Origin of the sequence: Longispora albida DSM 44784 (genome assembly GCF_000379825.1) — a bacterium.
GTDB lineage: Bacteria > Actinomycetota > Actinomycetes > Mycobacteriales > Micromonosporaceae > Longispora > Longispora albida.
The window spans coordinates 759,582-814,690 of sequence record NZ_KB903813.1; the positions used below are offsets into that span (position 1 = coordinate 759,582).

The following is a 55,109-nucleotide window of genomic DNA, read 5'->3' on the forward strand; positions in this document are numbered from 1 at the left end:
CCGGGCCCTGCCCCGCTGGCCGGCGTGGACAACATCACCGGCTCGACGGCCGGTGACCTGTACGTCGCCGAGGACGGCGGCAACATGGAGATCTGCATGATCACGCCGGACGACAAGATCTCGGTGTTCCTGCGGGTGACCGGCCAGAGCAGCTCGGAGATCTGCGGCCCGGCGTTCACCCCGGCCGGCAACCGGCTCTACTTCTCCTCGCAGCGCGGCACGAGCGGGTCGGGCTCCGGCGGGATCACCTACGAGATCACCGGCCCGTTCCGCACGTGACGACCTCTTGAGGGTAAATGTCGGAGGGGGTGGCTACCCTCTGTGGCATGACGACTGAGCAGGAGCCGGCGCTGACCTACAGTGCGCGGACTCTTGCCGCGCTGACGGCGAATCCGGGCTGTGCGCGCCGGGCCCTGCTCGACACCACAGGTGCCGACAAGGCCGAGGTGGCCGGGCAGCTCGGATTTCCCATGCCCAGTGGCCAGTCCCGGTTCGCGATCACCCGGGGGAATGCGTTCGAGGCGCAGGTCAAGGCCGACCTGCTGGCCATCACCGGCCACGAGGAAGGCCGGGTCGCCGAGGTCGCGCTGCGGCTCGAGGTCGCGGGGCAGGTCGTCGGCCTGGAGCCTGACGCGCTGCTGGTCGAGGATGACGACCTTCTTTTCGTCGTACTGGCCAAGAGCTTCCCGATCATCGACGGGCGGGCCAGCCCCGAGAAGGTGTCGGCGGCCGCCCGTCAGGCAGCGGTGTACGTGCTGGCCCTGCAGCGCATGGGGCGCGCGGTCAGCGAGGAGGTCATCCTCGTCTGCCCGGAGAACTTCTCGAACAAGCCGGTCGCCGCGAAGGTGGACGTGCGCCGGCAGCTCAGCGTCCTGGCGCGCCAGCTCGACCGGCTGCCCCCGGCCGAGGGTGACGGCGCCGACCCGGTGGCAGCGGCGAAGGCGGCGCAGGCCCGGTATGCCCCCGAGTGCCTGGCAGCCTGTGAGCTGGCCTTCTTCTGCCGGGACGAGGCCCGCCGCGAGGGCGCGACGGATGCGATGGGCCGCTCGGTCCGCGACGAGCTGGGCGGAGTGTCCTCGGTGGGCGAGGTCCTCCGCCAGGCCATGAGCGGTACCGGGGGCGGGGTCGCCGACGACGAGACAGCCGAGCTGCTGAGCCGGGCCTGGCGGCTGCGGCAGGCGGCACTGGCGAGTACGGCGGGCACAGCGAATACGGCGGGTATGGCTGGCGTGGCGGGTGGGGTGTAGTGGGCATTCTGGATGCGCTGGCCAGGGCCGAGGCGGCGGCGACCGGCCGTGCGCAGCCGATCGCGACCGTCCGGCACGTGCACCTGACGGAGCGGCCGCTGGTGCTGGTGCCGCTGGCGATGGCCGGTGAGGCCGCGGCACCCCTGGCCGTGATGCTGGGCTGCGACCGGGAACGGCCACGGGTGCTCGTCGTACCCCAGCCCAGGGACCGCGACCTCCGGCGGGCCTTCATGTCCGAGCTGGCGGCGGCGATCGCTGCCGAGCTGGGGATGGCGGGGCTGGGGGCTGCGGGGTCGGCTGCGGACGAGAACGCTGTGGAGGCTGGCGTGGCTTCCCGGCCGGGTGCTTTGCGCGGCCGGGTTGGCGGGCCTGAGGCGGAGGGGGCTTCGGGCGCGGTGAGTGTGGGTGATGCGGGGGCTTCGGGCGAGGCGGCTGCTGCCCCGGCGCCGGGTGACGGTGCCGTGGACGGGTTCGCGGCTGCTGAGCCGCAGCTGGTGGTGCCCAACGTGGCCGGAATCGAGTTTCTGGGGCTGCTGGGGCGGGCGACGCGGTTCCAGGAGGGTGACCAGGTCGGGCGGTGGCTGACGTTCTTCGCCGACCGGGCGCAGATGCCGGGGTCGGCGAGCCTGATCGCTGCCACCCGGGCGCTGGGCCTGCACTGGGCTACCGGGCAGAGCGCTGTCGAGGATGCGAATCTCGCCTCGCTGCTCGCCTGGCTGGACGGCGGTGACCCGGTCGCGGCCGAGCGGCAGGCCGCGGGTCCGCAGACCGATCCCGAGTTCGACAACCAGGTGCTGTCCCCGCTGATCGCCGACTACGACGACGGCTGGCCTGGCGCGGCTGACCGGATCACCGAGGCGCTGACCGGGCAGCTCGCCGGTACGTGGCAGCAGGTGTGGCGGGCACTCGACGCCGTGCGCGAGCTGCCGGAGGCACCCTCGGCCGCCGACCGGTGGACGTGGGACGTCATGGCGTACGCCGGGTTCATGACCGACCCGCTGCCGCAGCCCCGGTCGGAGGGGCCGATCGCGGCCGCGGCGAGGCTGGATCGGCTGGAGCGGGCCCAGGCTCGGTACGAGGTGCAGCGGGCTTTCGACGATCCGCTGGTGATGGCCGGGTACGAGCTGACCGGCGACGCGTTCCGCTGCACGGTCCTCGCCGTCGAGCGTGATCGGAAGGAGGGGCGGAAGCTCCGGCCTCGGATCACGGTCGACCTCGCGTCGCCGGTACAAAAGAATGGGCCGTGGACCTCTCCCGCACGCCGGGGGCAGACCGCGGAGCTGGAGGAGGCAGACGGCGGGGTGGCGGTTTTCGTCCTGGCCGGCGGGATGGGGCGGGGGAGCGCTCCGGCGGAGGGCTCGGTGCCCGAGGTCGGGGAGCAGCTCGTCTACACGACGCTGAGTGACAGTTTCCAGCGGTCGGCGACGTTCCCCGAGGACGTGCCGTGGACGCATGGCGGGGGTGCCGCCGATGCTGGATGAGATCCTCGCTGACGTGCTGTCCGGGAAGCACCGGGGTGTCGTGGTCGACTCGCCGCCCGGGGCCGGGAAGTCCACTCTGGTCGTCGCGGCCGCCCTGCGGCTGCCCGGGCGGCTGATGATCGTCGCCCAGACGAACGAGCAGGTCGACGACCTGATCGAGCGGCTGGCGGCGAAGGATCCCGAGGTGACGATCGGGCGGCTGTCCGCAGGTGGCTACCAGGCCGCCGAGCGGATCAAGCTGCCCAACGTGACTGTCGCGCCGAAGGTGGCCGGGCTGGGCGAGCCACGGGTGACGATCGCGACCGCAGCCAAGTGGGGCACCCTGACCGAGGGTGAGTGGCCGTGGGCGATCGTCGACGAGGCGTACCAGATGCGGTCGGACGCTCTGCTCCGGATCGCTGGCCGCTTCGAGCGGGCGTTGTTCGTGGGTGATCCCGGTCAGCTCGACCCGTTCTCCACTGTGGATGGTGAGCGCTGGTCGGGGCTGTCGTGGGATCCGTTGCAGAGCGCGGTTTCCGTGCTGCTCCGGCACAATCCGGATCTGCCGGTGCACCGGCTGCCGGTGTCGTGGCGGCTGCCTGCCAGCGCCGCGCCGCTGGTGTCGGCGGCGTTCTACCCGTTCACCGGGTTCACGTCGGGCACCGGGCCGGGGGATCGGCGGCTGGAGCTCGGCGAGGGCGACGGCCGGGCCGAGGACCAGGCGATCGAGATGGCTGCCGCCGGGGGCTGGGCGCTGTACGAGCTGCCGGGCAAGCACGTCGTGCGAACCGACGCCGAGGCGGTGAGTGCCGTGGCCAGCCTGGCGGAGCGGCTGCTCAGCCGGGGGATCGTGGCGCACGACGAGAAGGGCACGTCGCCGGTGACGGCCGACCGGGTCGCGATCGGTGCCGCGCACCGCGACCAGGTGGCCGCGATCCGGGCCGCCCTCGGTGACCTGCCGGTCACTGTGGACACCGCGAACAGGTTGCAGGGTCGGGAGTACGAGATCACGATCGTCCTGCACCCGCTGTCGGGGCGGCGGGACGCCACGGCGTTCCACCTGGAGTCGGGGCGGTTGTGCGTGCTGGCGTCACGGCACCGGCACGCCTGCATCGTGGTCGCCCGGGCTGGGATCGCCGAGCTGCTGGACGCGCATCCGTCCACTGAGCCTGTTCCGCTCGGGGTGCCGGTGGCGTTCCCGGACGGCTGGGCTGCGCATCAGGCGGTGCTGGCCCACCTGAGCGAGTTCCGGGTCCCGGCCGCGGGGGCTTGAGGCGTCCGGCTGCGGGAGTGTGAGATGTCCGGCCGGGGATCGTGGGCCGTCCCGGCCGCAGGAGCCGGAGCCATCCGGGCTGCGGGATCGTGAGCCCGGCTGCGGGAGCGTGAGCGGTCCCGGCCACAGGAGCCCGAGACCGGGATAGGCCTGGGCGGATCAGGACAGATCAGGCGTGGCCGGGGTCTGGGGTGCCCCAGACGATCTCGGTGCCGTCGACGGCGCGGAGGACACCGGTGCTCGCCTGGTCGGCGATCGCCCGTTCGAGCTGGTGGTTGCCCGGCCATTCCGCGAGCCGCCAGAGCTGGGCCTTGTCCGTGGCGGTCAGGGTGAGGGCGAGCAGCCCCGCTGCCTGGCCGGCGTGGCCGGTGAGGGTCGCGCGGCGGATCAGCTTCTCGAAGAGTTCCTCGACGCGGTGGAGCTGGAGCAGGCTGAGGCGGCGGCGTTCCTCCGGGTCGGGGTAGCCGGTGAAGGCGCACAGGCTCAGGCTGCCCCGGACGTGGTGGAAGAGCTCGGGCCCGCGGAGGCGCACCTGTTCGATGTCCTTGCGGCGGCGGTGCTCGGCGATCTCGTACTCCTCGTTGACGTGCCGGGAGGCCGAGTGCCGGTCGGCGGCCACCGCGAGGAGCATCAGGGCGAGGAGCGGCGCGAGTGAGCACAGGAGCAGCGTGTTACCGGAGAGGGCCGAATAGCCGATCACCACGAGGCACAGGCACGCGGCGATGACGGCGCCCAGCTGCGCCGCGGTCCGCATCGTTGGCCTCCCTCATCGAATGACGTACACATTAGGAGACTTGTGCCGGACAGGCTAGACGTGCTCACAACCTGTGCTCAGTAGTCTCCCGAGTCGTTGCCGTGTTGTGTTCCTGGTGGTAGCGGCGGGCTGTGAGGGCGGCGATCCGGACGGCGAGTTCGGGTGCGAGCCGGGTACCCCACCAGGCGAGCCGGCCCGACAGCGGCGCGACGATCAGCGCCTTGTTCCGGGCGACGCCGCGGAGGATGTCGCGGGCGAGGCGGGTGGCCGGGTACAGCGGGACGGGGATGTGGCCCCGGGCCGAGGAACCCATGCCGGTGGCTCGCAGGCCGGGGTTGACGTTGTCGAGCAGCGGGGTGTCCACAAAGCTCGGGCAGACGGCGCTGACCCGGACATTGTGGATGGCCGCTTCGGCGCGGAGTCCGAGGCTGAGGCCGACGACCGCGTGTTTGGTCGTGGTGTACGGGACCATCAGCGGAGCCGGGGTGAGCCCGGCCAGGGACGCGGTGTTCACGATGTGGCCGTGGCCCTGGCGGATCATGCGCGGGTACGCGGCGTGGACGCCGTGGATCACGCCGCGCAGGTTGACGTCGATGGTGCGCCGCCAGTGGTCGAGGTCGAGTTCGCTGGCCGCGCCGCCGGTCGCGATGCCGGCGTTGTTGAACACGACGTCGACGCGGCCGTGGCCGGCCCAGGCCTGCTCGTAGGCTGCGTCGACGGCTTCGGCGTCGGTGACGTCCAGTTCGATGGCGGTGCAGCCGAGCCGGGCCGCGACGACCTCGGTGGCCGGGGAGATGTCGGCGATGATGACGCGGGCGCCGCGCCGGCGCAGCTCGGTGGCGAGGGCCAGGCCGATGCCGGAGGCCCCGCCCGTGATCAGCGTGATCATGCCGGAACCCCCACTGGGGTGATCACGTAGTCGGCAGGGTCGAGCCTGCGGACCCGGTTGCGGTACTGCCACGCGAAGCCCGGCCAGATGGTCCGGTTCACCCCGTGCTCGTCGAGGTACCAGCTCCGGCAGCCCGTGTTCCACACCGCGCTGTCCAGCCTGGACTGGATCTCCGCGGCGAACCGGCGCTGCACCTCCGGCCTGACCTCGATCGCGCTGGCCCGGTCGAGGAGCTCCAGGGCCTGCATGACGTACCTGACCTGCTGTTCGATCATGTACACGACCGAGTTGTGCCCGAGGCCGGTGTTCGGCCCGAGCAGCACGAACGCGTTCGGGAAGCCCGCGATCGAGATGCCGAGATGTGCGGACATGCCGTCGCGCCAGGCCTCGCCGAGCGTGCCGGCCGGGCCGGTGATGGTCTGGCCGTCGAGTGCGTCGGTGACGTGGAAGCCGGTGCCGTAGACGATCACGTCGGCTTCGCGCAGCCGGTCGGTGACGATGCCGTCCGGGGTCACCTCCCGGATCTCGTCCGTGATCAGGCTGACGTTGGGCCTGGTCAGCGCCGGGTAGTAGTCGTTGGAGATCAGGATCCGCTTGCAGCCGATCGTGTAGTCCGGGGTGAGTTCCGCCCGCAGTGCCGGGTCCTTGACCTGCCGCCGCATGTGCCAGCGCGCCACGGCGGCCGCCACACCCATCAGCCTGGGGTGCACGAATCCGAGCGCGCGGGACTCCAGCCGCCAGAAGATCGAGGCGCGGTAGAGGCGCTGGACGGCGGGGAGCGCCCGGAAGACGGCCTGCTCGGCCCTGGTCAGCCGCCGGTCGGGCTTGGGGATCACCCAGGGCGGGGTCCGCTGGTAGACGTCGACCCGCGCCGCGACCTTCGCGATCTGCGGCACGAACTGCACGGCGCTCGCGCCCGTCCCGATCACCGCGATCCGCTTGCCGGTCAGATCGAGACCGTTGTCCCACCGGGCGGAGTGGAAGGCGCGGCCGCCGAAGCTGTCCAGGCCCTTGATTTCCGGGTACCTGGGCACATGCAGCGCCCCTATCCCGAGCACGACTGCCCGGGCGGTGTGCCGGTCCCCGCTGGTCGTGACGAGTTCCCAGTGGTCGCCTGCCCAGGTGGCCTCCCTGACCTCCGAGCCGTACCGGATGTGCGGGGTGATCCCGTACTTGCCAGCGCAGTGCCGCAGGTAGTCCCAGATCTCCTGCTGCCGGGGGAACATCCGGGTCCACGAGGGATTCTGCTCGAAGGAGTAGGAGTACATGTGGGACTGGATGTCGCACGCGCAGCCGGGATAGGTGTTGTCGCGCCACGTACCGCCGAGGTCCGGTGCCTTCTCGAGGAGCAGGAAGCCGTCCCGCCCGGCCTTCTTCAGCGCGATGGCCATGCCCAGCCCGGCGAACCCGGCCCCGATGATGATCACGTCATGCATCAATGCCTCCCTACTTGCGGGTAAGGTACCGGGTTTCCTTACTCGTGGGTAGGGTTCGCGAGCCGCGAGATCGAACCCGGCCGGCGGGGTGGCACAATCGCTGGATGCAGTGGCGGCAGGTGCTCCGGCCTGCGGGGTGGTGGCCCCGCCGGGTACTGGCCCTCGTCCTCCTGCTCGGCCTCATCGGCCTGCACGGCGCCGACTGCGCGACCGGCGGCGCCCACCGCCCCGTGTCCGCGCACGCGGCCCACTCCCCGGTCATGCACTCAGTTATCAGTGCTGATGGGAGTGCCGCGCCGCACGCCGTCCCGGCCGGGCCGGTCGCCCCGCAGAAGCACCTCGGGCACTCCACTGCCTGGCTGCTGGTCTTCGGCCTGCTCCTGGCCCTGGTACTCGCCTCGGCCCGCCCCGGGCCCGCCGCCACTCCCGCTCGGGCTTCCCGGTCGCCGGGACCCCCGCCCTTCCCCTGGGGCAGGCTCACGCTCGCCCAGGTCTGCGTACTCCGGATATAGGAGAACTCCGCCCTGCTACATCGGAGTTCTTCGATCTATCCATCCATCACTCTGGACTAATGGAGTACCAGTGAAGCGAGCAGCACTCGTCACCCTGTCCACGGCTGCCCTCGTCGCGACCCTCGCGGCCTGCTCCTCCGGCAGCGGCGAGCACTCCGGCGGCCACGGCCAGCCCGCGAGCCAGCCGGCCCCGTCCGTCTCCACCACGGCGCGGGCCAACGCCGCCGACATCACCTTCGCCCAGCAGATGATCGTCCACCATGCCCAGGCCATCGAGATGGCGAAGCTGGCCCCCACCCGGGCCGGTACCCAGAAGGTGAAGGGTCTCGCCGCGCGGATCCAGAACGCCCAGCAGCCCGAGATCGACAAGATGACCGGCTGGCTGCGCGCCTGGGGTCAGCCGGTGGCCGCACCCGGTGGCGGGCACGGCGGGCACGGGTCGATGCCCGGAGTCATGTCCGATGACGACATGAGGAAGCTCGCAGCCGCCTCGGGTACCGCGTTCGACAGGATGTTCCTGACGATGATGATCGCCCACCACGAGGGGGCCGTCACGATGGCGCGTACCGAGAAGGAGTCCGGCGTCAGCCCGGAGGCCAGGGCGCTCGCCGAGCAGATCATCAAGGACCAGACTGCCGAGATCACCGAGATGCGCGGCATGCTCTGACCCACCCGGCGGGGCCGGGCGCGACAGGTGCCCGGCCTCCGTCCATACAGCGAGTACAGTGACGCCGTCATCACGCGGCGTGTTATGGGTACCCGTTGGGGTGAGAGATCCCCCGAAGGACTATTCTGCCTTCGGCCAGCACACCAGCAGCAATGGAGGGCATTCGTGACTGCTGTCGAGCCGAAGCCGATCGTGACCCGGCCCTGGCCGGTTCACCAGGGCATCAAAGGATCGGCGTTCGCCCGACTGCTCCGCACCACTGACGCGAAGCAGATCGGGATCATGTACATGGTCACGGCCTTCGCGTTCTTCTTGGTCGGCGGGTTCCTCGCCCTCCTCATGCGCGTCGAGCTGGCCGAGCCGGGCGGGCAGTTCCTGTCGCCAGAGCAGTACAACCAGGCGTTCACCATGCACGGCACGATCATGCTGCTGCTGTTCGCCACCCCGATCGTGTTCGCCTTCGGCAACTACATCGTCCCGCTCCAGATCGGTGCGCCGGACGTGTCGTTCCCGAGGCTGAACGCGTTCGCCTACTGGCTCTACCTGTTCGGCGGCACGATCGTCGTCGGCGGGTTCGCGACCCCGAACGGCGCCGCCGACTTCGGCTGGTTCGCGTACTCCCCGCTGACCGACGTCGCGCACTCGCCGGGCGCCGGCGCCGACATGTGGATCGTCGGCCTGATCATCTCCGGTCTGGGCACGATCCTCGGCGCGGTCAACATGGTCACCACGATCCTGACGCTCCGCGCGCCGGGTATGACCATGTTCCGGATGCCGATCTTCACCTGGAACCTGCTGATCACCAGCCTCCTCGTGCTGATGGTCTTCCCGATCCTGGCCGCGGCGCTCTCCGCGCTGGCAGCCGACCGGATCCTCGGCGCGCACGCCTTCGACCCGGAGACCGGCGGTGCGATGCTCTGGCAGCACCTGTTCTGGTTCTTCGGCCACCCCGAGGTGTACATCGTGGCGCTGCCGTTCTTCGGCATCGTCTCCGAGATCTTCCCGGTGTTCAGCCGCAAGCCGATCTTCGGCTACAAGGGCCTGGTGGGCGCGACCCTCGGCATCGCCGCGCTGTCGATGACCGTGTGGGCGCACCACATGTTCGTCACCGGCCAGGTGCTGCTGCCGTTCTTCTCGCTGCTCAGCTTCCTGATCGCCGTGCCGACCGGTATCAAGTTCTTCAACTGGATCGGCACCATGTGGCGGGGTCAGCTGACCTTCGAGACGCCGATGCTGTTCTCGCTCGGCTTCCTGGTCACGTTCCTCTTCGGTGGCCTGTCCGGCGTGCTGCTGGCAGCCCCGCCGATCGACTTCCACGTGTCCGACACGTACTTCGTGGTGGCCCACTTCCACTACGTGCTCTTCGGCACCATCGTGTACGCCGTCTACGCCGGCATCTACTTCTGGTTCCCGAAGATGTTCGGCCGGATGCTCGACGAGCGCCTCGGCAAGTGGCACTTCTGGATGACCACGATCGGCTTCCACACCACCTTCCTCGTCCAGCACTGGCTGGGCACCGAGGGCATGCCGCGCCGGTACTTCGACTACCAGGAGCGCGACGGCTTCACCCTGCTGAACCAGATCTCCACGATCGGCGCGCTGATCACGGGTCTGTCCACGCTGCCCTTCCTGTGGAACGTGTACAAGTCCTACAAGGCCGGCAAGCTGGTCACGGTGAACGACCCGTGGGGCCACGGCGCCTCGCTGGAGTGGGCGACCACCTGCCCGCCGCCGCTGCGTAACTTCGACTCGATGCCGCGGATCCGCTCCGAGCGGCCGGCCTTCGACGAGAAGTTCCCGGAGTTCGCCCCGCAGGCATCGCCGCTCGCGGTGCCGGCCGGTGGCGCCAAGCCGAACACCCCAGAGTCGGACGGCGGCGCCACCTACAAAGACCACTAGGTCTTTTGGGTAGTGCCGACCCGCTGAGCGAAAATCTGAGCTGCGCAGAAAAACCGCCCAAGTACACCAGTACTAGGGCGGTTTTTCTGCTTGTCAGATTTCCGCTCAGCGGGCCACCTCGCGTTAGATCAAGAGCTAAGAGCTGATTGTGTACTGGCATGCAGAAGGGCCGGGCTCCCCCGTGGAACCCGGCCCTTGCTGTGGTGTGTCGCTTGTTACGCCTCGACGTGGGCGTCGCGGCGACGGCGGCGGCCGAAGATGCCGACCAGGCCGGCGCCGATGGCGACCAGGCCGACGCCGAGGGCCGCGATCGACGGCGTGCTGACGCCCGTCTTCGGCAGGGTCTCCTCGGCTGGCTTGGCGACCGGGGCGGCGGGCGGCTGGGCGGCCGGGGTCGTGACGACCGGAGCGGGCGCGGCGGCCACCGTGACCTTCTGGGTGGAGACGTTGTCGCCGGGCTTCGCGTCCAGCTCGACCGGGCCGAACGTCAGGACGGCCTCGGCCTCGCCAGCCTCGGTGAACACGGCCGAGAATTCGCCGGTGCTCCGCTCGCCGGGCTTCACGATGTGCGCGCCCGTCAGGTGGCCCTCGGGGGTGATCGCCGGCTGGTGCTCGATCTTGAGGCCCTTGCCGTTGATCTTGAGCACGCCCTCGGCGCCGTTCACGAGCTCGGTGCCGTTGTTGGTGAGCGAGACCCGGATCAGGGCCCGGTCACCGGCCTTCGGTGAGGTGATCGGCCGCTTGGCGTAGTCGAGGATCTCGACGCTGGCGGCGATGTCGCCCTTCTTCGGCACGTAGAAGGTGAGGTCGTGGGGCTTGCCGGAGCCGTCCTTGCCGTAGGCGACCGAGCCGGTGAAGGTCTTGCCGTACGGCCGCTCCTGCGGGTCGTACGCGACGCCGAAGAGGCGTTCTTCTTCCTTGCCGGGCTCGACGACGCCGGCGGGGACGTACCACTTCACGCTGCCGTCCGGGTTGGTCCCGGTCTCACGGGCCGAGCCGTCGCCCATGATGCGCCAGCCGGCCGGCATCGTCACGACAGCCTCGCAGGGTGCCGTGGCGGTCCCGTTGTTGGTGCAGATGAACTTGGTGCTCATGCTGTACAGGGGGCCGAACGGCGAGAACGGGTACTGCGTGATCTTCAGTGTGACGTCTGGCGTCGTCTCGGCGAGCGCCGGAGTGGCGAGCGCGAGCGTCGCGGCGGAAACGCCCAGTGCCAGTGCCGCGGCGCGGCGGATGGTCTGCATGTGGTTCTGTGCCCCCTCGTGATGGAACGTGCCGACGAGAAACACTCCGCCGGGAGCTGTTTCGTTGCACCGGGCTTGGTAACGAGTAGGTCACGAAAAGGCAGGCGTACGCTGTCCGCGTGACCGCGTTCTACACCGACCAGTACGAGCTGACCATGATGTCGGCGGCCCTCCGGGATGGCACTGCCCACCGGCCCTGTGTGTTCGAGGCTTTCGGCCGCCGGCTGCCCAACGGGCGCAGGTACGGCGTCGTGGCCGGTACCGGCCGGCTCATGGAGATGATCCGCGACTTCCGGTTCAGCGAGGCGGAGCTGGAGTACCTGGCTGACCGGCGGGTCGTGGACGACGCGACGCTGGAGTGGCTGGCCGCGTACCGGTTCACCGGGGACATCCAGGGGTACGCCGAGGGCGAGCTGTGGTTCCCCGGCTCCCCGATGCTGACCGTGACCGGCACGTTCGCCGAGTGCGTCGTGCTGGAGACGCTGATCCTCTCCGTGCTCAACCACGACTGCGCGATCGCTGCGGCGGCGGCCCGGATGGTCACCGCGGCCCGGGGCCGTCCGATCATCGAGATGGGCTCGCGGCGTACGCACGAGGAGGCGGCGGTGGCCAGCGCCCGCGCCGCGTACCTGGCCGGGTTCGCGTCCACGTCGAACCTCGCGGCCGGGCGGCGCTGGGGTGTCCCCACTGCCGGTACGGCCGCGCACGCCTTCACGTTGCTGCACGATGACGAGAAGGCTGCGTTCGCCTCGCAGGTGGCGGCGCTCGGGGCCGGTACGACGCTGCTGGTCGACACGTACGACATCAGCCAGGGCATCCGCAATGCCGTGGCGGTGGCCGGGCCGGGGCTCGGCTCGATCCGGATCGACTCCGGTGACCTGTCGATCCTGGCCCAGCAGTCCCGGGACCTGCTCGACGAGCTGGGCGCGGCCGACACGAAGATCGTCGTCTCGGGTGACCTCGACGAGTACGCCATCGCGTCGCTGGCCGCCGAACCGGTGGACGCCTACGGGGCCGGCACCGCTGTCGTGGTCGGTTCCGGTGCGCCGACCGCCGGGCTCGTCTACAAGCTCGTCGAGGTGGACGGCCGGCCGGTCGTCAAGCGCAGCGAGAACAAGGCCACGGTCGGCGGGCGGAAGACGGCTGTCCGGCGGCACAAGCCGACCGGTACGGCCACGGAGGAGATCGTCGCCTCGCAGGGGACGCCGGAGCCGCAGGCCGGTGACCGGGTGCTGCAGCGCTGGTACATGAAGGATGGTGTTCTGGTCGATGACCTGCCTACGCTGAAGGACAGCCGTGAGCACCTGCGGCAGTGCCTGATCTCGATCCCGTGGGAGGGCCTGAAGCTCTCGCCCGGCGATCCAGCCATTCCCGTGACCGTCACCGGAGGCCAGTGATGTCCCGCGCGTTGATCATCGTCGACGTCCAGAACGACTTCTGTGAGGGCGGCTCGCTGGCCGTGGCCGGCGGTGCGGCCGTGGCGGCTGGTGTGACCGACGCGCTTCGTTCCCAGTCCTGGGATCACGTCGTGGCCACGCAGGACCACCACATCGACCCGGGTAGCCACTTCAGTGACACTCCGGACTATGTGGACTCCTGGCCGGTGCACTGCGTCGCCGGTACTGAGGGGCAGAAGTTCCACCCGGCGCTGGTTACCGACCGGATCGAGGCCGTCTTCCACAAGGGTGACTACGCGGCCGCCTACTCGGGCTTCGAGGGCAACGCCGCTGGTGAGGGCCTGGCGGAGTGGCTGCGGGACCGGGGCGTCACCGAGGTCGACGTCGTCGGGATCGCCACCGACTACTGCGTCCGGGCCACGGCGCTCGACGCGGCCCGGGAGGGCTTCGCCACGAAGGTACTGGTCGGCCTGACCGCCGCCGTTGCCCCCGAGTCCCGCGAGCGGGCCCTCCGCGAGCTCGCCGACGCCGGGGTGACCCTCGGCTGAGGCCTCCGCGCCCACTGTCCGCGCGGGCTGGAAGAATGATCGCGTGCGAGCGCGTCCTGCGAGAGTGAGCCGGTGAGACTGCATCTGGTCACCGGGCTGGCCGGGCTGATCGTGCTCGTCGTGATCTTCGAGCTGCTCCGCCGCCGTCAGCTCCGGGTGAAGTACGGGGCGCTCTGGCTGGTCGTCGCCGCTGCCGCGCTGCCGCTGGCCGTCGTCCCGAGCGCGCTGGACGGCCTGGCCGGCGTGCTGGGTATCGCCTCCGGCGTCAGCCTGGTGCTGTTCGGGGCTGTCGTGTTCCTGCTGCTGGTCTGCATCCACCTGTCGTGGGAGGTCAGCAGGCTGGAGGAGGAGACCAGGGCACTGGCGGAGGACGTCGCCCTGATCAGAGCCGACCTGGACCGCCGAGGACCCGAAAGGCCACATGGAACGCGTGGACCGTCATGAGTGATCTGCGGATGCTGGTGATCATCCCGGCGTGGAACGAGGAGGGTTCCGTCGCCGCCGTGATCGCTGAACTGCGCGACGCCGTACCCGAGGCCGACGTCCTCGTCGTCGACGACGGCTCGGCCGACGCGACCGCCGAGCTGGCCCGCGCGGCCGGGGCGACGGTACTCAAGCTGCCGTACAACCTCGGGGTCGGCGGGGCGATGCGCCTCGGGTACCGGTACGCCGACGAGCGCGGCTACGACATCGCCCTGCAGTTCGACGCCGACGGGCAGCACGACCCGGCGTACATCCCGGCCCTGGTCGCCGAGCTGGACCGTGCCGACCTGGTGATCGGTGCCCGGTTCGCCGGGGCGGGTGACTACACGGTGCGCGGGCCGCGCCGGTGGGCGATGGTGATGCTGGCCGGGGCGCTGTCCAGGCTGGCCGGTACGCGGCTGACCGACACGACGTCCGGCATGCGGTGCGCGAACCGCACGGTCATCGGTTACTTCGCGCGCAACTATCCGGTGGAGTACCTGGGCGACACCATCGAGACGCTGGTGCACGTCGCCCGGCGCGGGCTGGTCGTGCGGCAGGTGCCGGTGGCGATGCGGGTCCGGCAGGCCGGTACGCCGAGCCAGTCCCCGGCGAAGGCCGCGATCTACCTGGGCCGGGCGTTCCTGGTGCTGCTGCTCGCGCTCCTGCGCCGTCCCGGTACCTGACAGCGCTGCCGGCGCAGCTGCACCCAGCGCCGTCCGATGACGACGTGCGGCTCGCGGGCGGACGGCTTCGGGCGGGCCTCGCGGAAGATCCAGTACCGGGACAGGGCGTAGTTGACCACGAACAGGGCGACGGAGCAGAGGACCTTGGCGCCCAGGTACGGCACGCCCCAGCCCGTGATCTTGGCGATGAGCAGCACGGTCAGCCCGAGGTTGAGCCCGACCAGGCACGCGTACCGCAGCATGTGCAGCCCGATCAGCCCGTGCGCCCGGAACACCCACGACCGGGTCAGCAGGAAGTTCACCGCGAACGCGACCCCGAACGCCGCGGCTGTCGCCGTCCGCAGCTCCAGCCCGGCGAGGCTGTGCAGGGCGTAGAGCACGCTCGCGTCCAGCAGGAAACAACTCTGGCCGATGATCAGATAACGGACGCTGGGCTGCCGGAGTAAGCGGAGCAGCGGGTCAGCCAGCGCGGTGCTCACGGTGGTCACGGTGCTCCAGCGGTCGACGCCTGACGGCAGCTGCGGCGCGCAGCGAGCCCGAGGCTACCCAGCCCCGGCAAGCCGTTCCATCCCCAGAACCCTAAACGTGACCTGCGTGACTGCCGCCACCCGCCACCCGGCCCGGGAATCCCCTAACGGAACCCACAAACTACATAATCGAGCCGTCCTTTATGTAGTTTAGGGGAACTTATTAGGGGAAAACCCGGGCTCAGGACGTATGGACTAGGAGCTGGCCGTCTTCGATGCGTTCCACCCGGTCGACCAGGTCGAGGGAGCGCTCGTCGTGGGTGGCGATCAGGACGGCGGCGCCGGAGTCGTGGGCGTGGCGGGCCAGGAGTTCCATGACGGCACGGCCGCGTACCCGGTCGAGGGCCGATGTGGGCTCGTCGGCCAGGAGTACGGGTGCCCCGGTGAACAGGGCCTGGGCCACGCAGGTGCGCTGCTTCTCGCCGCCGGAGAGCTGAGCCGGGTACCGGCTGGCCAGGCCGGCGAGGTCGACGGCGGCCAGGATCTCCGCTGCGCGGGCCCGGTCGGCTGCTGTGATCCGCTGTCCGGCCACGACCCGGCGGACGAGCAGGTTCTCCTCGACGGTCAGGTACGGGATGAGCGCCCCGCCCTGGAGGACGAAGGCCGGCCGGCCGGCGGTGCTCACCGTGCCGGAAGCGGGGGACAGGAGCCCGCCGGCGATGGCCAGGAGCGTGGTCTTGCCCGAGCCGGACGGGCCGAGGAGCGCGACGAGCTCGCCGGGCTCGACGGTGAGGTCGATGCCGTGCAGGACCTCGACGGGGCCGTAGGCGTGGCGGATGTCGGTGAGTCGCATCAGGAACTCCGTCCGAGGCTGAGCAGCGGGTCGACGGTGAGCAGGCGGCGCATGGAGACGAGGGAGCCGGCCAGGGCGAGGAGGGTCAGCAGCCCGGCGGCGGCGAGGGTGTCGGAGAGCCGGAGCGCGAAGACGCCGTCCGGCAGGAGTACCGAGGACATCGCGGCGAGGCCAGCGCTGACGCCGACGCCTGCCGCGAGGGTGAGCAGGACTTCGAGCAGGTACGAGCCGAGGAGCAGTGTCCGCCTGGCTCCCGTCGCGCGCAGGACGGCCAGTGAGCCTTCCTTCTGGAGGGTGAGTATCCAGAACACGGTGGCGATGAGCAGCGCTGCCCCGCCGTACAGGAAGGATCTGATCAGGCCGATGGTGCTGGTCTCCGCGACGTAGCTGCCGACGGAGCCGATCGCCTCGTCCTTTGTGGCCAGCTCGGTGCCCGGCGGTGCCGTCACGCTCCCGTCGAGCAGGTAGGCCGAGACACGGCCCGGGGTACGCCGGAGTTCCTGCCACGTGCTGAGCGGCACCTGGGCGACCGGCGTGTGCTGGTACGTGCCGAGGTCAGCGAAACCGGCGACGGTCAGTTCCATGCCGCTGGGCTGGACTTTCACGGTCTGGCCCGCGCGGAGTTTCTCCTTGGCCGAGGTGTCGAGGATCAGGCCGGGCTGGTCGCCGATGCCGAGCAGCCCGACGGAGACGACCTCCTGCCCGGAGGCCAGGTTGGCCATCGAGAAGCCGATCGGGGTGCCGCCGACGGGCAGCCCGGCCGGCAGGTCGGAGCGGTCGAGGGAGCGCTGGACGTGCCCGGCGAAGAGGACGTGGTCACCGGGGAGCTTGCGCAGGCCGGACACCGAGGCCTCCCCGAGCCCGACGGCCAGGCCCGTCATGACGAAGACGAGGTACGCGACCAGGGCCACCAGGGTGGCGAGCAGGCCGAATCGGACCCGGCTGTGCTTGATCTCCCGCCAGGCGAGGAACCACATCAGGTAAGCCTTCCCTCAGTTTTACCGACACACTGTCGGGAAAAAGTTACCTACGTCGTGTCGGAAACGCAAGGGCCACTATGCTGGCCCCATGCCCCGGATCACCGCGCCCACCGTCGCCGAGCACCGGTCCCGGCGCCTGGAGGCGCTGCTGGAGGCCGGCCGCGAGCTGGTCACCGAGGGCGGTCCGGACGCGCTGACCCTGGCCAACCTGGCCAAACGGGTGGGTTTGAGCCGTCCGAGCCTGTATGAGTACTTCCGCTCGCGTGAGGACCTGGCCGCAGCGATCGTCGAGGACGAGCTGCCCCGGTGGACGGCGCTGGTCGCCGAGTCGCTGGGCGGGGAGGCTCCGCTCGCCGAGAAGCTCACGTCCTACGTCCAGATGCAGCTGGAGCTGATGCGCGACGGCCGGCACGCCGCAGCCGTGGCCCTGTCGGCGCACGCGCTGCCGGAGGACGCCCGGCAGCGGATCCGCGACGGTCACCAGCGCCTGCTGGAGCCGCTGGTGGACACGCTGGCCGACGCCGGGGTCGCCGAGCCGCGCCTGCGCGCCATGCTGATCCAGGGCATCGTCGAGTCGGCCAACCGGCTGCCGGTCCCCGACGGCACGGCGCTGGTCGCCGTGACGGTTGATCAGATCCTCCACGGAATCGACACGAAGTAGCTTAAATTCGATCCATGCGGAATCCGCTGGACTGGTCACTTCTGTCGGGCGGGCTGCCCGTCGCGCTGACCATCCTGGGGATCGCCGCACTGGCTCTTCTGGTCTTCCGGGCGGGCCTGCGGATCGTCCTGCCGGCCGCTCTCGGTTCCGCGGCTGTCGCGGTCGCCGTCAAGTACATCGTGGACCGGGTGTGGCGGCCGTTTCCCGATCCGCTGCCGTGGGCTGTGGTGCTGTGGATCGGGGTGCTGCTGCTCGCGCTGACGATCGCGGCCGCCCGGCGCAGGATGCTGCCGCTCCTGGCTGTCGTGCCGGTTCTGGCCCTGTGCGCGTTGCAGATCAACAGCTTCTTCGCGTACTACCCGACGAGCCGCGCCGCTCTCGGCCTCCAGACCCGGACGTCGCCGCTGCCGCCCGGCGGCAGGCCCCTCGTGACAGCCCCGCCCGGTACGGCGCTCGCCGATGTGTGGCAGGCCCCGGCTGGCCTGCCGGCGAGGGGTTCGCTGTCCTCGGTGGCCATTCCCGGTACGGTCTCCGGCTTCCGGGCCCGCCCCGGCCTGGTCTACGTGCCGCCCGCGTACCTGACGGAGCCGCGCGCCCAGCTCCCCGTCCTCATCCTGCTGGCCGGCCAGCCCGGCGAGCCGATGAACTGGATCACCAGCGGCCAGGTACCAGCGATGATCGACGCGTTCGCCGCCGCGCACCGTGGCCTCGCCCCGATCGTCGTGATCCCCGACGACCTGGGCTCCACGCTCGCCAACCCGCTGTGCGTCGACTCGAAGCTCGGCAACGTCGAGACGTACCTGAAAACCGACGTTCCACAGTGGATAGCCGGCAATCTCCAGTCGGCCGGCGTCAAGGCCATCGGGGGCTTCTCCCACGGCGGCACGTGTGCGCTACAGCTCGCCGTCCGCGCGCCCGACGTGTACCCCGTCTTCCTCGACATCTCCGGCCAGCGTGAGCCGACCCTGGGTTCCCGGGCCGAGACGGTGGCCAGGGCCTTCGGTGGCGACGCCGCGGCCTTCGCCGCCGTGAACCCGCTGGACGTCCTGAAAACCAAGCAGTTCACGGCCTCCGCGGGCACGTTCGTCGTCGGCAGCGGCGACCACGAGTACCTGCCCCAGATGCGCGAAGCCTTCGCCGCGGCCAAGGCCGCCGGGATGGACGTGCGGTTCCAGGAGCTGCCGGGCGGGCACGACTGGTCGGTGTGGCACCCGGCCCTCGAACGGAACCTGCCCTGGCTGGCAGGCCGGTCCGGGATCACGAGGGCCACACCTTGAGCGCCCTCGCCGTCCGCCTGGCCGGTGGCTGGTCCCGGGTCTGGGCCGCGATCCGCCGGGCCCCGCTGATCCTGGGCTGTGTGGCGCTGCTGTGGCTGGTCGGGCTGGTCGGGCTGGTCAGCGGGGCGGTGGTCACAGGGCCGTCGGAGGACGTGACGACCCGGCTCGGCATCGGCCTGCGGGCCTTCGCCGACGGGCACTGGTGGAGCCCGCTGACCTCGCCGCTGTTCTGCATGGGCCCGTGGTCGTACGTGCTGACCACGCTGCTGTTCCTCGTCCCCGGCGTACCGGCCGAGCGCCGTCTCGGTGCCCGCGCCACGGCGGCCATCCTGCTGTTCAGCCAGGTGGCCGGGTGTGTGCTCGGCGTCGGGCTGATCAAGCTCGGCACGCTCGCCGGGGAGACCTCGCTGAGCCTGGTGAGCAACTACAACCAGTTCGGTGCCTCTCCGGCTGCCGCCGGGCTGGGCCTGGCCCTGAGCTGCAGGTTGTCGGCGTTGTGGCGGCGGCGTACCCGGCTCATCCTCGTCGGCGGCCTGCTGCTCTGGGCGCTCTACGCCGGCGACGTCCTCGACTGGGTACGGCTGTGCGGTGGTCTGGCCGGCCTCGCGCTCGGGATCGTCATCTACGGCCGGAGCGGCAGGCTCACGGCACCCTCCCACGCCGAGACCCGGGTACTGGTCGGCATGCTGGTCGCTGGCGGGGCGCTCGGCGCGCTGCTCACGGTCGCCGTGCCCGACGCGCTCGGCCCGCTGTCGAGCTGGCGGAGCCTGCTGGTCAGCCCGGTGCCGGGCAAGGAGGTCATCGACAGCTACTGCGCCGACCCCGAGTTCGAGGACATCTGCCGGGAACTGCGCGGGGAAGGCGCGCTCGGCGGCCTGCTCGGTCTGGTGCTGTCCGCAGTGCCCGCGCTGCTGCTCCTGGTGGCCGCCGAGGGCCTGCGCCGTGGCCGGCGGCTCGCGTGGTGGATCGCGTTGCTGGTGAACCTGATGATGCTCGGGCTGGTCGCGTGGACGACGGCCGACAACATCGCCAACCCGCTGCCCCTCGAAGCAGGCGAGAGCCGGATCAGCGTCGCGCGCCAGATCGCCGAGTCGGCCGAGCCGATGCTGCTGGTCATCGTGACCATCGTCGTGCTGCTGGCCGCCCGGCGGCACTTCGCGATCCGGGTACCGCGCGGCCAGTTCCTCAGCTTCGTCCTGTACGTGCTGGGCACGCTGACGGCCGTCGGCTTCGGGTACGTGTGGGGTGGCGCGCTGGTCGCCAGCCAGTTCGACCCCGAGGCCAACCTCGGCAGCCTCTTCGCCGACTTCCCGAAACGCCTGCTGCCACCGGTCTACCAGAGCCTGTTCGGGGTGGGGCTGCTGCCGGACGGGCCGGTCGCCAGGATCCTGTTCGGATACACGGGCCTGGTGTTCTGGCTGGTCACGCTGGCCGGCCTGCTCGTGCTGTTCTGGCGGACCCGCGCGGTCACCGAGCCGGGTGCCGCGGCGAGAGCCCGCGAGGTGCTGAAGCGCGGCGGCTCGAACCTGTCGTACATGACGATGTGGGAGGGCAATCACTACTGGTTCACGCCGGGCGGGAAGTCCGCCGTGGCGTACAGAGTCATCAATGGGATCGCGGTGACCACCGGAGACCCGATCGGGCTTCCCGCAGAGCGAGCCGAAGCGGTCGCTGGTTTCGCGGAGTTCTGCGCGACCCAGGGCTGGACGCCGTGCTTCTACAGCGTCACCGAGGACAGCCGGGAGGCGGCGCTCGACCTCGGCTGGCGTGCTGTGCAGGTCGCCGAGGACACCGTCCTGGCGCTCGCCGAGCTCAAGTTCTCCGGCAAGAAGTGGCAGGACGTCCGGACCGCGCTGAACAACGCGGCGAAGGCCGGCATCACCGCCCAGTGGTACACCTTCCCCGAAGCGCCGCTCCCCATCGCCGAGCAGGTCCGCGAGATCTCGGAGGAGTGGGTCGCCGACAAGGGCATGCCGGAGATGGGATTCACGCTCGGTGGACTGTCCGAACTGGAGGATCGCAGCGTCCGGATCCTGGTCGCCGTCGACGCCGACGGCAAGGTCCACGGCGTCACCAGCTGGCTTCCCGTGTACCGGGACGGCGAGCCGATCGGCTGGACCCTCGACTTCATGCGCCGGGGTGTGGCGTCCGGCCCGGACGGCACGCCGGTCTTCCGTGGCGTGATGGAGTTCCTGATCGCCTCGGCGGCACTGTCCTTCAAGGACGAGGGTGCCGAGTTCCTCTCCCTGTCGGGCGCGCCACTCGCCCGGCTCGACCGTGGCGAGCAGCCGACGGCGCTCCAGCGGCTCCTCGACTTCACCGGCCGGACCCTGGAGCCGGTGTACGGCTTCCGCTCGCTGTTCGCCTTCAAGGCCAAGTTCCAGCCGGCCTACGAGCCGATGTACATGGCGTACCCCGACCCGGCCGCGTTGCCGGCGATCGCCAGCGCCATCGGCCGGGCCTACCTGCCGCACCTCACCCCGGGCCAGGGCCTGCGGATGATCCGCTCGTTCACGCGGTGACTACAGGGTCTGGTACTTCACCTTCACCACGCCGGTACCCAGGCTCGCGATCTTCCGGAACGCGCCGCGGGTGAGATCCAGGCACCGGCCCTCGACGAACGGGCCACGGTCGTTGATCCGCACGGTCACCGACTTGTTGTTGGCGAGGTTGGTGACCTTCACCCTGGTACCGAACCGCCACGTCTTGTGCGCGGCCGTCATCGCCTCCGGGTTGAACCGCTCACCACTCGCTGTCGTCGTCCCGCTCGCGTACCAGGAAGCCTTGCAGGTACCGCTCGCTGCCGTTGCCGGGGTCGCGACCAGGACGGTGGCCGCGATGCCGACCGCCACGGCAGCGGCGAGTTTCTTGGACATTCCTGCCTCCTCACGTAGGTACCGCCAGACCGTAGGGACGGCCGGTTAACGTCCGCTGAATCCAGGCCCCGGCGGCCGGGGCGCGGCCGGCGTTAAGGTGAGGGCATGACAGCGGCTCAGGTACTCCCAGCCGAGGCCGTCGAGGTCGAGATCTCCGAGAACACCGACCCCGACCGGCCCTGGATCACCGTCGTCCACAACGACCCGGTGAACCTGATGACGTATGTGACGTGGGTGTTCCAGAAGCTCTTCGGGTACAGCCGCGAGAAGGCGGAGAAGCTGATGCTCGACGTGCATCACAAGGGCAGGGCCATCGTGTCCTCCGGCGCCAAGGAGCGCATGGAGTTCGACGCGACCCGGCTGCACGGCTACGGCCTGTGGGCCACGGTGGAGCGGTCGTGAGCTTCGTACGCGAGGGCGATGCCATCAGCGTGAAGTTCGACCCGGAGGACGTCGAGGTCCTGCGGTCCGTGCTGACCCAGGTGAGCGGGCTGATCGCCGAGGGCGACTCCGCCGACCCGGCGCTGGCCAGGCTCTTCCCCGACATCTACGCGGACGACCCGGAAGCCGCCGCCGAGATCCGCAAGTACACCCAAAGTGATCTCAAGCAGGAGAAACTCGACGCGGCAGGCGTGCTGATCGGCCAGCTCGGCGAACACGTCACGCTGACCACCGACCAGGCCGACGCCTGGCTGCGCGCCCTCAACGACGCCCGCCTCGTCCTCGCGATCCGCCTCGGCATCGGCGAGGACTTCGACATCGAGGGCGAGGACGACCCGATCGACGAGGACCCGGACGTCTGGACCTGGATCTACCGCTACCTCTCCTACCTCCAGGCCAGCCTGATCGACGTGCTCTGAGCCGTGGCGGCCGTGTGACACACGTAATCAGCGCTCTGTCAGGCGGAGCCGGTAGGATATCGCCGTGCTGACCATAGACCGGGCGATCGCAGACGCGATCATCGCCCACGCCCGCCGGGACCACCCGGACGAGGCGTGTGGCGTCGTGGCCGGTCCGGCCGGGTCGGACAAGCCACTGCGGCACATCCCGATGACGAACGCCGAGCGGTCCACCACCTTCTACCGCTTCGACTCGATGGAGCAGCTGAAGGTGTGGCGGCAGATGGACGACCTGGACGAGGAGCCGGTCATCATCTACCACTCGCACACCGCCACCGAGGCGTATCCGTCGCGGACCGACATCTCCCTGGCTGGCGAGCCCGGCGCGCACTACGTGCTGGTCTCCACCCGGGAGCCGGACACCACGGAGTTCCGCTCGTTCCGGATCGTCGACCAGCAGGTCACCGAGGAGCCGGTCCAGGTCGTGGACTCCGACGCCGTGCAGACCTACATGTTCGGCCAGACCCCCACCACGGTGGTCTACGACTGTTAGAGGCGCCAGACCTCCAGTCATCCAATAGATCATCTTTCGTTCTGGGAGTTACCTGACATGGCCATCGAAGTTCGCATCCCGACCATCCTGCGGTCCTACACCGGCGGCGCCAAGGCCGTCGAGGGCGCCGGCACCACGCTCTCCGAGCTGCTGAGCAACCTCGACGGGCAGTACAACGGCCTGCGCGGCCGGCTGATCACCGAAGAGGGCGGCCTGCACCGCTTCGTGAACATCTACGTCAACGACGAGGACGTCCGCTTCACCGGCGCGCTCGAGACCAAGCTCGCCGACGGCGACTCGGTCACCATCCTGCCGGCCGTCGCCGGTGGCGCGTTCGGCTTCGCCGCGATGGCTGCCCTCGCTTCCGCCTAAAGCTTTCTCACTGGTACCGGCCGGGCGCGTCCCCATACCGCCCGGCCGTTCCTGTCCCACATTCTTCTTCTGTACTGTTTTCGCTAGGAGTGCGTGCACATGGCGAGGTATGACTCGCTGCTGGCCGCCTGCGGAGAGACGCCACTGGTCGGGCTGCCCCGGCTGTCGCCGTCCCCGCAGGTGCGGCTGTGGGCCAAGCTCGAGGACCACAACCCGACCGGCAGCATCAAGGACCGGGCCGCGCTGTACATGGTGCGTGCCGCCGAGGAGAACGGCCGGCTCAAGCCCGGCGACACCCTGATCGAGCCCACCAGCGGCAACACCGGCATCGCGCTGGCCATGGTCGCCAAGCTCCGCGGGTACCGGCTGGTCTGCGTCCTCCCCGAGAACGTGTCCTCGGAACGGGTGGCGCTGCTCCGCATGTACGGCGCGGAGATCATCTTCTCCCCGGCGGCCGGCGGCTCCAACCAGGCCGTCGCGATGGCCAAGCAGCTGTCGGAGGAGCACCCCGACTGGGTGATGCTCTACCAGTACGGCAACGAGGCCAACGCCCGCGCCCACTACGAGACCACCGGCCCCGAGATCCTCCGCGACCTGCCGGCCATCACCCACCTCGTGGCGGGCCTCGGCACCACGGGCACCCTGATGGGCATCGGCCGGTACCTGCGGGAGAAGGTCGAAGGCGTCCAGATCATCGCCGCCGAGCCCCGCTACGGCGAACTCGTCTACGGCCTCCGCAACATCGACGAAGGCTACGTACCGGAACTCTACGACGGCTCAGTCCTCACCCGGCGGTTCTCCGTCGGTACCCGCGACGCCGTCCTCCGCACCCGCCAGCTCGTCGAGGTCGAAGGCATCTTCGCCGGCTTCTCCACGGGAGCCGTGCTCCACGCGGCCCTCGCCGTCGCCCACGAAGCCGCCAAGGCCGGCCGAGAAGCCGACGTGTGCTTCATCGTCGCCGACGGCGGCTACAAGTACCTGTCGACGGGCGCGTACGGCGGCACGCTGGCCGACGCGGAGACAGCACTCGAAGGCCAGCTCTGGGCCTGAGCCCGTGATCGTGGGACCCCTCATGCTGCTATAGCGACATGAGGGGTCCCACCACGAATCAGGCCGAAGCGGTACTGATCGCCCCGGCGACCAGGCACGCCGTCGCCAGCCCCAGCATCGCCCACGGCACGAACCGCCGCTGCACCGTCGCGAAGCCACCAACCGTCAACGCGATCCCCAGCACCCCGATCACCACGATCGTCGGCTGGAACCACGACGGCGTACCAGCGATCATCCGCACCAGCGCCGACGCGCCGACCACGAAGCCACCCAGCCCGAGCACGAACGCCCACACCGCCACCGCCGCCAGCGTCCGCTGCCGGGGCGGAGTCCTCGGCCCCGCGTCAGCATCCCGGCCCGGCCCCACAGCGGCCACCAGCCGCGCCCGCAGCGGCACAGAACGATCCGCGGCGATCCGCTCGTTCTCCGCCAGCCCCAGCGTGGCACCGAACCCCACCAGATCGCTGTCTGTTTCGTTGCTCACAGCGTCCCATTCTTCCGTATCGCCACCCGGGACACCCGCGCGACCCGGGTAAACCTGTACCAGAGCGTACGAAGCTCGATGTCGCCTTCGCGACATCTGCTCTGAGATTGGCAGGCAGCGGGCCTCCGGCGGCGTAGGCTGCGCAGCGTGACACGCCTAGCGGGCACAGCGCCCCGCCCAGCCAGGCGCCTCGAGGAAATGTAGGGGTTTTCTTGATGAAGCTTACGGTTCTCGGCTGCGCTGGAAGTTTCCCCGGGCCGCAGTCGGCCTGCTCGGCGTACCTCGTGGAAGCTGACGGTTTCCGCCTGCTCGTCGACTTCGGCACCGGAGCCCTCGGCGCTCTCCAGCGCTACGGCGAGCTGTACGGCGTGGACGCGATCATCATCACCCACCTGCACGCCGACCACATGCTCGACGCGTGCTCGTACGTCGTCGCCCGCCGATACTGTCCCAGCGGAGCGCTCCCGCAGATCCCCCTCTACGGACCCCAGGGCGTCGCCGACCGGCTCCACGCCGCATACGGCCACGCCGGGGAGACCCTCGACGACGTGTACGCCTTCCACGAGCTGCGCCCCGGCACCCTCACCATCGGCCCCTTCGCCATCGCCACCGAGCTCATGGACCATCCAGTGGAGACATACGGGCTCCGGATCAGCCACGGCGGCCGGTCACTGGCCTACTCCTCCGACACCGGCCCCTGCGACGCCCTCCTCAAACTCGCCGAAGGCGCCGACGCGTTCCTCTGCGAAGCCAGCTACCTCGAAGGCGCCGACAACCCGCCCCACCTCCACCTCACCGGCAAGGACGCAGGCGAGCACGCGACCAGGGCCGGCGTGAAACGGCTGCTCCTCACCCACCTCGTCCAGGCCTGGGGCAACGAGGAACAGACCGTCTCCGAGGTCGAAGCCTCATTCGACGGGCCGTTCGACGTGGTGCGCGCCGGGGCACAGTACGAGATCTGAGTAGGGTGGGAGGATGTCCCGTCCCGATGGCCGCACAGCCGACGCCCTCCGCCCCGTCACCATCACCCGCAGCTGGTCCAAGCACCCCGAAGGCTCCGTCCTCGTCGAATTCGGCGACACCCGGGTCCTGTGCACGGCCAGCATCACCGACGGCGTCCCGCGCTGGCGCCGCGGCTCCGGCCTCGGCTGGGTCACCGCCGAGTACTCCATGCTGCCCAGGGCCACCAACACCCGCAGCGACCGCGAAAGCGTCAAAGGCAAGATCGGCGGCCGGACGCACGAGATCTCCCGCCTGATCGGCCGCAGCCTCCGTGCCTGCCTCGACCTCAAGGCCCTCGGCGAGAACTCCATCGTCCTCGACTGCGACGTCCTCCAGGCCGACGGCGGTACCCGCACCGCGGCCATCACCGGCGCCTACGTCGCCCTCGCCGACGCCGTCGACTGGCTCGCCGCCCGGCACAAGCTCGCCGCCAGCCCCGCCAAGGCCCTGCACCGCTCCGTCGCGGCCGTCAGCGTCGGCGTCATCAACGGCGAACCCCGCCTCGACCTCTGCTACACCGAGGACGTCGCCGCCGGCGTCGACATGAACATCGTCTGCACCGGCACCGGCGAGTTCGTCGAGGTACAGGGCACCGGCGAAGACGGCGTCTTCGACCGCGACCAGCTCAACGCCCTCCTCGACCTCGGCGTGGCCGGCTGCGCGGAACTCACCGCACTCCAGCAGAAGGCCCGGGCATGAGAATCCTCCTCGCCTCGCGCAACAAGAAGAAGATCGTCGAACTCCGCCGCATCCTCACCACTGTGGAGATCGTCGGCCTCGACGACGTGCCGCCCTTCCCCGACACCGTCGAATCCGGGCTCACCTTCGAAGAGAACGCGCTGCTCAAGGCCCGCGACGGCGCCCGCGTCTCCGGCATGCCCTGCGTCGCCGACGACTCCGGCCTCGCCGTCGACGCCCTCAACGGCATGCCCGGCGTGTTCAGCGCCCGCTGGTCCGGCCGCCACGGCGACGACCAGGCCAACCTCGACCTCCTGCTCGGCCAGATCGGCGACGTCCCCGACGAGTACCGTGGCGGAGCCTTCGTCTGCGCCGCGGCCCTCGTCATGCCCGACGGCACCGAACACGTCGTCATGGGCGAGATGCGCGGCACGATCATCCGCGAGGCGCGCGGCACCGGCGGTTTCGGCTACGACCCGATCTTCGTCCCGGACGGCCACGAGGTCACCTCGGCCGAACTCACCCCGGAAGCGAAGGACGCGATCAGCCACCGCGGCCAGGCCTTCCGCGAACTCGCGAAGGTGATCGCGGAACTGTAGGACCCGAGCACGAGAACGGGGCTCACCGGTTGCCTGGTGAGCCCCACTCGTTGCTGGTGCGGGAGGAGGGACTCGAACCCTCACGCCCGAAGGCACAGGTTCCTAAGACCTGCGTGGCTACCTGGTTACACCACTCCCGCGTCCCATGCAGTGTAAGGCCAGCTATGCGTGATCTGTCGACTGGCTATCCGGGCGCTTCCGCTTGCCTTTGCCCGCGAAGGTCGGCGTCTGGCTGTGGCAGTTGGGACAGAGGAACCGGAGATTCTCGCGTCGACAGTCTGCGAAGTCGCCGTTGATGTGGTCAACGTGCAACGTGAGAGGCTGACCACGCCATTCAGGTCCGTTACGGCAGAACGAACACTCGTGCGCCGTGCCTAGTTCGACAAGCGCTTGCCGAAGCCGTTGTCCTGCCTGCCTGCGCTGGTCGGGCCTTCTGACGACAAGTACCTCGGCCGGGCTGAGCCGGTTCGGCGGATGAGTGCCGCGGCTGTGCCCTCGGCCGGTGAAGTGCTCCGTGCTGATGCCTTCACGCGTGATCCTGCGGCGGATGTGGGCGTGGCTGCCACCTGTTAGCCGGATGCCGAGCCGTCGCATGACTTCATACACGCTGAAGGACTGGGTTACCGCCGACTCCAGCATCTCCCTGGTATAGCGAACTCTGCTCCATTTTGGACGGATGTTTTCCATGTCCGTACCGTAAACTCAGTCCTCGAAATCTTCGCTCAGATGTGCGAATGACCTGCTGGCTGGGCGTGTCGTCAGCCCTCGCCGGGCTTGTCCTTCTTGTCGTCGCCGTTCTCGTCGCGTTTGCGGAGTTCTTCCTCGCGGCGGCGGAGGTCGGCTTCCCAGTCCTTGAGCAGCTTCTCGTCGTCGGAGTTCTTCCGCTGGGACAGGCCGCGCAGGAAGTCGGGGTCGTCGTCCGGAGCGAGCGGCCGGCTGGGCGGCTGGGGGCTCGCGGGCCGCGCCGGGCCGTCCTTGCGGGGCCGGCCGGCGATGAACCAGGCGATCCAGCCGATCGGCGAGAACAGGATGATCAGCAGGATCCAGAAGATCTTGGGCAGGTTGCGGACCTCGTCCCGGGGCGTGGTGATGCAGTCGATGACGGCGTACACCAGCAGGATGACGTCGAGGACGGCGAGCAGGGCGTAGATACGGGCCACGCGGGCATCATGCCGGATGCGCGCATGGCACCGCGTCCCCGGTACACCGAAATGCTTTTGATCTGAGGCGCAGTGGTGGTTCTCAGGGCGATCCGCAGCCGTCGTCGCCCTGAGAACCAGCCTCACAGCCCGAGGTCGCGGCGGAGTTTGGCTACGTGGCCGGTGGCCTTGACGTTGTAGAAGGCGTGCTCGATGGTGCCGTCCTCGTCGATGACGAAGGTGGAGCGGATGACGCCCATGCTGACCTTGCCGTAGTTCATCTTCTCGCCGTAGGCGGCGTAGGCGTCGAGGACGCTCTTGTCCGGGTCGGAGACGAGGGGGAAGGTGATGGCGTCGCGTTCGGCGAACTTGGCGAGCTTCTCCGGCTTGTCGGGGGAGATGCCGACGACGGCGTAGCCCTGGGCCTGGAGTGAGGCGAGGGAGTCGCGGAAGTCGCAGGCCTGCTTGGTGCAGCCGGGGGTCATGGCTGCCGGGTAGGCGTAGAGGATGACCTTCTTGCCGCGCAGGTCCTTGAGGGCGAGCTGGCCGCCGTCGGCGGTGGCCAGGGTGAAGTCGGGCGCGGTGTCGCCCGCGGTGAGTCGCTCGGTCATGTCGTCACGATATCTCCGCCGTGTGACATGTCCTGGCGAGCCGGGCCGGGGCGGTGCAGGAGTGCGCCTGCCGCGAGCCCGGTTCCGGCGGCGAGGCTGAGGGCGGTGGCGAGCCTGGCGAGGGCGCCGTCCCAGGGGACGGGGGCGATGGCGTGGGTGAGGACGGTGATCTGGGTGAGGCCGGCGAGTGCGGCGAGGGCTGCGCCTGCGAGGCCGAGGGCGAAGTTCGCGGCTGGCTTGCCGAGTGCCGCGTATCCGGCGGCGGCGAGCATGCCGAGTGCCGCTGCCGCTGCCCACAGCTGTCCGGAGTGGAGTGTTTCCGCGTCGGTGTACCGGCCGGCGGTGTCGGCGAGCGCCACGAGCCCTGTCGCGCCCGCTATCGCTGCTGCCAGGCGCAGGTACCGGGACGCGAAGGCCACGGCGCAGCCGCCGAGGAGGATGCCGGCCCACCAGAGTCCTTGCTGGGGTGGGGGTACCCAGTCGAGGGTGCCCGTGACCTGCCCGGTCGCCCCGTCGGCGAGCCGGATCGGGATGGTCCAGTCGCGGAGGCGGTGGGTGCGGCCTGGTTCGGTGCGGGTGATCGGGGGTGGCTGGCCCATCCAGTGCGCGCGGTGGTCGTGCCAGCGGACTGACGACGTGGCTGTGAGCTTCTGCCACGTGGGCGGCAGGGCCGGGTCGCCGCCGGAGGGCTTGCCGGTGTTGAGGTATCCGGCGGGGGAGCTGGTGTTGAGGTATGCGCCGCCGGGGCCGGCTCTCAGGTACGGCTCGCCGGAGTAGCCGAGGATCTCGACGGTGGCGCTGGGGGAGCGGAGTTCGAGGCTGGCGCCGGCTTCGACGGGGCGGACGGTGATGCCCCGGCCGGCCGGGGTGATCGAGGTGACCGTCGTCCGGTAGTCGCTGACGCTGGAGCCGGAGGCGGGGTGGGCTGCCGCCGGGCTGGCGAGTACCAGCCCGGCGGCGATGCCCAGTAGTACTGCCCTGATCACACAGGAAGGCTACTTGCTGGCCTCGGTGACCATCCGGGTGAGTTCCTCGAGTGGCGGCTTGTTCTGGTCGACCTTGGTGCCGTTGACGTACATGGTCGGCGTGCTGGACAGGCCGCGCTTGCTGGCGTCGTCGGTGATCTTCTCGGCCCAGCCCAGGTACTTGCCGTCGCGCACGCAGGCGGCGAAAGCCGGGTCGATCAGCCCGGTGGTGCCGCCGATCGAGATGATCTGGTCGTCGGTGAGGCCCCGGGTGTTCTCGGCCGGCTGCTGGGCGAAGAGCGCCTTGGTGAACTCGTAGAGCTTGTTGCCGTCGGAGGCACAACCGGCTGCCGCCGCCGAGCGGGTGGAGTACTTGGTGCCGCCGGAGAAGCGGTCGAGGATCGTGATCGGGTGGTACACCAGTGTGATCTTGTTGTCCTTGATCCACTGGTCGACGGTCGGCGAGATGGCCTCCTCGAGGTTCTTGCACGCCGGGCACTGGTAGTCGAGGTAGATGTCGACCTTGGCCTTGCCGGACGTGCCGGGGATCGTCATGCCGTCCTGCTCGGCGGTGGCGTTGGCCGGCACCCGGAAGTCCCTGGGCTGCTGGGCCTGCCAGACGCCGTAGCCGATGCCGCCGGCGACCAGCGCGACCAGGACCACGGCGATCGTGGTCCAGATCAGCTTGCGGCGGCGGTCCTCTGCGGCGATCTGCTGCCGGACGAGCTTCGCCGCGGCCTTCTGCTCGACTCGTTTGCTCACGTTTCGTCCTCTGTCGACTCTTCTGCTGACCGCGGCTCGTCCGCTGACCCGGCCGGGGTGCCGGCGAGGAACCCGTCGAGCGAGAACCACGTCCGGGGCCGGAGTACCAGGAATCCAGCGGCGGCCATAAAGCCTATATCGCGCAAAGTCTCCCAAAAGTAATTGGGGGACTCGCCCTCGCCGAGCGCCCCGCCCTTGCTGAAGCAGCCGCAGTCGATCTGCAGGCCCCGGACCCAGGCGGAGATGATCCCGAAGACGAACACGCTCAGCAGCGCGATCGACACCAGCGCGACCTGCCGGGTGAACAGCCCGGCGAGCATGAGCAGCCCGAGGGTCACCTCGACGAACGGAAGTGCCGCCCCGACGATCTGCGCCATCGTGGGCGGGAGCAGCTCGTAGGCGTTGACGGCGCGTACCGAGCCGCTCAGGTCTGTGATCTTCGAACCGCCGGCCCAGAGCCATACCCCGGCCAGCAGTAGTCGGCAAATAGTACTAAAAATCGGATTCCAGCGGCTCACAGGAGCCGCCACGGGAACGTCAAGAAGCTGCACCATCCCCCCGGAAGGTGTGTCAGACGGTGAGCGCCGCCGAGACAGCGTCCACCAGATCGGCGCGAGCCCGAGCGACTCGCGACCTGATTGTCCCAATAGGCACTGATTCGATCTCAGCGGCCTCGGCATAGGACAACCCGAGCACCTGGGTGAGGACGAAGGCCGTCCGGCGCTCGGCGGGCAACCGGGCCAGCAGGTCGCGCCCGCTGATCCCGCCGACCGGGTCCGGCTGGTGCCCGGCGGCCTCGAAGGCCCCGTCGGCCCGGCGCTGCCTGACGACCACCCGGATGTGGTCGGCGCAGGCCCGGCGGGCGATGCCGAGCAGCCACGTGCGCACCGTGGACCTGGCCTCGAACTTCGGCAGGGCGCGGAAGGCCCGCAGGTACGTCTCCTGGGTGAGGTCGTCGGCCGTCCCGGTGCCGGTCAGCGCCGCGCACAGCCGCCACACCTCGGCCTGGGTCTCCCTGACCAGCGCCGCCTGCGCGACCGGGTCGCCGTCCCGAGCGGCGAGCGCCCAGCGCGTCGCCGGATCGAGAGGGGGATTCACAAGAGCCGAGAATACGGGAGTGTCGCGGGTCACGGGAACTCGCGCGGGCCGCTGCCCGACTACCAGTACATGAACTGTGGTGCGGTCCGGGCGGCGCTGTCTGCCCACTTCGACGGTGAGGCGGCGGAACTCTCGGCAGAGCAGACGGCTGCCCACCTGTCGGGCTGCGCGGCCTGCCGGGAGTGGAAACTGCGAGCCGAGCAGGTCAACCGGATGGTCGCGGTTCCCGTCCAGGTCCCTGACCTGACCGAGCGGGTGCTCGCCGCCGTCATCGACCAGGAGCGTGCTGCCCGGCGCGCCAGGTGGCAGATCCTCCGGATCGCTGTCGGTGCCGCGGCTGTGATCCAGCTCCTGCTCGCTCTTCCGGTACTCCTGGACGGAGGCGCCGGCCCGCACGCCAGCCGCGAGATGGCCTCCTTCGACATCGCGCTGGCGGTCGGGTTCCTGCTCGCTGCGTGGCAGCCGGCCCGGGCGCGTGCCTTCGTACCCGTGGCGGCCGTCCTGGCCTTCTGCTTCGCGCTGACGAGCAGCATGGACGTGCTGAACGACTCCACGGCCCTCGCGCACGAGACCGGGCACCTGGTCGCGCTGGTGCAGGCGGGGCTGCTGTGGGCGCTGGGGCGCACCTCCGCTGCCGGTACGGGAGCCCCCGCTACGGTCAGACCGTGAAGAAAACGGGCCTCACCCTTCTCGCGCTGCTCGCGGCGCTGATCGCCGTCCTGCTGCCGGCCGGGCCTGCCAGCGCGCACGCCGCGCTGCTGCGGACGGACCCGCCTGCCGGTTCACTCGTCGAGCAGGCCCCGCGCGACATCAAGCTGTACTTCAGCGAGTCCGTCGACGTCGTCCCCGGCCAGCTGCGGATCATCGGCCCGGACGGCAGGCGCGCCGAGCGGGGCGAGCCGAAGGTGACCGGCGCGGAGGTGGTGATCGGGCTGCGCGAGGACCCGCCGCGCGGCACGTACCTGGTCACCTACCGCATCCTCTCCGAGGACAGCCACCCGATCTCCGGTGGCTTCTCGTTCTCGATCGGCACGGTGTCGTCGACGCCGACGGTCCCGGACGGCAACGGCGAGGCCGAGGTCGACCCGGTCGTGAAGAAGCTCGTGCCGGCGGCCAAGTACCTCGGCTATGCCGGCCTGGCCCTGATGACCGGCCCGCTGATGCTGGCCACGGCGCTGTGGCCTGCCAGGCTGGCCCGGCCGCGCAGGCTGGTGTGGAGCGGGTTCGGGCTGCTGGCGGGGAGCACGGTCCTCGGCTTGTACCTCCAGGCGCCGTACGTCACCGGTTCCGGCCTCTTCGAGGTCTCCGGCAGTGATCTGTCCGAGGTGCTCAGCAGCAAGTACGGGTTCGCCGGCCTGGCCCGGCTGGCGATACTCCTGGCAGCAGTCCCGTTCGCCCGCCGGGTACTGGCGGGCACGGCGGTGCGCTCCGACCAGGTCCTCCTCGGCGTGCTGGCTGCGGCCGGCTCGCTGACCTGGCCGCTCGCCGGGCACCCGAGCGCCTCGCCGGCCCCGCCGCTGACGGTCGGGGTGGACGCGGTGCACCTGCTCGCGATGGCCGTCTGGCTCGGCGGCCTGGCCGGGCTCGCCGCGTACCTGCTGCCCAAGGGCAACGAACGCGAACTCGGCGCGATCCTCCCGGTCTGGTCCCGCTGGGCCGGCTGGGCTGTCGCCGCGCTCGTCGTGGCCGGCCTCGCCCAGGCGCTGATCGAGATCGGCACCCTCGAAGCGCTGTTCAAGACCCGGTACGGGCAGTACGTCCTGATCAAGGCCGGGCTGCTGGCCGTGCTGATGGGCGTGGCCTTCTACGCCCGCAAGCTGATCGCCCTGGCCCGCACCAACCCGCTGCGCAAGCTGGTCATCGGCGAGATCGGCGTCATCGCCGTGGTCCTGGTCGTGACGGCGCTGCTGGTGCAGACCACGCCGGCCCGGACGGCGATCGCGCTGCCCTCCTCGCGCGACCTGCCGTTCTCCGCGACCCTCACCAGCCAGTACTTCCGGGTCCAGCTCGAACTCGACCCGGGGTCCACCGGCAGCAACACCCTGCACATGTACGCGTTCACCCCCGAGGGCCAGCCGATCAAGGTGGAGGAGTGGGGGGTGAGCATCGCGCTTCCCGCCCAGGGCATCGAGCCCGTCGACGTGCCGGTACTGGCGCTCACCTCCGACCACGCGACCGGCGAGCTGACCTTCCCAGCGGCCGGAGCCTGGCAGCTGCGGGTCACGCTGCGCGTCTCGGACATCAACCAGGCCACCGTCAGCCAAGTCGTCCAGATCAAGTAACCGAAAGGTCAAACTGTCATGCGTAAGCTGCGCGTACTCCTCGCAGGCCTCGGCGCCGCTGCCGTTGTCCTCGCCACCGCCGCCCCGGCGGCCGCACACGTCACCGTGGACGGACAGGCGAAGAAGGGCGGCTACGCCCGCGTGGTGTTCCGCGTGCCGAACGAGAGCGACACGGCCTCGACCGTCAAGCTCGAGGTCAACCTGCCCGAGTCGCAGCCGATGTCGTCGGTGCGCACCCAGCCGGTACCCGGCTGGACCGCCGAGCTGGTGAAGACCAAGCTGGCCACGCCGCTGGAGTCGCACGGCCGGAAGATCACCGAGGCGGTCACGAAGATCACGTGGACGGCGACCTCGGAGGACGCGCAGATCAAGCCCGGCCAGTTCCAGGAGTTCCCGGTGTCGGTCGGCGCGCTCCCGCAGGCAGACCAGATGGTGTTCAAGGCGATCCAGACCTATTCGGACGGTAACGTCGTCCGCTGGATCGAGGAGAAGACGGGTGCCGAGGAGCCGGCCAAGCCAGCTCCGGTGCTGAAGCTGGTGTCCGACACCGCCCCGGCTCCGGCTGCTGCCGCGAAGTCCGCGGACGCGAAGGACGAGAAGAGCGACGGTGTCTCGCTGGTCGTCGGCTACGGCGGGCTGGTCGCAGGGCTGCTGGCTCTGGGGCTGGCCGCCGCGGCGTACGCGCGAGCCGGGAAGAAGACCGCCCAGTAGTCAGTGGACAGTCCACAGGAGAGGCCCCCGTGCGGTGCGTCGCGCGGGGGCCTCGGTGTCACCGGAGCTGGCCTGTCACTACGGCTGGTGTGTCACCAGGGCCAGAAGTGACAGCAGTGGTGCCACCAGGGAGCGATCAGTACGCCGATGCCGAGCAACATGACGTTCTCCTTTCGCCGGAGATGACCGTTTCATCATCTCTCGTGGAGGTAACGCTATCTGTGCCGGTACATCATGAATAGACCTTTATTTGGGTCTCAGATCTTGCTATGACCTGCATGTACCCACCTGCGCACACATGACCGCAGGCAAATATTGCGATCCGCGGAACAGGGCGGAACAGATTGGCGGATCATTCGCGCCGCGTGCAACCATCCACATCAGTCGCAGCGTTTAATGTCACGGATCCACGGCTTGCGCGCGCCCTGAAGCGGCGGGGACCCTGGATGGACGACTGCCCAAGGAAAGGTGGCTGCAATGTCGGTTCGGTCGCGCCGCGGAGTGCTCGGCGCTCTCGCAGGTGCCCTGGCGCTTCCCGTCCTGGCCGCCTGCGGCCCGGAAGAGGGGAAGAAGTCCGGAGCATCGGGAGCGCAGCCCGAATCGGGCCAGCAGACCGCAGGAGCCGGAAAGCCGGCTCAGGCCGAGGCCGCCATCACGATCACCCCGGCCAACGGCGCGACGGGCGCCAGCCCCAGCCTGAGCGCCGTGACGGTCAAAGTGGACAACGGCACCCTGGAACAGGTCGTCATGACCAACCAGGCTGGCAAGGAAGTCAAGGGCACCCTCGCGGAGGACAAGAAGAGCTGGACGCTCGGTGAGCCGCTCGGCTACGAGAAGAGCTACACGGTCAAGGCTTCCGCGGTGACGGCCGAGGGGAAGAAGAGCGAGGCGACCAGCCAGTTCACCACCCTCAAGCCCGCCAACAAGACCATGCCGACCATCACGCCCGGCAACGGGACGTTCGGCGTCGGCCAGCCGGTCATCGTCAAGTTCGACGAGAAGATCAAGGACCGCAAGGCCGCGATGCAGCACCTGTCGGTCACGACCTCCCCGCAGGTGGAGGGCGGCTGGCGCTGGTTCAGCGACAGCGAGGTGCACTGGCGGCCCAAGGAGTACTGGAAGACCGGCACCAAGGTCACCGTCAAGGCCGCTGTCTACGGCGTCGACCTCGGCGGCGGCCTCTACGGCGAGGACGACCGCTCGACCACCTTCTCGATCGGCAAGTCGAAGATCGCGATCGCCGACCCGGACTCGAAGAAGATGCAGGTCTACATCGACGGGGCCCTGGTCAAGGAGTTCCCGGTCAGCCTCGGCAAGGGCGGCGTGAAGAACTTCGCCAACGGCAAGACCGTCGACTACTGGACCCGCAAGGGCCCCCACGTCGTCATCGGCAAGCAGAACCCCGTCCGGATGACCTCCGCCAGCTACGGCGTCCCCGCGGGCACCACCGAGTCCTACGACCAGGTCATCGGCTACGCCGTGCACATCTCCTACGCCGGTGAGTACGTCCACCTGCGCGACTGGAAGCTCGGCGACCTCGGCAAGGTCAACGACTCACACGGCTGCATCAACGTCGGCCCGGGCAACGCCCAGTGGTTCTACGAGACCTTCGGCCAGGGCGACATCGTCGACGTGAAGAACGGGCCGAAGATGCTGGAGCCGGGCGACGGCTGGGGAGACTGGGTAATCCCCTACTCCCAATGGGCCAACTGACCGTTTGGACCCGGTGAGCGAAAATCTGAGCTGCGCAACGCAAAAGCCCGTGTACAACCAGTACACGGGCTTCCGCGTTGCTTGTCAGATTTCCGCTCACCGGGCCACTTCGGGTTAGATCAAAGACTCAGATCAAGATCTTTGATTTTGTACCGGGGGCGGAAAGTGGCCGTCCACTGGGGAGTGGTGGCTTGTCCTCAGTTGAAGGAGAAGACGACCAGAGTCGCGTTGAGGGCGTTCAGGCCGTTGAAGAGGCAGTCCAGGTTCGGGGTGACGACCGGGGCCTCGGTACCGGTGTCGCCGGCCAGGGGGCCGGTGTTCACCTGGATGCTCACGGCGGCGCTGCCCGTGGCCAGGTTGGTGTTCAGGACGGCGGAGATGCCGCTCTGCTGGCCGGTCGGCGTCCAGGTCAGCGTCCCGGTGAGGGTGATGGTCAGGACCAGGGTGCACGGGTTGAGGCCGGGTGCTGCTGTCGCTGTGCCGGAGGCGGTGAGGGTCGCCGACTTCAGCTGGGTGTAGGCGCCGTTGACGGAGACGCAGCCGGTGAGTGTGCCGGTGGCGGACACGGCGACCGTGCCACCGCTGGTGAGGGCGGGAGTGAAGGTCGCCTGGGCGGCTCCGGTGCAGGCCAGGTCGCCGACGGCCGCCTGCGCGGGGCCGGCCGGGACGGTCAGCGAGGCGAGCGCGAGGGTCAGTGCGGTTCCGAGAGCCAGCAGTCGTCGTCTCATGAGGACAGTTACCTCCTGTTGAGAAGCCAAGCACTCTTCGTATCCATCGGCTGAGATCGACACAAGGTGCTGTTCCGCTGGGCGAGATGCTGGCGTGGAGTGCGCAGGTGGCGGAACGTGAATGAATGGCGAGGTGCCAGCCGGATATCTGACTGTCCTCATTGGGCGGTTATGCCAGTAGGCTTGTCCGCGTGCGCCGGATAGCCGTGGCTCTGCTCGCTCTCGCGTCCATCGCCGCCTTTGCCTGCAAGTCGGGGAATCCTGGTCCTGGCCCGGGGCCGACCTCGACGGGCAAGGGCCTGCCGTCCTCGATGGCGGCCCTGGGCGACTCGATCACCGCCGGGTTCGCTTCCTGCCTGCTCCCGCAGCCCTGCCACCGCAACTCGTGGTCCACAGGGGACGGTTCGCAGACCCGGAGCCACTACCAGCGGATCCGCGCGGCCAACCCGGCGATCGACGGCCGCGCGTGGAACCTGTCGGTGTCCGGTTCACGGGCCAGCGGGCTCAACGCGCAGGCGCAGCAGGCCGTGGCCAAGGGCGCCCAGTACGTGACGATCCAGATCGGCGCGAATGACGCCTGCCGTCCGTCAGCGGGCGAGATGACCAGCCCGGAGGACTTCCGCGCGCAGGTCGACACCGCGCTGAGGACGCTGAAGCAGGGCCTGCCGAACGCGAAGGTCTTCGTGGCGAGCATGCCCGACCTGTACCGGCTGTGGGAGATCGGGCACACCAACCAGGCCGTCGTGCGGGTGTGGGGCGCGGCTGGCGTGTGCCGGAGCATGCTGGCGAACCCGGTCTCGCAGGCCAGCGCCGACCGGCAGCGCCGTAACGACGTCCGCGACCGGGTGCGCGCCTTCAACCGCGCGCTGTCGGCCGTCTGCTCCGGCTACGGGCGCAACTGTGACTACGACGGCGGGGCGGTCAGCCGGTACGACTTCACGGTCTCGCAGCTGTCCCCGGTGGACTTCTTCCACCCGAACCAGGCCGGGCAGGACACGCTGGCGGAGATCACGTGGAAGGCCGGGCCGTACAGGTAGCGGTCAGCGGGTCGGCGGCACGGGCTGGGGGAGGCCGGGGGAGTCGACGGAGAAGAGGCGTTTCTCCAGCTCCTCGGCCGCGTAGCTGAGCGCTCCGAGCGTCACGCTGTCCGCGCCCAGTGACGAGACCACCAGCGGCGGCGATTCGGGGCAGAGCTCGGCGAGGGCCGCGCGCAGCGGCTCGACCAGGACGTCGCCGGAGCGGGAGAAGCCGCCGCCGAGGACGACCAGCTGCGGGTCGAGGGTCAGCACCAGCGCCGCCGCCCCGACAGCGAGTCTTTTCGTGTACGCCGCGACTGCCGCGACGGCCGTGGCGTCCCCGCCCCGCGCCGCGGCGAACAGCAGCTCCCCGGCGACCTCGGCTGGCGTGCCGTCCGGGACGACCGGGCTGGCCAGCAGCTCCGGGGCCGCCCCGGCCCACCGGGAGGCCGGGAGGGTGCCGATCTCGCCCGTCGCGCCGGTGTGCCCGTGGTAGAGCGAGCCGGCCAGGATCATCGCGGCTCCGGTACGCCGGCCGGCGTGCAGGAAGACGAGGTGCTGGACGTGCCGGGCCACGCCCCGCCGGTGCTCGGCGAGCGCGGCGAGCTTGGAATCGTTCTCGACGACGACCGGGCACGCGTACTGGCTCTCCAGGTGCGCCAGCAGCGGAGCCCCGGCCCAGTCGGGGATGGAGTCGGAGCGGGTGACCGTGCCGGCCCGGTCGACGATGCCCGTGGTACCGGCGGTGACGGCCCACAGGCTGGCAGGCGTGAGCCCGGCGGACCGCAGGCACTCGCCGGCCGCGGCGTCCACGGCGGCGAACCGCTCCTGGTACGAGCAGCCCGGCTCGATCTGGAGGTGGGCGGTGGCGAGCACGGCGCCGTCGAGGTCACCGATCGCCGCCCGGACGTGGTACGCGCCGATGTCCATGCCGAGCACCCGGCCGGCCTCCGCGCGGAACCTGTACCGCCGGGCAGGCCTGCCCAGCCCGCCGGCCGCTGGCGGCTCGACGGCGGCCCAGCCCTGGTCGAGCAGGACGCCGAGGAGATCCTCGCAGGACGGCCGGGACAGCCCGGTACGCCGGACGAGGTCGGAGACCACCTGGGGCTGCTGGCCGCGGAGCGCGCGGACGACGGTCAGCGCGTTGAGCTGCCGAAGCCGGGATAGGTCGCCGCCTAGCTGCTCGTCCACGCCTGACAACGTACAGGAAACACAACTATCGGTACATCCTTGGTGATCCCTCGGATAAATCTATCGTGAAGGGGTGGAGGAAACATCGGCCCGGGGACCGATCTGTGCCGTCGGGACGGGTCCGTAAGCTGCCATAGCCCAAAAATGTGAGCAGGAGAGCGGAGCCGCGTTGTCAGACACGCCGTCGACCGTCGAGACCGAGATCGCCACCGAGCAGCAGTACGTGGACCGGGTGTACACCCGGCTGGACGAGCTGCGCGCCGAGGCGGTCGCCAACGAGGCAGCCGGCTACCGGCAGGTCGACGCGCGCACGCCCGGCGCGCTGGTCGAGCGGGATGCCTTCGTCTACCAGGCAGCCCGGAGGCTGCGCTCGCTGGACAGCGAGTACGAGGGGCTGGTCTTCGGCCGGCTCGACCTGTCGGAGGGCCGTAACCGGGTCCGCTACGTCGGCAGGCTCGGCCTGCGCGACGAGGCCATGAACACGCTGCTGGTGGACTGGCGCGCCCCGGCGGCGGCCCCGTTCTACCAGGCGACCCCCGAGCACCGGCTCAGCGTCATCCGCCGCCGCGTGATCCGGTCGAGCGGCCCGAAGGTACTCGGCGTCGAGGACGACCTGCTCGACCCGGAACTGGGCGAGGGCATGACCGTCATCGGCGACGGCGCGCTGATGGCGGCCCTGACCCGGGCGCGCAGCGCGCAGATGCGGGACATCGTCGCGACCATCCAGGCCGAGCAGGACAAGGCCGTCCGGGCACCCGGCTCCGGCGTCACGCTGATCACCGGCGGCCCCGGTACGGGGAAGACGGCGGTCGCCCTGCACCGCGCCGCGTACCTGCTCTACTCGGACCGGCGCCGGTACGAGGGCGGCGGCGTGCTCGTGGTCGGCCCGTCCCCGGTGTTCATGACCTACATCGAACGGGTGCTCCCGTCGCTCGGCGAGAACGCGGTCACGCTCCGCTCCCTCGGTGACGTCGTGGACGGCGTGCAGGCCACCCAGCACGACAACCCGCGGACGGCGGCGCTGAAGGGCTCGCTGGGCATCCGCTCGCTGCTGGTCAGGCTGGTCCGGCAGGCCCCGCCCGGTACGCCGCAGGAGCTGCGCCTGACCTATCGCGGGGAGGTGCTGCGGCTCGACGCGGCGACGTTGAAGGCGGCTCGCGCCCGGGTACACGAAAGAGGAATCCTCCCGAATCACGGCCGCAACCGGGCAGCGGCGGCGCTCATCGCTGACCTGTGGCGGGTCTACCGCGACCGGCTGCGCAACGCCACAGTGGAGGAACGCGACTCCTTCGTCTCCGACATGAAGGAACGCAACGAGCTGCTCGAATTCGTCACCCGCTGGTGGCCGCAGCTCACGCCCCTCGACGTTCTCGGCTGGCTCCGCGACCCGGAGCTCGTCCGCCGCCTCGGCGGCCCGAGGGGGCTGACCTTCGCCGCAGAACCCTCCATCCAGGACATCCCGCTGCTCGACGAGCTGCGGATGCTGCTCGGTGAGCCCCCGAAGCCGAAGCGCACCGACCCGTTCCACGTGATCGACGGCATCCGGGAGCTGACCACGGCCGCCGACCGTGAGTTCGCGTCCCGCCAGCCGATCGTCCGCAGCGAGAACTACGACGAGTACGCGCACGTCGTCATCGACGAGGCCCAGGACCTGTCGCCGATGCAGTGGCGGATGCTCGGCAGGCGCGGCAAGTACGCGAGCTGGACCATCGTCGGCGACCCGGCCCAGGCCTCCTGGGAGGACGCCGCCGAGGCCCGCAAGGCCCGCGACCTGGCCACCGGCCGCACCAAGCGCCACACCTTCGAGCTGACCACCAACTACCGCAACTCCGCCGAGATCTTCAACGAGGCTGCCGCGATCGCCCGTCGCGGCTGGCCGGGGGTCCGGCTTCCTTCAGCGGTACGCACGACGGGGCTCGCCCCCTCCCACCGCGTCTCCGCCAACCCCAGGGAAGCGGTGCGCGCCGCAGCCGCCGAACTGCTGGACCGCCTCGAAGGCACGATCGGCGTCGCCTGCACCATGTCCCGCCGCGCCGAGGTGGCCGGCTGGATCGAGGGCCTCGACCCCGAGCGCCTCTTCGCGGTCGGCAGCCTCGAAACCAAGGGCCTGGAGTACGACGGCGTCGTCGTCCTCGAACCGGGCGACATCGCCACCGAGTCCCCCGCCGGCATGCGCACCCTCTACGTCGTCCTCACCCGGGCCACCCAGGAACTCATCACGGTCGCCACGAGGCCGGACTGGCAGGAACTGCTGAATTAGCTACGCCGGTGTCTCCTATTTTGTATACGGGCGAGCATGCAAAATAGGAGACGCTGGCAGGTATATCCACCCTATACTGGAAAGGTATAGGGTGGATAGACTCACTTCCTGTGAAGCGTAGAGATCTCCTTCGGCGGATGGCGAAGATCGCGGGTGAGCGTGGGAGGGTGCTGGAGCTGCACAGGGAGGGCGGCAGCCATTCCATCTACCGGATCGGCGGTAATCCGATGCCGATCGCGGTCCCCAGGCACACCGAGATCAGCGAACTCACGGCCCGGGGAATCCTCGACCTAGTCCGTAGGCTGTCGGCATGACCGGGAAGGAGCCGCAGGTGGAGCGCCATGAAATCAACGCCCGCGCCGAACGCAGCGGGAAGTGGTGGGCCGTCATGGCCGTCACGCCCGAGGGGCACGAGATCCACACGCAGGCCCGGCGCCTGAGTCAGGTCGAGGCGATGGTCCGTGACGCCGTCGCGCTGGCCTGCGAGTGGCCGGAGGAAACCATCGGCGTCCAGGTGGAGATCGTCCTGCCCGAGTCGTTCACGGTCGAGATCGCCCAGGCCAGGTCGCTGCGTGAGCAGGCGGAAGAGACCAACCGCCGTGCTGCGGAGGCCATGCGGAAGGTGACGCATCACCTGGCCGAGGAGGGATTCTCCCTGGCTGAGATCGCGATGACGCTCGGAGTGTCAAAGGCCAGGGCGCAGCAGCTCGCCGCCGTCTGAGCGGGCTCTTCAGGTCAGAACCGGAACGAGGCTTCGACGGGGCGGTGGTCGCTGGCTGTCGAGCCGAGTACGCGGGTGCCGGTGATGGTCAGGCCCCGGGACAGGACGTGGTCGAGGCGGACCAGGGGCAGCTCGGCCGGCCACGTGAAGCCGAAGAAGCTGCCGGCCTCGCGCTGGGCCTCGGTGAGCTGGCTGGTGAGCTCGCCGAGGCTGCGGTCGGTACTCGCCGTGTTCAGGTCCCCGGCCAGGATCAGGCGGCGGGCCGGGTCGGCGGCGATCGCTGCGGACAGGGCGCGCAGGGTGTCGTCCCGGCGCTGGCTGGCCAGGCCGCCGGCGCCCAGCCGGATGGAGGCCAGGTGCACGACGTACAGGGTGACCTGGCCCTTCGGGGCGGTGACCGTCATCCGGATCGCCCGGACCCAGCCCATGCCGATGTCCACCGGGCGGACGTCGGACAGCGGGTACTTGCTGTAGACGGCCAGGGTGCCGCGCTCGGTGCGGTTGCGGTAGGTGCTGTCGAGTTCACTGTGGAACTTCACCGAGGCGTCGCCCGTGACCTCCTGGAGGGCGATCACGTCGGCGTCAGCCTCGCGGAGCGCGCGGCCGGTCGCCGCCGGGTCGGGGTTGGCCGCGTAGACGTTGTGGGAGAGGACCCGCAGGTCGGCCGATCCGCCCGCGCCACGCGGCAGGAGGGCGGGGCCGAAGAGGGCGACCCAGGCCAGTACCGACAGCGTTGCGGCGATCATGGCCGGGCGGCTCCGGAAGAACACCGCGATCGCGCCGAGGATCGCCAGCGGCACGCCCAGCCAGGGCAGGAAGCTCTCGACGAGCGAGCCGATGCCGTAGCCGTCCGGGATCCACCTGTGCCCGAGCATCAGGGCCGTGACCAGCACGATCATGACCGTCAGGACCAGGGGACCGACAAAGCCCGGCTCTTCCGGCGCCGGGGCGGGCGCTGGCGGGACCGGGCTGGGCGGGGCGGCGGGACGGCGGGCCATGTCTGTCGACGTTAGCGGGTCCCCGTACGGGGTGGCGGGTACTCCCGGAACGGAAATACCCGCAAAAGCCCCAGAAAAGCAGGGATCAGGCGACGGCTGGCTGGGCTAGGCGGCGGCTCGGTGCCGGTGCCCGGCGGATCAGGTACTCGGCGGCGGCCCACAGCACGAGCAGCGCCGGGATCACGTACAGGATCGAGGCGTAGGCGACCGGCGGGGCTTCGAGCAGCCGGTCCTGGAGCCACAACCCGCCGTACAGCGCCGCGGGCGCGGCCACGGCCCCGGCGACCTTCGCGGCCCCTGGCAGCAGGAACGCGAGATCCACGGCCACGGCACCGGCCACCAGCGCGAAGGGCACAGTGGACGGCGGGAAGTCCGTACCGGTCAGCAGCAGCCAGGCCACGGCACGGTACGCGACGTAGATGCCGGCGACGGCTGTGGCGGCCCAGGGGCGCGCGATCAGGTACCGGGCGGCGATCAGCACGATCAGCCCGGCGACGCCGGCCCACACCGGATACACCCAGGACTCGACGGGCATCGCGAAGTTGAGGACGGCCTCGCGGTCGACGGGACGCGAGATCTGGTTCGCGGCGAATTCGAGGAGGCTCGGCTCGGCGTAGGGCGCGCCACGGTCCCAGGCGGCGATGGACAGCACGCCGTACTCCTGGTGCTGGTTGGGGAACAGCACGTTCTCCAGGAAGAACAGCCAGAAGGCCACGGCGAGGAACGGGGCGTTGCCGTTGCGGTACCAGCCCCAGATCACCCCGGCGATCATCATCGCGGTCCCGATGTAGAGCAGCGCGTGGCTGTAGCTCCACGACGTGATGTCGAGCCCGTTGATCTCGTGGTTGAGCAGGTCGATCGGGATGGCGATCAGGAAGACGGCCGTGCCGGACTGGACGAGGCGCAGCGCTGCCTTGTCCATGCCGAAGCCGGTGTAGCTGTGGAACAGGACCAGCGCGATGGCCAGCATGGTGCCGGTGGTGTTCAGCAGGTGCGGCGGGGCCAGGTCGTCGCGCAGCCACTTGAAGTGCCAGGACACGTCCCAGGAGGCGCCGAGCATCTTGAGCAGCAGTGCGAGCGCCCACAGCCGGTAGACGAGCTGGAGAAGTTCCTCGTGCTCGGCGGGCCCCGGGCCGGCCTTGGCCAGCTCGATCTTGGCTTTCGCCTGGTCGATCACGTTCACTGCTGCCGTCCTCCATGTGTCTTTGCCGACACAGTCTGGCCTACCACTCGGTAAAAGAACATCCGGGGAAACCCGTGCGTACTCAGTGCGACTAGCTGACTACTGTACGCAGGTCATTGTGTCGGATGCCTGACAGTGCGACCGAAAAATGCCGTCAACTGGACTTTGTGGACGGCTGAATGGGCGTTCAGGCATTGTGCAAGCCCTTGTCGGAACGGCAGGCTGCGCGGCGGGACGCCATATCGACGTCCTTGCGCCCCGAGGCCCGGCCTGTGGCTGCCGAGGCGCAGCCGGCTTGCCGGACCCCCGCTGGCGCAGCAGAACACAGTAGGGGGTTCTTCAATGGCAGTACCCTCAGCGTCGCCGTCCAGGCGGCGTATGCGCAGCCGGCTGATCCCCGCCGTGGCGACGGTCGTCGCCGTCGCGGCCATGCCTGCTGTCGCGTTCGGCGGCCCCGCCGAGCCGGGCCAGCAGGGCGCGAAGTCGCCGCTGTCCTCGTTCGGCGAGACCGCCCGCGGGGACAAGGGGGAGTTCTACGACGCCCGCAGCGCGGCGGAGAACGGCAAGGCCCTGCAGCGCAACGCGACCAAGATCGCGGCGCAGCCCCGGGCGGGCCTTTCGGCCCTCAAGAGCGATCTCGGCGTCGAGGGGGTAGTCGAGCTCGACTCGCTGACCGGCACGTTCCGCCAGGTCAGCAAGCTGGACGGTTTCCTGACCGGCCCGAGCAAGGCCGCTCCGGACGCCATCGCGCTCAACTACCTCCGTGACCACACCAGCGCCTTCGGCCTGTCCGCCTCGGACATCAACCGGATGAGCCTGCGCAAGGTCTACGTCGACGTCGCCGGCAACAGCCACCTGTCGTTCATCCAGACGGTGGACGGCGTGCCGGTCTTCGGCAACGGCTACAAGGCGCACGTCAGCAAGAACGGTGAGCTGATCTCGATCGACGGCTCGCCCCTCGCCGCGCTGCCCGCCAGCCTGCCGGCCGGCAAGCTCACGGCAGCCACCGCCCGCGACAAGGCGATCGCCAACGTCGGCGGCCAGGCCAAGTCCTCCGCCGTCGTCAAGACGGCCGGCTCCTCGCAGCAGACCACCTTCGCGAGCAACGAGTTCGCGCAGAAGGTCGTGTTCCAGACCGTCTCCGGCCCGCGCTCCGCGTGGGAGACGATCATCTACCCCGGCAAGGACGAGTCGTACACCGTCGTCCTGGACGCCGAGACCGGGGCGGTCCTCTACCGCCGCAGCCTCACGTCGCACTACGGGGACGACGAGGCCCACGGCAGCGTGTTCGAGCAGTTCCCCGGCGCGCTCCGGGGCGGTGACACGCAGATCCAGAACCTGCGTGGCCTGCCGAAGGACGCGACCAAGCTCTCGGGCAACATCGGTCACGTCTACCTCGACCTGAACGACGACAACGCCGCCAACCCGAACGAGGAAGTCGGCCCCGCCGGGCCGGGCGGGAACTTCGTGTACCCGTTCACCAACTTCATCAAGCAGGTCGGCGCCCCGTGCTCCAGCCACTACCAGTGCTCGTGGAACCCGAACGAGTCCGGCTCGTGGCAGGTGAACGCCAAGCAGAACGCCGTCCAGATGTACTACTTCCTGGGCCGCTTCGGCGAGCACCTGGAGCAGTCCCCGATCGGCTTCACCCGTGAGGCCGGCAACTTCGACAGCCGTGACGGCGACGGTGTCCAGGGCCAGGCGATGGACGGTGCCAACACCGCCAGCGGCATGCCCGACGGCAACCACGCCAACAACGCGAACATGTCGACCCCGCCGGACGGTTTCGCCCCGCGGATGCAGATGTACCTGTTCTACAACGACGGCAGCTTCCCGTGGACCGCTGCCAACAGCGGTGACGACGCCAGCATCCTGTACCACGAGTTCGGCCACGGCCTGTCCAACCGGCTCGTGGTGGACGCGCTCGGCCGTTCGACGCTCGGCAACATCCAGGCCGGCGCGATGGGCGAGGCGTGGAGCGACTGGTACGCGATGGACTTCCTGGTCGGCGAGGGCTACACCAACGACCGCAAGCTGGTCGGTGACGTCCGCACCGGTGAGTACGTCGGCCACGGCCTGAACTCCGTGCGCTCGCAGCCGATCGACTGCAAGGTGGGCTGGACCGCCGAGCAGGGCTGCCCCGGCACCGCTGGCGCGGGCCCCGGCGGCTACACCTACGGCGACTTCGGCAAGGTCCGTGGCGTCCCGCAGGTGCACGCCGACGGTGAGATCTGGTCGGAGACCCTGTGGGACCTGCGCCGGGACATCGGTTCCGAGCTGTCCCGCTCGCTGGTCACCCGGGGCATGGAGCTGGCTCCGGCCAACCCCTCCTACCTCGACATGCGCAACGCCATCCTGCTGGCCGACCGGGCCATCTACGGCGGTGCGAACAGCGCCAAGATCTGGCAGGTCTTCGCCGCCCGCGGCATGGGTTTCTTCGCTGCCGCGTTCAACGGCGACGACTCGGCTCCGGCTGAGGACTTCAGCACCCCGCCGCCGGCCGGCACCGCCAAGGTGACCGTGTCGGGCCAGGTCGTCAACGCCAGCAACGGCGCGCCGATCGCCGGTGCGCTGGTCTCCTTCGCCGGGCACCCGGCCGCCACCGGCGGCAGCCTGCAGACGGTGACCGACGCCAGCGGCAACTACTCGGTGCAGGTCGTGCCGGGCACGTACAAGAAGTTCAACGTGAGCGGCGCTGGCTACGAGGTCGTCAGCACCACGCTCGTGGTGACGAGCAGTGGCGCGACGGCCAACTACTCGCTGGTCCGTGACTGGGCCGCCGAGGCTGGTGGCGCGACGATCGCTGGCTTCAACGGCGACGACTACGACATGTTCGGCTGCGGCCCGCGTGCCCTGATCGACCAGTCGCAGGGCGGTGGCTGGAGCTCGGACGTGATCCTGACCCCGGGTGGTGGCTTCGAGTCGCGGTTCGCCGTGATCAAGCTGCCGCAGGCGATCGACATCGCGGACATCAAGATCAACCCGTCGAACACCTGTGGCGACGCCGGCAGCTCCTCGACCGGTGCGTACAAGGTGGAGACCTCGGTTGACGGCACCACCTGGACGCTCGCGAGCAACGGCACCTTCGGTGTCGCCAACCGCAACAAGATGAACAGCGTGACGCTGGCCGGCGGGACGACCGCAGGCGTGAAGTTCGTCAAGTACACGATGCTGACCAGCCAGGTCCCGGTCATCGGCGGCTCCTGCCCCGGTCCGTTCACCGGCTGCCAGTTCGTGGACTCCGTCGAGCTCGCGGTCTACGGCAACGCCAGCTAGTCAGTACTGAGTAAAGGCCCAGGCCCGGTCCCCGTCACGGGGGCCGGGCCTGCGGTCATTCATGGACATGGGTACATCTGGGCATCGAATTTCGCTAGGGTTCCGGCATTCCCCTCTAGAGTGGAGTGTCGACTATGTCCTTACGCAGAGCGGCTGTGGCGCTGGTCGCCGCCTCGGGGCTCGTGCTGTCCATGACGGCGGCGAGCTCCGGCAAGGAGCCGGTGCCCGGAGCCGCCGGCATCGGTGACTCCTACTACCCCGACTACGGCAACGGCGGCTACGACGTCGAGCACTACGACATCGACGTCGCCTACACCCCGGCCACCGACCACCTGAGCGGCAGGGCCACGATCAAGGCCCGCGCGACCCAGCAGCGGCTCAAGAGCTTCAACCTCGACTTCGCCCTCGACGTGAGCGCTGTCAGCCTGAACGGCAAGCCGGTGGCCTTCCGCAAGGAGGGCGCGCACGAGATCGTCGTGACGCCCGACTGTGAGCTGAAGCGGCACGAGAAGTTCACCGTCGTCGTCGAGTACTCCGGCGTGCCCTCCACGGTCAAGGTGGACGGCTTCACGTCGTGGAAGCGGACCGGTGACGGGGCGCTCGCCGTGAACGAGCCGGAGATCTCCTGGTGGTGGTACCCGAGCAACGACCACCCGCTCGACAAGGCACTCTTCGACGTGTCGGTCACCGTGCCGGACGGCGTGGAGGCGATCAGCAACGGCGTCCTGACGGGTGCCCCGGTCAGCTCGGGCGGCAGGACGACGTGGGACTGGCACTCGGCGAAGCCCCAGGCGACGTACCTGACGTTCCTTGCGATCGGCCAGTACGAGATCGAGACGAGCACCGCGCCGAACGGGCAGCTGGTCTACAACGCCTACTCGGAGAACCTGGGCGCGCTGAAGGAGAACGCGAAGGTCTCACTGCGGCGTACCGCCGAGGTCGTGCAGTGGGGCGAGTCGATGTTCGGGCCTTACCCGTACGAGGCCCAGGGTGGTGTCGCGGGGCCGCTGGACGGCATCGGTTTCGCGCTGGAGACACAGACGCGGCCGGTCTACGGGTACCGCTTCTGGCAGAACGGGCCGAACGTGTCGGTCGTGGTGCACGAGATCGCGCACCAGTGGTTCGGTAACTCCGTGTCGGTGGCGGACTGGAAGTACATCTGGCTGTCTGAGGGGTTTGCCCGTTACGCGGAGTGGTTGTGGATGGAGACGCACGGCGGTGACACCGCGCAGCTCTCCTTCGAGAACGCCTACAACCGTTTCCCGGCGGACAATCCGTTCTGGCAGGTGCTCCCGGGCGATCCCGGGCCGGACAACCAGTTCTCCGGCGCGGTCTACAACCGGGGCGCGATGGCGCTGCACGAGATCCGGCTGGCGCTGGGCGACCAGAAGTTCTTCGCCGTGCTCAAGGGCTGGACGAAGCACAAGCAGCACAAGAACGCCACTATCGCCGAGTTCAAGGCGTACGCGGAGCGACTGTCCGGAAAGGACCTGACTCCGGTGTTCGACACGTGGCTCTACTACAAGGGCCGCCCGGTGCGGTAAACGCTCTTCCCCGCGATCCCCGCCCGACATTTTTTACGGGCGGGGATCGCCTGTACGGAAGCGCATTTCAGCCCACTGTTTGCTACTCAGGGTGATTGCCTGCGGACTCCCCGGAACGTGACACTCCCGGGACATTGAGGTACGTTCACCGGGTGTCATCCCGCCTCCGCGTACCTCTCATCGCCCTCCTGATGCTCGTGGTGATCGCCGGTGGTGCGGTCTGGTCGGGTCTTTCCGGCCCAGCCTTCCGCGAGCGCGAGAGCATCGACATCGCAGCGGCCAACCTGGAGAACACCCTGCCGCAGGGCCTCGAGGCCCAGGCACGCGCCGGGGTGACCGACGAGGCAGCCTCCCGTGGCGCGGCCCGAGCGCCGTCCGACGCGCGTGAGGCGCAGGTGCTGGCCCTGGTCAACCAGGAGCGGAAGAACGCGGGCTGCCGCACGGATCTGGCACCCGACGCCCGGCTGACGATGTCGGCCCGTGGCCACTCGCAGGACATGGTGAAGCGCGGCTTCTTCGCCCACACCAACCCCGACGGCAAGGACCCGGGTTCGCGGATCACCGCCGCCGGTTACCGTGGCGGTGCCTGGGCCGAGAACATCGCGGCCGGCCAGAAGACCCCGGCCGACGTGATGAAGGCCTGGATGAACAGCGAAGGCCACCGGAAGAACATCCTGAACTGCCAGTTCAAGTACCTGGGCGTCGGGGTGGCCGAGGGCCAGGGCAGCAAGTACGGCATCTATTGGACCCAGAACTTCGGCGGCTAGCCTCCCGGCTGCGCCAGCTGCGGCTGGCCAGGGGCCTGTCCCAGCGCGAACTGGCCGGTGACGGCTACACCCGCGAGTACCTGTCGATGGTCGAGTCCGGCCGGGTCCGGCCGTCCCGTGATCTCCTGCGGTACCTGGCCGGGCGGCTGGGCCTCGATCTCGCTGTGCTCACCGGTGCCCGGGAGCGGTATGCCGGGCTGTGCGCCGGAGGCGAGGAAGCCCTGGCGGCCGGGGACTACGGCCGGGCGGCCGAGCTGTTCGCCGAGGCCGCTGACTGTGACGTACCGGAAGCCGCCGAGGCCGTGTGCCGCCGGGTCACCGCGCTCGCCCTGGCCGGTGATCTGCACCGGGCGATCGAGCTGGGGGAGCGGCTGGTGGCGGAGCGGCCTTCGGCTCGGGCTTATGCGACGTTGCTCATGCCGTACAACATCATTGGAGCGGCGCAACGGGTGGCGGTGACCGCCGATCTGGCCCTGGCCGCCCTCGACGCCCCGGATGCTTTTGTCCTTCGCGCGGTCACGCAGGCCCTGATCGACCAGGGTCGCTACCAGGAGGCGGTCGGTTATGCCCGCCAGGCCCGTGACCTGTGCGAACCGGGCTCGGCGGAGGCCGGGCTGTGCGGCCTGGCGCTGGCCTCGGCCCGGATGGAGGCCGGCCGCTGGGCTGACGCCGCGAGCGAGCTGGCCGGGACGTGCACGCTGCTGACCGGCACCGGCCACGAGAAGCAGGCGCAGTCGATGCTGGCTGAGGCCCTCTGCCGTATGGGCCGCGTGGCCGAGGCCGTGGAGGTCCTCCCGGATCGTGACGGGCTCCCTGGCTGGCTGCTCGGTTACGCGCACCGCGTGGCGGGCCTGGTCCTCGGCGACGAGGCCGAGCTGCGCGCCTCGGTGGCGGTCTTCACGCGTCTCGGCGCGCGCCGTGAGGTCGCCGAGTCGAGCCGCGAACTCGGCCGGTTCCTCGCCGCTCGTGGCCGGCCGGTGGAGGCTGCCGAGGCCTACCTGGTGCCGTTCAGCGGATCTGATGGCAGCGGCCGTGACGGCCTGAGCAGCTCGGCGTAGGCGGCTTCGAACGCTGTCATCGCGTCGTCGTAGCGGCCGGCTGCGGCCAGTGCTGCGCCTTCGGCTGCCAGGCTGGCTGCGGGGCTGAGCCGGGGCTGGGCGGTCAGCAGGCGTTCGAGGGGCCAGCGGACGAGCAGCGCGAGGGCCCGGTCCGGCGAGCCGTGTGCGATCAGCATCCGGGCTGCGGTCTCCGGTGGCGGGCCGCTGTGGAGGAGAGCGAGCGCTCGCTGGCGGAGTTCGAGGGCGCGTTCGTGCTGGTCGAGCGCGTGGTAGGGCTCCTGGAGCGCCGCGCACAGCCAGCCGGTGTGCTCGGGGTCGGGGTGCTCGGGGAGTGCGAGCAGCGCGGCCTCCCCGAGGTGGGCTGCGTACTCGGGCTCGCCGGCCTCGGTCAGGCAGCCGATCCGCCGCGCGGTCGCGTAGACGGCGTCCGCGTCGGGCAGGGTGGCGGCTGCGGCGAAGGCCCGCGCCGCTTCGGCTGCCGGTAGCCGCTGGGCCGCGCAGCACGCACCCCAGAACGACGTGGTCTCGGGCGGTTCGCTGCCGGTCAGCCATGCCTCGGCCAGGGATCCGGATCGTGACGCCGGCCCGGTCAGCAGCTCGGCCGCTGTCAGCCCGAGCACGGCGGCGAAGTGTCCGAGCAGCTCAGCGGACGGGCTCGCCCGGCCAGCCTCCACTGTGGCCACATGCGCGCGCGTGCAGGCACCGGCCGCCAGCTCCCGCTGGGTCAGGCCGCGCTCGGTGCGCAGCCTGCGCAGGCGTGTGCCAATCGTCTCCGTCCTCATTGACGGCAGTCTTGCACGGCTCCACAGTAAACCCGTCATTTACTTAAGTATTTCGATGGCTTACCCCTCATGGAGGCCCCGATGCGACGTCACCGCACACGGTTGAAACTTCTAGCTTTGTCAGTACTGGCGGCGGGGTTCACCATCCCTGCCACCACCGCGGAGGCCGCGGCCCCGGCCGGCCCGGGAATCGTGGCCAGTGTCCCCGACTCGGCCGCGGCGAGAGCCAGGCGTGCGCCCGCCGTGGCGAAGTTCCGCGAGCTGCACGAGCTGCGCAAGGCCCGGCACCAGGGCGTCGCACCGCCGGCCTCCGCCGCCGCGCAGCTCCACCACTTCTGGGGTGTCGAGCCGGACAACTCCACAGGGGACGGTCTCCAGGCCACGCAGAGCGTCGTACCGAACTGGCGGACCAGCAAGGACGGCGACTTCATGTACACGCCGACCATGAAGCCACCGGGCGGCTCGTGCATCGAGGTCACCACGGCCTACTGGCGGTACGGCGGCCGGATCACGAACGAGGTCTGGGCGTGGGACTGGTGCGGCGAGGGCGGCCCGAAGAAGGAAGTCATGATCGACTCGGCGTTCCTCGCGAAGTACACGACGCAGGTCAACGGGCGGCCCGCGTACACCGTCCGGGTCGCGAAGACGGCGGCGTCCGGCAACCAGTGGACGGCGTACCTGTTCAACCAGCAGACCCAGTCCTGGGACACCTTCTACACCCAGGGCGGCACCGACCAGAGTGAGCTGCCGTACGGCTGGGACATCTTCGAGTTCTACGCCACCAGGAACCCGTCGACGGGCCAGGCGTACTACTGCGCCGACATGCCCAGTACCGGGTTCGAGTCCAGCTCCATCCAGATCCGCCAGAACGGCGTGTGGACGCTCGCGACGGCGGCGACCGCGCCGTGGCAGCCGTTCCAGAACCCGGCCGGCAGTACCTACTGGTGCAACTCCCTCAAGTTCCAGAAGGTGGCCGCCAACCACGACTGGGTCGTGCGGAAGTAGGGGGCTGGACGTGCATGGCATGCATTGCATACAGTGCATGCCATGCAGGCTGACGTGGCCAGGGAACAGCTCAGGGCCAGAATCCTCGACGGTGTCTACGCGCCGGGCCAGCGGCTCACCGAGATCGAGACCGCCGGCGCGCTCGCGATGAGCCGGACACCGGTCAGGGAGGCGTTCCGCGCGCTGGCGGCCGACGGCCTGGTCACCCCGGCCGGGCGCGGAGTGCAGGTCACCACGCTCGGCCCGGCGGAACTCCGCGACGCGTACCAGGTCCGCGCGGCCCTCGAGGCCCTCACCGCCGAGCTGGCCGCCGCACGGCAGGCGGCAGGGGAGATCGCACCGGCGGCCCTCGCGGCTCTCGTCCGCGACGCCGAACTCGCCGAGCAGGCCACCGAGGCCGGAGAGCTCTGGCAGGCCGCGCTCCGCAACCGGGCCTTCCACCGCCGGATCGCCGGCCTGGCCGCCAACCCGGCGGCCCTGGCCATCCTCGACCGGCTCTGGGACCAGATCCTCGTCTCCACCCGGCAGTCCCTCACCACGCCCGGCCGGGGCGCCGCGGCGGGAGCCGAGCACCGCGACCTGCTCGACGCGATCAGGGCCGGTCAGCCCGAAGCCGCAGCCCGAGCTGCCCGCGACCACGTCCTCGCCCACCCCGGCCTCGGAGGTTAGCCGCCATGTCCACAGTGCACACCTACACGCTCGACCTCGACTGGACGGGCAACCTCGGCACCGGCACCAGCGGGTACCGGGACTACGACCGGGCACACCAGATCAGCGCGCCCGGCCGGGCTGACATCCTCGGCAGCTCCGACCCGGCGTTCCGTGGCGACGAGGCCCGGTGGAATCCCGAGCAGCTGCTCGTGGCCTCGCTCTCCCAGTGCCACCTGCTCTGGTACCTGCACCTGTGTGCCGTGAACGGTGTCGTCGTCACGTCGTACACCGACAGCCCGGCCGGGACGATGGCCGAAACCAGGACGGGCGGCCACTTCACCGGCGTCGTCCTGCGCCCGCAGGTCGAGGTGGCCTCGGCGGAGATGACGGACAAGGCGCTGGCGCTGCACCACGAGGCCCACCAGCACTGTTTCATCGCCAGCTCGGTGAACTTCCCGGTCAGTCACGAGCCGGCGGTCAGCGTCAGGGCCTAGGCATTTACCTGTCAGGCCCTATCGGGCGTGCCAGAGTTTGAGCAGCTCAGCTTCTTCGGCGCGGGTCAGGCCAGCGGCCAGTTCCGGTTCCGGGTCCTGCGCGCGCCACCAGTCGAGAGTGGTACGCGCGGTCTCCGAGGTGGACCGGGTGATCAGCCCGGCCGCCCTGGCCGGCGACGTGTCGCGGCTGAGGAAACCGGCCCACTCCGGCTCCGGCAGCCACAACGGCAGCGAACGCTGACCGGCCCACGGCGACACGCCCTGCTCCAGCAGGAACTCCTGGTCCACCCAGGTCAGCTTGGCCGTCGACCCGACACCGGAGGCGACCTCGGCCAGGAACTCGCCGAACGGGCGCGGCAGCCCGATCCCGTCGAACACGCCCGTCTGCCCGTGCAGGACCGACCGGAGGAGCCAGGCGGCCAGATCGTCCACCTCGACGTACTGGACGAGGCGGTCGGGGTGGCCGGGTGCCAGCACCTCGCCGCCCTGGGCCAGCCGCACCGGCCAGTACGAGAAGCGGGGGACCGCGTCAGCCGGGCCGACGATCAGCCCGGCACGGCAGATCAGCGAAGGGATGCCGCTGGCCAGGACGGCCTGCTCGCAGGCGACCTTGCGCTCGCCGTACTCCTCAGTGCCCGGTGCGAGCAGCGGAGCCGTGGCGGCCAGCTGACCCGGCGTCGCGTTGTCCGAGTACACCGAGCAGGTGGACACGAACGTCCAGTGCCCGGCCCGGCCGGCCAGCGCCGCCAGCGCGTCGCGGACATGCCCGGGATCGCGGGAGACGTCGATCACAGCGTCGAACGACAGGCCGTCCAGCGCACCGAGGCCCTGGTCGCGGTCGAGCTCCACGAAGGTCGTGCCCGTGGGGGCCGTGCCGCTCGTCCCGCGTGCGGCGCACGTCACATCGTGGCCGGCAGCGTGAGCCTGGGCGGCGATCGCCCGGCCCAGGAACACTGTTCCACCCAGGATCAGAATGCGCATGCCGGCAA

At 69.9% G+C, this 55,109-nt stretch carries 57 protein-coding genes, 1 tRNA gene and 2 pseudogenes (1 of these 60 only partly in view); 37 read left to right on the forward strand and 23 right to left on the reverse strand.

Features of this window, described 5'->3' with window-relative positions:
• The 4 genes in view from A3G1_RS0103640 to A3G1_RS0103655 are tightly spaced (at most 47 nt apart) and all read left to right on the forward strand, a layout consistent with a single transcriptional unit that may run on beyond the window.
• A protein-coding gene (locus tag A3G1_RS0103640; protein ID WP_018348108.1) for an alkaline phosphatase PhoX crosses the window boundary here: on the forward strand, nt 1-279 show its end. It extends 879 nt beyond the left edge of the window; 279 of the gene's 1,158 nt are visible here — the last part of the coding sequence; its start codon lies off the left edge, out of view; it ends in the stop codon at nt 277-279.
• Nucleotides 280-326: 47 nt separating this feature from the next.
• Nucleotides 327-1,247: a hypothetical protein gene (locus tag A3G1_RS32965; RefSeq protein WP_018348109.1), complete on the forward strand. Its 921-nt coding sequence runs from the start codon at nt 327-329 to the stop codon at nt 1,245-1,247.
• Entirely contained in the window at nt 1,247-2,728 is a 1,482-nt protein-coding gene (locus A3G1_RS0103650) for a hypothetical protein (RefSeq protein WP_018348110.1), read from the forward strand. Before A3G1_RS32965 ends, A3G1_RS0103650 begins: the two co-directional genes overlap by 1 nt.
• Nucleotides 2,718-3,980, forward strand: coding sequence for an AAA domain-containing protein (locus A3G1_RS0103655; RefSeq protein ID WP_245563431.1), 1,263 nt, complete (start codon nt 2,718-2,720; stop codon nt 3,978-3,980). Before A3G1_RS0103650 ends, A3G1_RS0103655 begins: the two co-directional genes overlap by 11 nt.
• Before the next feature lie 169 nt (nt 3,981-4,149).
• Here A3G1_RS0103655 and A3G1_RS0103660 read toward each other — a convergent pair whose 3' ends face one another.
• The 3 genes from A3G1_RS0103660 to A3G1_RS0103670 form a co-directional block, all read right to left on the reverse strand.
• A complete protein-coding gene (locus A3G1_RS0103660) occupies nt 4,150-4,734 on the reverse strand; it encodes a hypothetical protein (RefSeq protein WP_018348112.1) in 585 nt (194 codons plus the stop codon).
• 64 nt (nt 4,735-4,798) lie between these two features.
• A complete protein-coding gene (locus A3G1_RS0103665) occupies nt 4,799-5,623 on the reverse strand; it encodes an SDR family NAD(P)-dependent oxidoreductase (protein WP_018348113.1) in 825 nt (274 codons plus the stop codon).
• The gene (locus A3G1_RS0103670; RefSeq protein ID WP_018348114.1) at nt 5,620-7,059 is read right to left on the reverse strand and encodes a flavin-containing monooxygenase; all 1,440 of its coding nucleotides are present in this window, start codon (nt 7,057-7,059) and stop codon (nt 5,620-5,622) included. The genes A3G1_RS0103665 and A3G1_RS0103670 overlap by 4 nt, the downstream gene beginning before the upstream one ends.
• Before the next feature lie 104 nt (nt 7,060-7,163).
• On the opposite strand from A3G1_RS0103670, the gene A3G1_RS41610 reads away from it, so the two are divergent.
• The 3 genes from A3G1_RS41610 to ctaD all read left to right on the forward strand — a co-directional run bounded on the left by A3G1_RS41610 (nt 7,164) and on the right by ctaD (nt 10,137).
• Nucleotides 7,164-7,571 (forward strand): hypothetical protein, encoded by a 408-nt coding sequence (locus A3G1_RS41610; RefSeq protein WP_018348115.1) that lies wholly within the window; start codon nt 7,164-7,166, stop codon nt 7,569-7,571.
• A 70-nt stretch (nt 7,572-7,641) separates the two neighbouring features.
• Nucleotides 7,642-8,238, forward strand: coding sequence for a DUF305 domain-containing protein (locus tag A3G1_RS0103680; protein WP_018348116.1), 597 nt, complete (start codon nt 7,642-7,644; stop codon nt 8,236-8,238).
• A 165-nt stretch (nt 8,239-8,403) separates the two neighbouring features.
• Complete coding sequence (gene ctaD, locus A3G1_RS0103685) at nt 8,404-10,137, forward strand: aa3-type cytochrome oxidase subunit I (RefSeq protein WP_018348117.1); 1,734 nt, start codon at nt 8,404-8,406, stop codon at nt 10,135-10,137.
• A 215-nt stretch (nt 10,138-10,352) separates the two neighbouring features.
• Here the strand turns inward: ctaD and A3G1_RS0103690 are convergent, their stop codons facing one another.
• Entirely contained in the window at nt 10,353-11,381 is a 1,029-nt protein-coding gene (locus tag A3G1_RS0103690) for an LPXTG cell wall anchor domain-containing protein (RefSeq protein WP_157640878.1), read from the reverse strand.
• 116 nt (nt 11,382-11,497) lie between these two features.
• Here A3G1_RS0103690 and A3G1_RS0103695 point away from each other — a divergent pair.
• The 4 genes and pseudogenes from A3G1_RS0103695 to A3G1_RS0103710 all read left to right on the forward strand — a co-directional run.
• Nucleotides 11,498-12,778: pseudogene (locus tag A3G1_RS0103695) on the forward strand (nicotinate phosphoribosyltransferase); the annotation flags it as partial.
• On the forward strand, nt 12,778-13,326 hold the full coding sequence (locus tag A3G1_RS0103700) for an isochorismatase family protein (protein ID WP_018348120.1): 549 nt from the start codon (nt 12,778-12,780) through the stop codon (nt 13,324-13,326). The pseudogene A3G1_RS0103695 and the gene A3G1_RS0103700, both read left to right, overlap by 1 nt.
• Before the next feature lie 72 nt (nt 13,327-13,398).
• Complete coding sequence (locus tag A3G1_RS0103705) at nt 13,399-13,770, forward strand: DUF2304 domain-containing protein (protein WP_018348121.1); 372 nt, start codon at nt 13,399-13,401, stop codon at nt 13,768-13,770.
• Complete coding sequence (locus A3G1_RS0103710; protein WP_040477331.1) at nt 13,767-14,474, forward strand: glycosyltransferase family 2 protein; 708 nt, start codon at nt 13,767-13,769, stop codon at nt 14,472-14,474. The genes A3G1_RS0103705 and A3G1_RS0103710 overlap by 4 nt, the downstream gene beginning before the upstream one ends.
• Here the strand turns inward: A3G1_RS0103710 and A3G1_RS0103715 are convergent.
• The 3 genes from A3G1_RS0103715 to A3G1_RS0103725 form a co-directional block, all read right to left on the reverse strand.
• Nucleotides 14,414-14,953 carry a GtrA family protein gene (locus A3G1_RS0103715; RefSeq protein WP_157640879.1) on the reverse strand — a complete coding sequence of 180 codons (540 nt, stop codon included), beginning with the start codon at nt 14,951-14,953 and terminating at the stop codon, nt 14,414-14,416. The two genes, A3G1_RS0103710 and A3G1_RS0103715, sit on opposite strands and share 61 nt — an antisense overlap.
• A gap of 229 nt (nt 14,954-15,182) precedes the next feature.
• On the reverse strand, nt 15,183-15,794 hold the full coding sequence (locus tag A3G1_RS0103720) for an ABC transporter ATP-binding protein (RefSeq protein ID WP_018348124.1): 612 nt from the start codon (nt 15,792-15,794) through the stop codon (nt 15,183-15,185).
• Nucleotides 15,794-16,771 carry an ABC transporter permease family protein gene (locus A3G1_RS0103725; RefSeq protein ID WP_018348125.1) on the reverse strand — a complete coding sequence of 326 codons (978 nt, stop codon included), beginning with the start codon at nt 16,769-16,771 and terminating at the stop codon, nt 15,794-15,796. The genes A3G1_RS0103720 and A3G1_RS0103725 overlap by 1 nt, the downstream gene beginning before the upstream one ends.
• Before the next feature lie 91 nt (nt 16,772-16,862).
• Here A3G1_RS0103725 and A3G1_RS0103730 point away from each other — a divergent pair, with 91 nt between their 5' ends.
• From A3G1_RS0103730 to A3G1_RS0103740, 3 genes are read left to right on the forward strand one after another with little or no spacing between them, the layout of a single operon-like run.
• The gene (locus A3G1_RS0103730; RefSeq protein ID WP_018348126.1) at nt 16,863-17,435 is read left to right on the forward strand and encodes a TetR/AcrR family transcriptional regulator; all 573 of its coding nucleotides are present in this window, start codon (nt 16,863-16,865) and stop codon (nt 17,433-17,435) included.
• Nucleotides 17,436-17,449: 14 nt separating this feature from the next.
• Nucleotides 17,450-18,712, forward strand: coding sequence for an alpha/beta hydrolase (locus A3G1_RS0103735; protein ID WP_018348127.1), 1,263 nt, complete (start codon nt 17,450-17,452; stop codon nt 18,710-18,712).
• A complete protein-coding gene (locus tag A3G1_RS0103740) occupies nt 18,709-21,234 on the forward strand; it encodes a phosphatidylglycerol lysyltransferase domain-containing protein (protein WP_018348128.1) in 2,526 nt (841 codons plus the stop codon). Before A3G1_RS0103735 ends, A3G1_RS0103740 begins: the two co-directional genes overlap by 4 nt.
• Here A3G1_RS0103740 and A3G1_RS0103745 read toward each other — a convergent pair.
• Nucleotides 21,235-21,510, reverse strand: a pseudogene (locus tag A3G1_RS0103745) (septal ring lytic transglycosylase RlpA family protein); the annotation flags it as partial.
• 183 nt (nt 21,511-21,693) lie between these two features.
• Between A3G1_RS0103745 and clpS the strand changes: the two are divergent.
• The 5 genes from clpS to A3G1_RS0103770 all read left to right on the forward strand — a co-directional run bounded on the left by clpS (nt 21,694) and on the right by A3G1_RS0103770 (nt 24,402).
• Nucleotides 21,694-21,990, forward strand: a complete 297-nt coding sequence (gene clpS, locus A3G1_RS0103750) for an ATP-dependent Clp protease adapter ClpS (protein WP_018348130.1) — start codon at nt 21,694-21,696, stop codon at nt 21,988-21,990.
• On the forward strand, nt 21,987-22,448 hold the full coding sequence (locus A3G1_RS0103755; RefSeq protein ID WP_157640881.1) for a DUF2017 family protein: 462 nt from the start codon (nt 21,987-21,989) through the stop codon (nt 22,446-22,448). Before clpS ends, A3G1_RS0103755 begins: the two co-directional genes overlap by 4 nt.
• Nucleotides 22,449-22,512: 64 nt before the next feature.
• Nucleotides 22,513-22,980, forward strand: a complete 468-nt coding sequence (locus tag A3G1_RS0103760) for a M67 family metallopeptidase (RefSeq protein ID WP_018348132.1) — start codon at nt 22,513-22,515, stop codon at nt 22,978-22,980.
• A gap of 57 nt (nt 22,981-23,037) precedes the next feature.
• On the forward strand, nt 23,038-23,352 hold the full coding sequence (locus tag A3G1_RS0103765; protein ID WP_018348133.1) for a MoaD family protein: 315 nt from the start codon (nt 23,038-23,040) through the stop codon (nt 23,350-23,352).
• 99 nt (nt 23,353-23,451) lie between these two features.
• Nucleotides 23,452-24,402: a PLP-dependent cysteine synthase family protein gene (locus A3G1_RS0103770; protein WP_018348134.1), complete on the forward strand. Its 951-nt coding sequence runs from the start codon at nt 23,452-23,454 to the stop codon at nt 24,400-24,402.
• Nucleotides 24,403-24,460: 58 nt separating this feature from the next.
• On the opposite strand, the gene A3G1_RS0103775 is transcribed toward A3G1_RS0103770, so the two are convergent.
• The gene (locus tag A3G1_RS0103775) at nt 24,461-24,886 is read right to left on the reverse strand and encodes a hypothetical protein (RefSeq protein WP_018348135.1); all 426 of its coding nucleotides are present in this window, start codon (nt 24,884-24,886) and stop codon (nt 24,461-24,463) included.
• Nucleotides 24,887-25,101: 215 nt separating this feature from the next.
• Here A3G1_RS0103775 and A3G1_RS0103780 point away from each other — a divergent pair, with 215 nt between their 5' ends.
• The 3 genes from A3G1_RS0103780 to rdgB are packed head-to-tail and all read left to right on the forward strand — an operon-like array spanning nt 25,102 to nt 27,165.
• Entirely contained in the window at nt 25,102-25,848 is a 747-nt protein-coding gene (locus A3G1_RS0103780; protein WP_018348136.1) for an MBL fold metallo-hydrolase, read from the forward strand.
• Between the two features lie 13 nt (nt 25,849-25,861).
• Nucleotides 25,862-26,587 carry a ribonuclease PH gene (gene rph / locus A3G1_RS0103785; protein ID WP_018348137.1) on the forward strand — a complete coding sequence of 242 codons (726 nt, stop codon included), beginning with the start codon at nt 25,862-25,864 and terminating at the stop codon, nt 26,585-26,587.
• Nucleotides 26,584-27,165, forward strand: coding sequence for an RdgB/HAM1 family non-canonical purine NTP pyrophosphatase (gene rdgB, locus A3G1_RS0103790; RefSeq protein ID WP_018348138.1), 582 nt, complete (start codon nt 26,584-26,586; stop codon nt 27,163-27,165). The genes rph and rdgB overlap by 4 nt, the downstream gene beginning before the upstream one ends.
• Nucleotides 27,166-27,219: 54 nt before the next feature.
• Here rdgB and A3G1_RS0103795 read toward each other — a convergent pair.
• From A3G1_RS0103795 to A3G1_RS0103825, 8 genes are all read right to left on the reverse strand, one after another.
• Nucleotides 27,220-27,305 (reverse strand) — tRNA-Leu (locus tag A3G1_RS0103795).
• 22 nt (nt 27,306-27,327) lie between these two features.
• Nucleotides 27,328-27,852: an HNH endonuclease signature motif containing protein gene (locus tag A3G1_RS39405; protein WP_083936719.1), complete on the reverse strand. Its 525-nt coding sequence runs from the start codon at nt 27,850-27,852 to the stop codon at nt 27,328-27,330.
• Between the two features lie 71 nt (nt 27,853-27,923).
• Complete coding sequence (locus tag A3G1_RS0103800; RefSeq protein WP_018348139.1) at nt 27,924-28,325, reverse strand: PLD nuclease N-terminal domain-containing protein; 402 nt, start codon at nt 28,323-28,325, stop codon at nt 27,924-27,926.
• Between the two features lie 122 nt (nt 28,326-28,447).
• A complete protein-coding gene (bcp, locus tag A3G1_RS0103805) occupies nt 28,448-28,915 on the reverse strand; it encodes a thioredoxin-dependent thiol peroxidase (RefSeq protein ID WP_018348140.1) in 468 nt (155 codons plus the stop codon).
• Nucleotides 28,912-29,901: a hypothetical protein gene (locus tag A3G1_RS32970; RefSeq protein ID WP_018348141.1), complete on the reverse strand. Its 990-nt coding sequence runs from the start codon at nt 29,899-29,901 to the stop codon at nt 28,912-28,914. The genes bcp and A3G1_RS32970 overlap by 4 nt, the downstream gene beginning before the upstream one ends.
• Before the next feature lie 9 nt (nt 29,902-29,910).
• Nucleotides 29,911-30,642: a DsbA family protein gene (locus A3G1_RS0103815; protein ID WP_018348142.1), complete on the reverse strand. Its 732-nt coding sequence runs from the start codon at nt 30,640-30,642 to the stop codon at nt 29,911-29,913.
• On the reverse strand, nt 30,639-31,196 hold the full coding sequence (locus A3G1_RS0103820; RefSeq protein WP_018348143.1) for a DoxX family protein: 558 nt from the start codon (nt 31,194-31,196) through the stop codon (nt 30,639-30,641). Before A3G1_RS0103820 ends, A3G1_RS0103815 begins: the two co-directional genes overlap by 4 nt.
• A gap of 16 nt (nt 31,197-31,212) precedes the next feature.
• Nucleotides 31,213-31,740 (reverse strand): sigma factor, encoded by a 528-nt coding sequence (locus A3G1_RS0103825; RefSeq protein WP_040477578.1) that lies wholly within the window; start codon nt 31,738-31,740, stop codon nt 31,213-31,215.
• Nucleotides 31,741-31,809: 69 nt separating this feature from the next.
• Here A3G1_RS0103825 and A3G1_RS38065 point away from each other — a divergent pair, with 69 nt between their 5' ends.
• From A3G1_RS38065 to A3G1_RS32980, 4 genes are all read left to right on the forward strand, one after another.
• The gene (locus A3G1_RS38065) at nt 31,810-32,409 is read left to right on the forward strand and encodes a zf-HC2 domain-containing protein (protein ID WP_018348145.1); all 600 of its coding nucleotides are present in this window, start codon (nt 31,810-31,812) and stop codon (nt 32,407-32,409) included.
• Complete coding sequence (locus A3G1_RS0103835) at nt 32,406-34,022, forward strand: copper resistance CopC/CopD family protein (protein ID WP_018348146.1); 1,617 nt, start codon at nt 32,406-32,408, stop codon at nt 34,020-34,022. The genes A3G1_RS38065 and A3G1_RS0103835 overlap by 4 nt, the downstream gene beginning before the upstream one ends.
• Nucleotides 34,023-34,040: 18 nt before the next feature.
• Nucleotides 34,041-34,733 (forward strand): YcnI family protein, encoded by a 693-nt coding sequence (locus tag A3G1_RS0103840; protein ID WP_018348147.1) that lies wholly within the window; start codon nt 34,041-34,043, stop codon nt 34,731-34,733.
• A gap of 477 nt (nt 34,734-35,210) precedes the next feature.
• The gene (locus A3G1_RS32980; RefSeq protein ID WP_083936720.1) at nt 35,211-36,446 is read left to right on the forward strand and encodes a L,D-transpeptidase; all 1,236 of its coding nucleotides are present in this window, start codon (nt 35,211-35,213) and stop codon (nt 36,444-36,446) included.
• Nucleotides 36,447-36,643: 197 nt separating this feature from the next.
• On the opposite strand, the gene A3G1_RS0103850 is transcribed toward A3G1_RS32980, so the two are convergent.
• Nucleotides 36,644-37,174, reverse strand: a complete 531-nt coding sequence (locus tag A3G1_RS0103850; protein WP_018348149.1) for a hypothetical protein — start codon at nt 37,172-37,174, stop codon at nt 36,644-36,646.
• 191 nt (nt 37,175-37,365) lie between these two features.
• Between A3G1_RS0103850 and A3G1_RS0103855 the strand changes: the two genes are divergently transcribed.
• Entirely contained in the window at nt 37,366-38,211 is an 846-nt protein-coding gene (locus tag A3G1_RS0103855) for an SGNH/GDSL hydrolase family protein (RefSeq protein WP_040477334.1), read from the forward strand.
• Nucleotides 38,212-38,214: 3 nt separating this feature from the next.
• Here the strand turns inward: A3G1_RS0103855 and A3G1_RS0103860 are convergent, their stop codons facing one another.
• Nucleotides 38,215-39,381: an ROK family protein gene (locus A3G1_RS0103860; RefSeq protein ID WP_018348151.1), complete on the reverse strand. Its 1,167-nt coding sequence runs from the start codon at nt 39,379-39,381 to the stop codon at nt 38,215-38,217.
• A 169-nt stretch (nt 39,382-39,550) separates the two neighbouring features.
• Between A3G1_RS0103860 and A3G1_RS0103865 the strand changes: the two genes are divergently transcribed.
• From A3G1_RS0103865 to A3G1_RS0103875, 3 genes are all read left to right on the forward strand, one after another.
• Complete coding sequence (locus A3G1_RS0103865) at nt 39,551-41,641, forward strand: HelD family protein (protein ID WP_018348152.1); 2,091 nt, start codon at nt 39,551-39,553, stop codon at nt 41,639-41,641.
• A gap of 137 nt (nt 41,642-41,778) precedes the next feature.
• On the forward strand, nt 41,779-41,955 hold the full coding sequence (locus A3G1_RS0103870) for a type II toxin-antitoxin system HicA family toxin (RefSeq protein WP_018348153.1): 177 nt from the start codon (nt 41,779-41,781) through the stop codon (nt 41,953-41,955).
• Entirely contained in the window at nt 41,952-42,362 is a 411-nt protein-coding gene (locus A3G1_RS0103875; protein WP_018348154.1) for a hypothetical protein, read from the forward strand. Before A3G1_RS0103870 ends, A3G1_RS0103875 begins: the two co-directional genes overlap by 4 nt.
• Before the next feature lie 14 nt (nt 42,363-42,376).
• On the opposite strand, the gene A3G1_RS32985 is transcribed toward A3G1_RS0103875, so the two are convergent.
• Complete coding sequence (locus A3G1_RS32985; protein ID WP_083936721.1) at nt 42,377-43,360, reverse strand: endonuclease/exonuclease/phosphatase family protein; 984 nt, start codon at nt 43,358-43,360, stop codon at nt 42,377-42,379.
• 85 nt (nt 43,361-43,445) lie between these two features.
• The gene (locus tag A3G1_RS0103885) at nt 43,446-44,543 is read right to left on the reverse strand and encodes a hypothetical protein (protein ID WP_018348156.1); all 1,098 of its coding nucleotides are present in this window, start codon (nt 44,541-44,543) and stop codon (nt 43,446-43,448) included.
• 378 nt (nt 44,544-44,921) lie between these two features.
• On the opposite strand from A3G1_RS0103885, the gene A3G1_RS0103890 reads away from it, so the two are divergent.
• From A3G1_RS0103890 to A3G1_RS41090, 4 genes are all read left to right on the forward strand, one after another.
• Nucleotides 44,922-47,819, forward strand: a complete 2,898-nt coding sequence (locus A3G1_RS0103890) for a M36 family metallopeptidase (protein ID WP_018348157.1) — start codon at nt 44,922-44,924, stop codon at nt 47,817-47,819.
• A gap of 134 nt (nt 47,820-47,953) precedes the next feature.
• On the forward strand, nt 47,954-49,363 hold the full coding sequence (locus A3G1_RS32990; RefSeq protein ID WP_040477336.1) for a M1 family metallopeptidase: 1,410 nt from the start codon (nt 47,954-47,956) through the stop codon (nt 49,361-49,363).
• Between the two features lie 152 nt (nt 49,364-49,515).
• Nucleotides 49,516-50,130, forward strand: coding sequence for a CAP domain-containing protein (locus tag A3G1_RS38070; RefSeq protein WP_051110399.1), 615 nt, complete (start codon nt 49,516-49,518; stop codon nt 50,128-50,130).
• Nucleotides 50,106-51,188, forward strand: a complete 1,083-nt coding sequence (locus tag A3G1_RS41090) for a helix-turn-helix domain-containing protein (protein WP_018348159.1) — start codon at nt 50,106-50,108, stop codon at nt 51,186-51,188. The genes A3G1_RS38070 and A3G1_RS41090 overlap by 25 nt, the downstream gene beginning before the upstream one ends.
• Here A3G1_RS41090 and A3G1_RS0103910 read toward each other — a convergent pair.
• The gene (locus tag A3G1_RS0103910; protein ID WP_018348160.1) at nt 51,125-51,970 is read right to left on the reverse strand and encodes a helix-turn-helix domain-containing protein; all 846 of its coding nucleotides are present in this window, start codon (nt 51,968-51,970) and stop codon (nt 51,125-51,127) included. The genes A3G1_RS41090 and A3G1_RS0103910 overlap by 64 nt on opposite strands.
• Nucleotides 51,971-52,087: 117 nt before the next feature.
• Here A3G1_RS0103910 and A3G1_RS0103915 point away from each other — a divergent pair, with 117 nt between their 5' ends.
• From A3G1_RS0103915 to A3G1_RS0103925, 3 genes are read left to right on the forward strand one after another with little or no spacing between them, the layout of a single operon-like run.
• Complete coding sequence (locus tag A3G1_RS0103915) at nt 52,088-52,975, forward strand: hypothetical protein (RefSeq protein WP_018348161.1); 888 nt, start codon at nt 52,088-52,090, stop codon at nt 52,973-52,975.
• A 42-nt stretch (nt 52,976-53,017) separates the two neighbouring features.
• Complete coding sequence (locus tag A3G1_RS0103920; protein WP_018348162.1) at nt 53,018-53,644, forward strand: GntR family transcriptional regulator; 627 nt, start codon at nt 53,018-53,020, stop codon at nt 53,642-53,644.
• A 5-nt stretch (nt 53,645-53,649) separates the two neighbouring features.
• Complete coding sequence (locus tag A3G1_RS0103925) at nt 53,650-54,120, forward strand: OsmC family protein (RefSeq protein ID WP_018348163.1); 471 nt, start codon at nt 53,650-53,652, stop codon at nt 54,118-54,120.
• 18 nt (nt 54,121-54,138) lie between these two features.
• On the opposite strand, the gene A3G1_RS0103930 is transcribed toward A3G1_RS0103925, so the two are convergent.
• Nucleotides 54,139-55,101, reverse strand: a complete 963-nt coding sequence (locus A3G1_RS0103930) for an NAD-dependent epimerase/dehydratase family protein (RefSeq protein ID WP_026211789.1) — start codon at nt 55,099-55,101, stop codon at nt 54,139-54,141.
• Nucleotides 55,102-55,109: the final 8 nt, after the last annotated feature.

Bases quoted from the DNA above. Each gene is read 5' to 3' on its own strand.
- A3G1_RS32965 (WP_018348109.1), top strand. From the start codon at position 327: ATGACGACTGAGCAGGAGCCGGCGCTGACCTACAGTGCGCGGACTCTT.
- A3G1_RS0103655 (WP_245563431.1), top strand. From the start codon at position 2,718: ATGCTGGATGAGATCCTCGCTGACGTGCTGTCCGGGAAGCACCGGGGT.
- A3G1_RS0103660 (WP_018348112.1), bottom strand. From the start codon at position 4,734: ATGCGGACCGCGGCGCAGCTGGGCGCCGTCATCGCCGCGTGCCTGTGC.
- A3G1_RS0103665 (WP_018348113.1), bottom strand. From the start codon at position 5,623: ATGATCACGCTGATCACGGGCGGGGCCTCCGGCATCGGCCTGGCCCTC.
- A3G1_RS0103670 (WP_018348114.1), bottom strand. From the start codon at position 7,059: ATGCATGACGTGATCATCATCGGGGCCGGGTTCGCCGGGCTGGGCATG.
- A3G1_RS41610 (WP_018348115.1), top strand. From the start codon at position 7,164: ATGCAGTGGCGGCAGGTGCTCCGGCCTGCGGGGTGGTGGCCCCGCCGG.
- A3G1_RS0103690 (WP_157640878.1), bottom strand. From the start codon at position 11,381: ATGCAGACCATCCGCCGCGCCGCGGCACTGGCACTGGGCGTTTCCGCC.
- A3G1_RS0103700 (WP_018348120.1), top strand. From the start codon at position 12,778: ATGTCCCGCGCGTTGATCATCGTCGACGTCCAGAACGACTTCTGTGAG.
- A3G1_RS0103710 (WP_040477331.1), top strand. From the start codon at position 13,767: ATGAGTGATCTGCGGATGCTGGTGATCATCCCGGCGTGGAACGAGGAG.
- A3G1_RS0103720 (WP_018348124.1), bottom strand. From the start codon at position 15,794: ATGCGACTCACCGACATCCGCCACGCCTACGGCCCCGTCGAGGTCCTG.
- A3G1_RS0103725 (WP_018348125.1), bottom strand. From the start codon at position 16,771: ATGTGGTTCCTCGCCTGGCGGGAGATCAAGCACAGCCGGGTCCGATTC.
- A3G1_RS0103730 (WP_018348126.1), top strand. From the start codon at position 16,863: ATGCCCCGGATCACCGCGCCCACCGTCGCCGAGCACCGGTCCCGGCGC.
- A3G1_RS0103735 (WP_018348127.1), top strand. From the start codon at position 17,450: ATGCGGAATCCGCTGGACTGGTCACTTCTGTCGGGCGGGCTGCCCGTC.
- clpS (WP_018348130.1), top strand. From the start codon at position 21,694: ATGACAGCGGCTCAGGTACTCCCAGCCGAGGCCGTCGAGGTCGAGATC.
- A3G1_RS0103765 (WP_018348133.1), top strand. From the start codon at position 23,038: ATGGCCATCGAAGTTCGCATCCCGACCATCCTGCGGTCCTACACCGGC.
- A3G1_RS0103770 (WP_018348134.1), top strand. From the start codon at position 23,452: ATGGCGAGGTATGACTCGCTGCTGGCCGCCTGCGGAGAGACGCCACTG.
- A3G1_RS0103780 (WP_018348136.1), top strand. From the start codon at position 25,102: ATGAAGCTTACGGTTCTCGGCTGCGCTGGAAGTTTCCCCGGGCCGCAG.
- rph (WP_018348137.1), top strand. From the start codon at position 25,862: ATGTCCCGTCCCGATGGCCGCACAGCCGACGCCCTCCGCCCCGTCACC.
- rdgB (WP_018348138.1), top strand. From the start codon at position 26,584: ATGAGAATCCTCCTCGCCTCGCGCAACAAGAAGAAGATCGTCGAACTC.
- A3G1_RS39405 (WP_083936719.1), bottom strand. From the start codon at position 27,852: ATGGAAAACATCCGTCCAAAATGGAGCAGAGTTCGCTATACCAGGGAG.
- bcp (WP_018348140.1), bottom strand. From the start codon at position 28,915: ATGACCGAGCGACTCACCGCGGGCGACACCGCGCCCGACTTCACCCTG.
- A3G1_RS0103820 (WP_018348143.1), bottom strand. From the start codon at position 31,196: ATGGTGCAGCTTCTTGACGTTCCCGTGGCGGCTCCTGTGAGCCGCTGG.
- A3G1_RS38065 (WP_018348145.1), top strand. From the start codon at position 31,810: ATGAACTGTGGTGCGGTCCGGGCGGCGCTGTCTGCCCACTTCGACGGT.
- A3G1_RS0103840 (WP_018348147.1), top strand. From the start codon at position 34,041: ATGCGTAAGCTGCGCGTACTCCTCGCAGGCCTCGGCGCCGCTGCCGTT.
- A3G1_RS32980 (WP_083936720.1), top strand. From the start codon at position 35,211: ATGTCGGTTCGGTCGCGCCGCGGAGTGCTCGGCGCTCTCGCAGGTGCC.
- A3G1_RS0103850 (WP_018348149.1), bottom strand. From the start codon at position 37,174: ATGAGACGACGACTGCTGGCTCTCGGAACCGCACTGACCCTCGCGCTC.
- A3G1_RS0103870 (WP_018348153.1), top strand. From the start codon at position 41,779: ATGGCGAAGATCGCGGGTGAGCGTGGGAGGGTGCTGGAGCTGCACAGG.
- A3G1_RS0103875 (WP_018348154.1), top strand. From the start codon at position 41,952: ATGACCGGGAAGGAGCCGCAGGTGGAGCGCCATGAAATCAACGCCCGC.
- A3G1_RS32985 (WP_083936721.1), bottom strand. From the start codon at position 43,360: ATGGCCCGCCGTCCCGCCGCCCCGCCCAGCCCGGTCCCGCCAGCGCCC.
- A3G1_RS0103890 (WP_018348157.1), top strand. From the start codon at position 44,922: ATGCGCAGCCGGCTGATCCCCGCCGTGGCGACGGTCGTCGCCGTCGCG.
- A3G1_RS32990 (WP_040477336.1), top strand. From the start codon at position 47,954: ATGTCCTTACGCAGAGCGGCTGTGGCGCTGGTCGCCGCCTCGGGGCTC.
- A3G1_RS0103910 (WP_018348160.1), bottom strand. From the start codon at position 51,970: ATGAGGACGGAGACGATTGGCACACGCCTGCGCAGGCTGCGCACCGAG.
- A3G1_RS0103920 (WP_018348162.1), top strand. From the start codon at position 53,018: ATGCAGGCTGACGTGGCCAGGGAACAGCTCAGGGCCAGAATCCTCGAC.
- A3G1_RS0103925 (WP_018348163.1), top strand. From the start codon at position 53,650: ATGTCCACAGTGCACACCTACACGCTCGACCTCGACTGGACGGGCAAC.
- A3G1_RS0103930 (WP_026211789.1), bottom strand. From the start codon at position 55,101: ATGCGCATTCTGATCCTGGGTGGAACAGTGTTCCTGGGCCGGGCGATC.